The sequence below is a fragment of the Methylophilus sp. 3sh_L genome, from assembly GCF_046766015.1.
Classification (GTDB): domain Bacteria; phylum Pseudomonadota; class Gammaproteobacteria; order Burkholderiales; family Methylophilaceae; genus Methylophilus.
In genome coordinates this window covers 115343-172545 of the sequence record NZ_JBKOUF010000008.1, presented here as the reverse complement: position 1 = coordinate 172545, position 57203 = coordinate 115343, and the positions used below count along the sequence as shown (strand labels likewise).

The window sequence follows — 57203 nt, the reverse complement described above, 5'->3', positions numbered from 1 at the left end:
GCAGGCGAGTTGTCGGCCACCGATCAATACCTGATTCACGGCGAAATGTATGCGGACATGGGCTTGGGCAGCCTGGCAGAGCACAGCCTGCATGAATCGCTGCACGAACGCGAACACGCACGCGCCCTGATACAGCGGATTCTCTTCCTGGAAGGTAAACCCAATTTAGCCAAACGTGAACCGCTCAATATAGGCAAGGATGTAAAGTCTATGCTGGAGTCGGACCTGGCGTTGGAATACACCGTGGTGAAACACCTGAAAAAAGCCATGGAAGCCTGTGAACAAGCGCAGGATTATGTCACCCGCGAAATGTTGCTGGTGCAACTCGAAGATACCGAAATGGACCACGCCTACTGGCTAGAAAAACAGCTCAACCTGATCAAATTGGTGGGCATTGAAAATTATTGCCAAAGCCAGATGGGCAACAGCCCTTCTGCCGCATAAGGAGTACGACGGATGAAAGGCGACAAACAAATCATCACCACCTTGAACAAGGTACTTAAAAATCAGCTGACCTCCATTAACCAATATTTTTTGCATGCGCGCATGTTCAAAAAATGGGGGCTTGAGCGGCTGAATGGCTACCAGTACAAACAGTCCATCCGCGTCATGAAAGAAGCCGATGAAGTCATTGAGCGCATTCTTTTTCTGGACGGCCTGCCTAACCTGCAAAACCTGGGCAAGTTACTGATAGGCGAAGATGTAATTGAGTGCTTGCAGGGGGATTTGAGCTTTGAGAAAGAAGTACAGCGCCCGCAACTGGTTGAAGCGATTGCCGAAGCCGAGCAGCTGCAAGACTACGTGACACGGGATTTGCTGACCGAGTTGCTTGAGGCTTGCGAGGAAGCGATAGACTGGCTGGAAACCCAGCAAAGCCTGATCGAAGACGTGACCCTGCCGAACTACCTGCAATCACAGATTGAGTCTGATTAGCTGATACACGCCAGTGAATCATTGAATTAAGCCGCGAAAGCGGCTTTTTTTATGGCTGCATGGAACCATCTTGCCCTTGACAAACTCTACATAAATGATAATAATTATCATTAGTGAACTTAATTAGAGGCAATATGTACGTTTGCGTGTGTAATGCAGTAACTGAGCGTCAAATTCATCAAGCAGTGAAGAATGGTGCTAAAACCGTGAAGCATTTAAAAGATGAATTGGGCGTAGGGGCAGAATGCGGCAAATGTGCCAGCTGCGCAAAAGCCTGCCTAAAAGAGGCACATGCAGAACAACATCCCGGCCTGGTCAAAAAGCTGATTCAGTTAACACCAGTACAATTAGGCGCGGCCTGATTGCATACCGTTTCAAAAAAGGGGCGATCAGCCCCTTTTTTATTGCCAGCTTTAGGCAAACCCAACTTGCCAACACAATCTCGCCCGCGCCCTCCAGGGGGTCAAAAACAAATCCCTGCGCTTCGATCATCTCTACAAACACAGTGACTTTAAACCCTTCTATTTGTTAGCTGGCGTTTAACTCGTTCTCTAAAACATACTGAATTGTCCTGCCTAACATCGGGATCGTACGTTTCAGTGAGAGGTCTGGATTCCTGATCAACCGGATAGTAAAGCCTTCAAATAAAGAAGCGAGCAAATTACAAGCGGTATCCAGCGCCTCTTCTGAGATGTTCATCTGCCGTTGCATCATTCCTTTACGAAAGTAACTTTTGATACTTTCCATGGCCGTAGCTTCTGCGCGGCGGATGATATTGGCAATTTTTGGATTGCGCGCTGCCTCGGCAATCACTTCCAGCAATAAGGGCGCATCTGGATCATAAAAAGTATCCGCCGCACTCGTTGCAACGTCAGCAATCAGGGCATCAAAGATATCCCCGTCGCCCCGGCTTTGCTCCACACGGGTAGTCACATTGAGTATTTTGAGCAAATCTTTTTCCACGATTGCCTCAATAATGGCCTCTTTATTCTCAAAGTAATGATAGATGTGCCCAACACTCATGCCCGAGGCTTTGGATATCTGGGACATGCTGGTGCCATGAAAACCCTGGTTTCTAAAGCACTCAGTCGCGGCCGTCAGCACCTGGTTACGCCGGAGATCCGCACGGCTGGTCTGTATGTTCGAGAGGGACATGACTTCTCCTGTCATCATTAAAAATAAAAGATTGCTTTTTTAATATTCTATATTAGAATGATCATTCAATCTAGAATGAACACTCAATCTAATTTAAGGCAACCTGAAAAAAACCATTTTCATGGCGGCACTTAAAAGGAGAATCTAATGAAACCAACATTACAGACTATGCGTTTGGCGACGGCATTTCCGGTATTGCTCGCTTTATGTGAATTACTTACCGGTTGTCATCAGGGTGCAGCCCCTGCACCGGCAGCACCCCCGCCAGCAGAAGTCGAAGTCATCAACCTCCAGCCGCAATCGGTTAACCTGAAAACCGAACTGCCTGGGCGTACTTCCCCCTTTCTGGTTTCAGAGATCCGGCCGCAGGTCAGTGGCATTTTGCAAAAACGCCTGTTCACAGAAGGGACAGATGTCAAAGTGGGCCAGCAGTTGTACCAAATTGACCCTTCTACATACAAGGCTTCATTAGACAGTGCGCAGGCAAGCCTGAATAAAGCCGAGGCGAATCTTGTGGCTGCAAAAAGCAAGGCTGAGCGTTATCACGAGCTGGCGAGCATACAAGCTGTGAGCAAGCAGGATTTAGAGGATGCGAAATCCGCACTGGATCAGGGGCAGGCAGACGTAGATCTGGCGAAGGCCTCATTGCAAATTGCAAAAATCAACCTGGCCTACACCAGCGTTCTGGCGCCGATTTCTGGACGGGTGGCGAAATCGAACATTACACCGGGTGCCCTGGTGATTGCGAACCAGGAAACCATGCTGACCAATATCCAGCAGCTTGACCCCATTTATGTCGATGTGACCCAGTCCAGCGCTGATCTGTTAAGGCTACGCCATGCCTGGGAGAGTGGCCATCTCAAGAAGGCAGGAGAAAACCAGGCCGAAGTGAAACTGGTCCTTGAAGATGGCAGTACCTATGCACTGACTGGCAAGCTGGCATTTGCAGACATTACCGTGAGCCAGTCGACAGGCACCGTGTCGTTGCGGGCCATATTCCCCAATCCCAAAGGCGTACTCTTACCGGGAATGTATGTGCGCGCAGTCCTGGAACAAGGCGTTGAAGAAACCGCCATCCTGGTGCCACAGCGCAGCGTGAGCCGCGACGCCAAAGGCGACCCTATCGTCTATGTGCTGGACAAGGATAACAAAGTACAACTCAGGAATATTCAGGCGGACAAGACGCTGGATGGCCAGTGGGTGGTACGTCAGGGCCTGAATGCAGGCGACAGGCTGGTGGTAAACGGGCTGCAAAAAATACGGCCGGGAATGCCGGTAAAAATCGTGTCGACCGACAAAAACCCGACAACCAAGCCAATATAGGGAGTCATCATGTCTAAATTTTTTATTGACCGCCCTATTTTTGCCTGGGTGATTGCGATCATGATCATGCTGGCAGGCATACTCGCGATCCGCTCATTGCCGGTTGCGCAATACCCGATGATTGCACCGCCAGCTATCTCTATCACAACCACTTATCCTGGCGCCTCGGCCAAAGCTGTTGAAGATAGCGTCACGCAAGTGATCGAGCAAAAAATGAAAGGGATAGACCACCTGACCTATATGTCGTCGACCAGCGACTCTGCAGGCAGCGTGACCATTACATTGACCTTTGACGCCGGAACCGATCCGGATATTGCACAGGTTCAGGTCCAGAACAAGCTCGCACTGGCCACCCCGCTCCTGCCGCAGGATGTGCAAAAACAAGGCGTACAGGTCGCCAAAGCTTCCAATAACTTCTTGATGGTGGCTGCGTTCATTTCAGAAGACAACAGCATGTCTAGTATCGACCTGGGGGACTATGTCGGGTCTAATATCCAGGACATTATCAGCCGGGTGAATGGCGTAGGCGATACGCAAATTTTTGGAACCAAATATGCCATGCGGATATGGCTGGATCCGGCCAAGCTGCACAACTTTGGCCTGACACCCGCCGAAATCAGCACGGCCATCACGGCACAAAACGCCCAGGTATCCGCAGGCCAAATCGGTGGCATGCCCGCCAAAAAAGGCCAAGAATTGAATGCCACGGTGACGGCGCAAAGTCGTTTGCAAACCCCTGAGCAATTTGGGCAGATTTTATTAAAAAGTACCGCCAATGGGGCTGTGGTCAGACTGCAGGATGTCGCCCAGATCGAACTCGGTGGCGAAAGCTATGAGGTTGTCGCTCAATATAACGGCAAACCGGCGACAGGGCTGGCAATCAAGCTGGCAACCGGTGCCAATGCGCTGGAAACGGCTCAAGCCGTCAAGGCAAAACTGGTTGAGCTGGAGCCGTTTTTCCCGGCGGGCATGAAGGCGGTGATGCCATATGACACCACCCCGTTTGTCAAAGTCTCTATTGAGGAAGTCATCAAAACGCTGGTAGAAGCCATCATCCTGGTGTTCCTGGTGATGTATCTTTTCTTGCAAAATATCCGGGCCACACTCATCCCGACCATTGCTGTACCAGTGGTCTTGCTGGGGACATTTGCCGTGTTATCCGCTAGCGGATATTCGATCAACACCCTGACCATGTTTGCCATGGTACTGGCGATTGGCCTGCTGGTAGATGATGCCATTGTGGTGGTAGAAAACGTTGAGCGCGTGATGCACGAAGAGGGGCTGCCTGCCAAGGAAGCCACCCGCCACTCGATGACGCAAATTAGTGGGGCCTTGATCGGGATCGCGCTTGTGCTCTCGGCGGTATTCGTCCCCATGGCATTTTTCGGTGGCTCTACCGGCGTCATTTACCGGCAATTCTCCATCACCATCGTATCGGCCATGGTGCTTTCAGTGCTAGTAGCCCTGATTCTGACACCTGCCCTGTGCGCCACCTTACTCAAACCACACGCCAAGAGACACAACGCGTTGACGGGTGCCTTTAAGGTATTTAACCGTGGCGTGGAACGCACAACGCAAGGCAGTCAATCCGTGGTTGCCCGTATGCTGCATCGTCTTGGCCGCTACGGGCTGATATATGCGCTGATTGTTGGCGTGATGGCGCTATTATTTGTCCGCATGCCACAGGCTTTCCTGCCGGATGAAGATCAAGGCATCCTGTTTACGCAAGTCACCTTACCCGCCGGAGCAACGACAGAGCGCACCCGGGCAGTCCTAAACAAGGTAGAGCATCATTTCCTCGCCGAACAAAAAGAGGCGGTCGCATCCGTGTTCACCGTGTCTGGCTTCAGCTTTGCGGGGAGCGGCCAGAACAATGGCCTCGCCTTTGTCAGCTTGAAAGACTGGTCAGAACGCCAACGACCTGACCTGAAAATAGCCGCAGTCATCGGCAAAGCCATGGGTAAATTCTCAACCATTAACGAGGCCATGGTCTTTGCATTCGGCCCGCCAGCCGTGGTCGAGTTAGGCAATGCCTCGGGCTTTGACCTCCAGTTGCAAGACCGTGCAGGCCTTGGGCATGAAGTCCTCATGCAGGCTCGCAACCAACTGCTGGGGATGGCCTCGGCGAATCGGTCACTGGTCGGGGTGCGTCCAAACGGGCAGGAAGACTCTCCAGAATACAAACTGGATATTGATCAAGCCAAAGCCAGTGCCCTGGGCATTTCCCTCGCGGATATAAATTCAATGCTTTCTACCGCCTGGGGGAGTACTTATGTCAATGACTTTATGGACCGCGGCCGGGTCAAGCGCGTGTACTTGCAAGGCGCCACTTCAGCACGGATGGATCCCAAGGATTTTGATCAGTGGTATGTAAAAAATGCCAGCGGTGAAATGGTGCCATTTTCCTCATTCGCCAGCGCACACTGGGCTTATGGCTCACCCAAGCTGGAACGCTATAACGGTCAATCTTCGGTAGAAATCCTCGGGGCACCGGCGCCTGGACATAGTACCGGCGAGGCGATGGCCATCATGGAATCATTGGCGGCAACCCTGCCTCCCGGCATCAGCTACGAGTGGACAGGATTGTCATACCAGGAGCGCATGACGGGTTCACAAGCCCCCGCGCTGTATGCTTTATCCCTGCTGATTGTGTTTTTATGTCTCGCCGCATTGTATGAGAGTTGGTCCATTCCATTTGCAGTCATGCTGGTAGTCCCGCTGGGGGTCGTCGGCGCCTTGATTGCAGCGTCCATGCGGGGACTCTCCAACGATGTGTATTTCCAGGTTGGCTTACTGTTAACCATAGGCCTGTCTGCCAAGAATGCCATCCTGATTGTAGAGTTTGCGAAGGAAAAAATGGAGCAAGGTAAAGAGATCACAGAGGCCACATTAGAGGCGTTAAGGTTGCGCTTCCGGCCAATTATCATGACATCGCTGGCCTTCATCCTTGGCGTGCTGCCGCTTGCCCTGTCGACTGGCGCAGGCTCTGGCGCCCAAAATGCGTTGGGCACAGGTGTGATTGGCGGCATGCTCACAGCCACCGTACTCGCCATCCTGTTTGTACCGCTGTTTTTCGTGGCGGTGCGCCGGGTATTCAAAGGCTAAGGTCGCTCATTAAAAGGAATAACCAATATGAATAAATCACGCTATCCCATTGTGATTGCCAGCTTGATGCTGGCAGGGTGCATCAACATGCAACCCAACTATGAAAGGCCTGCCGCACCGATTCCAGCACAATGGCAACCATCGGCCGGCCAGGCAAAACAGGCGGGAGACACGCTCTCGGCTGAATTGGGCTGGGAACAATTTTTTACCGACAACGAATTGAAAAAGTTGATCCGGCAGGCGCTGGAAAACAACCGTGACTTAAGGGTCGCCTCGCTCAATATCGAAAAGGCGCGTGCCCAATATCAGATCCAGCGGGCGGCCCTGTTTCCCAAGGTGAATGGCACGGTCAGCGGGACCAATCAACGGATGATGCTGAACTTGCCGACCGGACCCATGACATTTAACAGCCACCAGTACACGGCAAACCTGGGATTCTCTTCCTATGAGATGGATTTTTTCGGGCGCATCAGCAGCCTGCGTGACCAGGCCGTGTATCAATACCTGTCAACCGAAGAGGCCAAGAGAAGCGCCCAGATCAGCCTGGTGTCTGAGGTGGCGAATGCCTACCTGACATTGGCCGCAGATAGTGAAAGCCTGGCGCTGGCACGGGAAACCTTGCGCACCCAACAGGCGACTTTCGACTTGAGTAAACGGCAACTGGCTTTGGGCAGTATCAATGAGCTGACGCTGCGGCAAGTGGAAACCAGCGTGGAGACTGCCCGCGTCAATGTCGCCAAATATATGACCCAGGTCGACCAAGATAGAAACGCGCTGGCCCTACTGGTGGGTGAGTCTCCGAATATCAATCTTGAACAGGTGAACAACTTACAGGCCGTCTCGCAAACAGCCAGCCTGCCGGATGGCCTTCCCTCTACGGTCTTGCAGAACAGGCCGGACGTGCTGGAAGCAGAGCGCACGCTTCAGGCCAATAACGCCAATATTGGTGCGGCCAGAGCAGCTTTCTTTCCGACCATTTCATTGACGGCATCCGCCGGTTTGGCTAGCCCAGAGTTGGGGAGCCTGTTTAGCGGCAACAACCATGTCTGGAGTTTTGCACCGCAAATCGTGCTGCCCATCTTCAATGGCGGGTTAAACAAAGCCAACCTGAAAGTTGCCGAAGTCAGCAGGGAGATTAGCGTGGCGCAATATGAAAAAGCGGTTCAAACTGCGTTTAAAGAGGTCTCTGACGCGCTGGCATTACGTGCCACACTGGAAGAACAATTGTCGGCGCAAACAGCGCAGGTGAATGCCACGCAAAGAAGCTTTGTACTATCACGCGCCAGATTCGAGAAAGGCCTGGATAGTTACCTGACGGTACTGGATGCCCAACGCAGCTACTACGCTGCGCAACAGACGCTTATCAGCGTCAGGCTGTCGGAAGTCTCCAATCAGGTGACCCTATATAAAGTCCTGGGGGGCGGCGCATTCTGACATCAGGAGCAGAAAGGAAACGCTGGCGATCACTCCTGATGCGCCAGCGCCCTGATCACTCGCCTCACGACCCTTTTAGTCACTCAGGCACGCAATCATCCAACATTGCCCTAGCCAGAGAGGCTGGGGCAGCATACCATGTCAGCAAACAGGTAATCCTCATATGCAATCCCCAGATGACAGACACATCGCACAACTCACTTACCCCGTATACACTCGGGCTGTTACTGCTCCCACCCCTGCTATGGGCGGGTAACTTTATCGCAGGCCGCGCCGTCAGTCATGACGTGCCGCCGGTCGCGTTATCCCTGATCCGCTGGAGCCTGGCGTTTTTATGCTTGTTCCCTTTTGCGATCAAACCGTTTTTGCGTGACCGCGCCCACTACCTGGTTTACCGCTGGCACGTGCTAGGAACCGCAATAACAGGCGTGCTTGCGTTTAACCTGATGGTGTACTGGGGCTTGCATAGCACCAGCGCAACCAACGGGATTATCCTGAATTCGTTTATTCCCTTTCTGGTTGCAATCTTTGGCGGGTTGTTTTACCAGCAACGCTTAACAACCAATCAACTATTGGGATTAGTGATTTCATTGCTAGGCGTTTTCACAGTCGTCTCGCATGGGGACTTGCATGTACTACTCGGGCTGGCTTTTGCACCAGGCGACGTGATTATCTTGATGGCAATGATCTGCTGGGCGTTGTTTACATTGTGGCTGAAACAGATTCCGGCCTTTATTGACCGCACCGGGCTCATGCTATGCCAAGTCCTGATTGCGCTGGTTTTATTGTTACCGCTGTATGTTTGGGAGCGGCAGACAGCCGTGACAACGCTAGCCCATATACAAACGGTCTGGTCACTGCTTTATATTGGGATTTTTCCTTCGGTGATTGCATTCCTGGCCTATGCCAAAACCGTCACATTGGTTGGCTCGGTGCGCGCCAGTGTGTTTATTCACGCCATGCCAATTTTTGGCTCCTTGCTCTCCAGTGTGTTATTGCGCGAGCCTTTTCATGGCTACCAACTGGCAGGCATGCTGACGATTTTTTGTGGCATAGGACTGGCGAACAGCGGCAAGGGGCATTCAAAATAAAGCGGCGCCTGAGGCATCAGGCCATGCGATGCAGGATGGGCGACAGGGCCTTTAACGCTTTCTCGGCATGTGCGTATTGCGGAAACAAGCTGGCCTGCACCGCATAAAACCTGGCTGAATGATTCATTTCTTTCAGGTGCGCCATTTCATGGCACACCACATACTGAATCACATGCGGCGGCGCCTGGATCAAGCGCCAGTTGAGGCGGATCTGCTTGCGGCTATTACAGCTGCCCCAGCGGGATTTGGCGTTGGAAAGGCCAACAGCACTGACCTGCTCCCCCATTTGGGCGGCAATTAAGGCCACGCGGCGTTTAAAATCAGGCAAGGCCTGCTGCGCATACCATTGCAACACTTTACGGGCGACCCAATCGGGATTGTGGATATACGGTGAGCGCACCAGCAACTTGTCCCCTTCGAGCGTGACTGCCTTGCTGGTGGGGTGCGCAACCAAGGTCAGCACAATATCCTGGCCCATAAACAGCAGTGGCTCGCCATCCTGCCACTGCATAGGAGCGACTTGGTTATCTGCCCGCAAAGCCAGTTTTTGCTGTATCCAGCCGGATTTCTCCTGCAAAACTTGCTGCAACTGTGAGGTAGAAATCCGTTTGGGCGCATGTACCACCAAGCCTTCCGCCGTGACTTTCAACCCTATGGTTTTACGTGCCCGCAGATCCAGCTGGTAAGTAATCGTTTGCCCGTTGGGCAGTTGCAACTGTTGCGTGATCACAACTGCTGCATCTCCGTTTCAATCCATGTTTCGACTTGCTGATTCAGTGCGTCAGGCTTGAGACCAGTGGTCTGGATGACAGGGCCAATCACCACCTGAATCACGCCGGGATATTTAAGCATGGAATTTTTACGCCAATAGCGGCCAGCATTATGGGCCACTGGCAACACCGCGGTTTGCGTATGCGTTGCCAGCCAGGCACCACCAATATGGTACTTGGCTCGTGCACCGGGGGCGGTACGCGTGCCTTCAGGAAAAATAACTACCCACAAACCACGCTTGAGCCGGTCTTTACCATGATTCACTAATTTCTTCAGCGCTTCACGGCCACTGCTGCGGTCAATCGGAATCGAGCCAACTGCCCACAAGCCCCAGCCAAAAAAAGGGATCATCAGCAACTCTCTTTTGAGCACCCAGACTTGCGGTGGCAAAATGGTTTGCAGGGCAATAGTCTCCCAGGCAGATTGATGTTTTGCCAGAATAACAGTAGGGGTCGCCGGGACATGTTCGCGGCCACGGACTTCATAACGCAGGTTACAGGTGACTTTAAGCCACCACATCACCGCATGGGCCCAGCCACTGACCCAGCGCGAACGCAGCACCGATGGCAATGGAATCAGCAACACCGCCAACAATGAAAAAGGGATAGTCAATACAAACAGGCCAATATAAAACAGCCAGGCACGCACATACAGCAGCGTTTTTTGCATTACTTATCCCCGGCAATGATCTGCTGCACCGCGGCCGCAAGGTCGGCGACCACAATGGTGTTGGCAGGCACCTCTGCCAGATTGTAGGTTTCTTCACCCTTGCCTGTACGCACCAGATAAGGCTGGCACCCCGCCTTATGAAAGGCCAGTAAATCCCGCAAGGCGTCCCCCACACCGGGCACTTTAGTGAGCTCGACATTAAAACGGCGGCTAATTTCTTCCAGCATGCCGGTCTTGGGTTTACGGCATTCACAATGGTCATCGGCCGCATGCGGGCAATAAAACACCGCATCAATTCGGCCCCCTACTTGCGCCAGCGCTTTGTGCATTTTGTCGTGGATGGCATTGAGCGTGGCCATATCAAAATAACCACGCGCAATACCAGATTGGTTGGTCGCCACAGCGACGCGATAACCATGCTGGTTTAACAGGGCAATCGCCTCCAGGCTACCAGGAATCGGAATCCACTCATTCGGATTCTTGATAAAGGTCGCGCTGTCGCGGTTAATCACGCCGTCACGGTCAAGAATGACTAATTTCATGCGTAAACTCCTGACGGCGATGCGTTAACTGGCTAACTTGGATAAATCAGCCACACGGTTCATGGCCTGGTGCAAGGTGGCCAGCAAGCCGAGACGGTTCGCTTTCAAGGCAGGGTCATCAGCATTGACCATCACCTCGTCAAAGAAGAGATCGACGGGCGCTTTGAGCACCGCCAGCGCCTGTAGCGAAGCCGTGTAATCCCCGGTTTCAAACAGATGATCCGCTTTAGGCTTGGTTTCAGCCAGGGCCTGATGCAAGGCTTTTTCAGCAGACTCCTGCAACAAGCTCTCATTCACTTCTGCCTTAACGTCCCCTTCCACTTTTTTGAGGATATTCGACACACGTTTATTGGCGGCCGCCAGCGCAGGCGCTTCTGCCAAATTGGCAAAGGCTTGCACGGCGCTTAACCGGCGCGGCACTTCTGCCAGCTGGTTGGGTGACAAGGACAATACCGCATCCACCTCTTGCGCACTCGCGCCCTGGTCACGCAGGTTCACGGCCAGACGGTCAAAGCAGAAGGCTTTGATGGCTTCTGCCACATCCTGGCTACCATTGAACACAGCCAGTGTTTGTGCAATGAGTTGGTCGAACGCTAACGGCAACTCAGTTTCCATCAGCATACGCAAAATACCCAGCGCTTGGCGACGTAAGGCAAATGGATCCTTGTCACCAGTTGGCTTTTCACCAATGCTGAACAGGCCGACCAGCGTTTCCAGCTTGTCTGCCAAGGCCACCACCACACCCACTTGGCTGCGCGGCAACGCATCGCCGGCAAAGCGTGGACGGTAATGGTCTTCAATCGCATAGGCCACATCATCAGCCAGACCTTCATGCTGGGCGTAGTAACGACCCATAATGCCTTGCAGCTCAGGGAACTCACCGACCATGTCAGTCAGTAAATCGACTTTAGACAACCGTGCCGCTTGCGCCACTTTGGCCACGAAGCCATCGCCACCAATCTGCTGCGCAATCGCAGAAGCAATCGCTACCACGCGTTCATTGCGCTCGCCTTGCGAACCCAGCTTGTTGTGGTAGACCACTTTATCCAAGCCAGCCAGACGGCTTTCCAGCGTCTTTTTGCGGTCCTGGTCAAAGAAAAACTTGGCGTCAGCCAGGCGTGGACGCACCACGCGCTCGTTACCACCAATGACCTTGCTCGGGTCGGCCGGGTTGATGTTGGAAACGATCAGGAATTTGTTGGTCAACTTACCGCTGGCATCCAGCAGCGGGAAGTATTTCTGATTGGCCTTCATGGTCAGAATCAGGCATTCTTGCGGCACTGCTAAAAACTCTTCTTCAAACTGGCCCAGTAATACGTTCGGGCGCTCCACCAGTGCTGTCACTTCATCAAGCAATGCGTCATAGTCAATCGGCTTCAAGCCCTGCTTGTCAGCCGCCGCTTGCAATTGCTGCACAATCTCGGCACGGCGCGCATCAAAGCTCGCAATCACGGCACCTTCGTCAGCCAATTGCTGGGCATAGGTGTCGGCAGAAGTAATCGTCACTACCGGACTCTTTGCTTCAAAGCGGTGACCTTGCGTGGTATTGCCTGCAGTCAAACCCAAGGTGGAAACAGGCACGATTTCGCTGCCATGCAATGCCACCAACCCATGCGCTGGGCGCACAAAGTTCACGCTTTCCCAGCCATCGTTGATCTGGTATGTCATGACTTTGGGGATAGGCAACTTCGCCAAGGTTTCATCTAACGCTTTTTGCAGGCCTTCCTGCAAGGTGGCACCCGCTTGGGTGGCATCCAAAAACAGGATATCCGCTTTGCCATCATGCTCTTTGCGCAGTTTGGCAACCGCACTTTCATTTTCACCCAACGCTTGCAGCTTTTTAAGCAAGGCCGGCGTCGCATTGCCGCTCGCATCCATACCAACGGTGGCGGGCATGAGCTTTTGTGCGACTTGTTTATCCGCAGCTTTGGCAGAGACGCCAGTCATATGCGCAGCCAAACGGCGTGGGGAAGCAAACGTGGTTACCGAGCTGCTATCAGACAGCAAGCCAGAAGCCTTGAGGCTCTCTGCCAATACACCACTAAATGCCTCACCCAACTTTTGCAGTGCTTTTGGCGGTAGTTCTTCTACAAATAATTCAACTAACAGATTGCGGGTACTCATGCGGCGGCTTTCTTGTTTTGTTCTGCTTGTTCGCTCTCAAGTTTGGCGATGACTTCGTCTGCCCAGGCTTTAGGCGCCATCGGGAAGCCCAAACGGGCGCGGCTATCGAGGTAACTGGCTGCGACAGCACGGGCCAGGTTACGGATACGGCCAATGTAAGCGGCACGCTCAGTCACTGAAATTGCACCTCGCGCATCCAGCAAGTTAAAGGTGTGCGCGGCCTTTAATACCTGTTCGTAGGCGGGCAAGGCAAGTTTGACTTCCATCAGGTGCTTGGCCTGTTTTTCGTGTGCATTAAAAGCGGTGAACAGGAAATCCGCATCGGAATGCTCAAAGTTATAGGTCGATTGCTCCACCTCATTTTGGTGGAACACATCACCGTATTTCACCCCAGGCGAGTATTCCAGGTCATAGACGTTTTCAACGCCTTGCAGGTACATGGCTAAACGCTCCAGCCCGTAGGTAATTTCACCGGTGATCGGTTTGCAGTTAATGCCGCCGACTTGCTGGAAATAGGTAAACTGCGTCACTTCCATACCGTTCAGCCAGACTTCCCAGCCCAGGCCCCAAGCACCCAGGGTGGGGTTTTCCCAGTCATCTTCCACAAAACGGATATCGTTTTCCTGCAGGTTAAAGCCCAACGCTTCAAGTGAGCCCAGGTAGAGTTCCAAAATATTGGCGGGGGCTGGTTTCAACACAACCTGGTACTGGTAGTAATGCTGCAAACGGTTAGGGTTTTCACCATAGCGGCCATCTTTGGGACGGCGGCTAGGTTGAACATAGGCAGCTTTCCAGGGCTCAGGGCCCAGGGCGCGCAAAAAAGTCGCAGTATGGCTGGTGCCCGCGCCCACTTCCATATCGTAAGGTTGCAACAAAGTGCAGCCTTGTTTGTCCCAGTATTCCTGAAGCTTTAAAATAATTTGTTGAAAGGTCAGCACCATGACGCCTGATCCAGAGGATGATAAAAACGAATATTTTACCTGATTCGGACCGGGTTAAGAAATCGCATTCCGGCTAAGTGCCAGCCTTGAACAGGCTCAAGCCAAGAGCTGAATGCTTTTTTTACGGTTTTTTGCGATTGTGGCATCACCAGAAATTTGTTAAATTGAACAGATGAGTTCTTACCGCCCATGGATGTTATTGCTGACGCTATGGTTTGCCTTGATGCAAACTGTCGCGCCGCTCATGCACGCCCATGCTGCAGGCGATACGGCGGCCGATGATGGGCCGCATATGCACATGGTCGACATCCCGGCCTTGCACGCCCAGGCTGAGACAGCCAAGCATCCTTTCCATTGGCATATTCATTCGAACAAATCCCACGGGCAGATCATAGGCTTGGGCCAAGCCATCAGTGAAGGGAACACCCTGTCATCACTGATTGACGCCTACGCTAACTTCTGGCTCCCAGCGGCAATATTGCCTGGGCTATTGTTATTGGTGTTGGCACTGCAATCTACCAAGCTCCCTTTTGCGCGACACCGAAACGAGCACGCTCATTCCAGTTTCACCCTCACTCGCCATTCCCCCCGCGCACCTCCGCACGCCTGAATAAACACGTATTGCACTGATGGGCCATAGCCCATCGTTCGCCTGTTTTATTCAGGAGTCTTTAAATGTTTTATTTATTCAAGCGCGTCAGTCACGCCATGCTGTTTGCCTGCGGTACCTGGCTCGCCCTTGCTCACACCCAATGGGTGCTGGCCGACAACATACCGGCAATACTGCAACCGGCTGGCAACCACGAAGATCGCGTGACCATCAACACCGGCCTGACGCTGCACGAAGTATTGCAGCAAGTAGTGGCAATTCATCCGCAACAAGCCCTGCTGACAGCCCATCAGCAGATGGTACAAGCACGCAAAATCATGGCGAACAGCTGGCTGCCGCTGGCGCCGGTTGCTGGTCTATCCCATCAAAGTGATGCCTGGCTAAGTGGCCGCGATGAGCGGGAATGGCAGGCGCAAATGCAGATTCCAATCTGGCTGCCTGGCCAGCGGCAAGCGCGTGGGCAGGTTGCCAATCTCGCCGATCATAGCCTTTCGCAAGATCGCGCAAGCTTGCAACAACTTGGCGCAGAGTTGCTGCGTAATGCTGTGTGGGATATCGCCCTGCGCCGCAATGAGCTGCGCCTGGCGCAAACGCGGCGCGATACGCTACGCAGCATTGCCGAGGACGTACAAAAGCGCTTCCGGGCAGGTGAAGTGGCCAGAATGGATGTGATGCAAGCAGGACAAGAGACCGTACAAGCAGAACGCCTGTGGCTGACAGCACAGGCAGAGTTGATGCATGCACAATTCCGTTACCAGCAACTCACTGGTCTCAACGAAATACCGGCGCATATTGAAGAGCCTTTATCGTCGCGGGAGGATTTTACGGAATCCCCTTTTTGGCAGGCGGCCCAAGCCAAACTCAAACTGGCAGAAGGACAACGCGACCTGACCATGATAGAGCAGCGGCAAAATCCAACACTCATAGTCAATACGCGCACCATACAAGGCGGCTTTGATAGCCAGTTTAACGGGAGCATGGGGGTTGCCATCAACCTTCCCCTGCAAAGCGAAGTGCAACGCGCGCCCTTACTTGCCAATGCAGAGCAAACCATTGGTGATGCCCGTACCCAACTGGAAACCCTTCGCCGGCAACTTGAAAATAGCCTGCATGAAACCGAGCATAACCTGCAAGTCAGCCGTCAAGACGTCGCCTTGCTGCAACAGCAACAAGTGCTTGCCAGCGAAAATGCCAGGCTGGCTCGCAAAGCCTACCAGCTCGGCGAAATGGATCTTAACCAGCTCTTGCGCCTGCAATTACTGGCTTTTGAAACTGAGCGCAATTTAACTGGCCAGCAACTTCAAGTGTCTTGGAATATCGCCAAATACAATCAGGTGGTCGGAGTTCTCCCATGAAAAAAATAATGTTTATTGTCTTCTCGGCCTGCCTGGCATTGCAGGCAGGCGCAGCCAGCTTCTTGCCACTGTCCGCCACACAAATCCAGCAAATGCAAGTGCAGTGGGGACATTTGCAAACGCAACCAACCGGGCTGTCGGCCAGCTATCCGGCTGAAGTCGTGTTACCCCCTACGCAAAGCCGGATCGTGACGGCACCACAAGCCGGGCTCATCACCCAGCTCAGTGTCAGCGTGGGTGATACCGTGAAGCAAGGTCAAGTGATTGGCCAGATCAGCAGTCCGGATTTGATCAGCCTGCAAAGCAGTTATTTGCAAAGCGAGACCCAGGCCAGGCTCAACGACCAGGCGCTCAAACGCGACCAGGAGTTATTCAATGAAGGGGTGATTGCCCAACGCCGCTTGCAGGAAACGCAAACGGCCTATGAAACCAGCCAGGCGCTGATGCATGAGCGTAAACAAACGCTCAAACTGGCAGGTCTGAGTGAAGCTCACATCCAGCAATTGACGCAAAAACGCAGGATGCAAAATGGGCTGGCGATCATCGCCCCGATCAGTGGACAAGTCATGGAGCAGCAGCAACCGGTCGGTGCCCGCGTCGACCTCTCCATGCCTATCTACACCATCAGCAACCCCAAACCTTTGTGGCTGATGATACAACTGCCTGTTGCGCAAGCCAGCAAACTGAGCCCAGGCGCGGCAGTGCGTTTGCCCAAACTGGGGTTAACGGCTAAGGTGGATACAGTCTTGCGACAGCTCAATAAAAATAACCAAACCACGCAAGTGCGTGCCTCGATTAGCCAGGGGGCAGAACAACTCTCCATCGGTCAGATTGTCGATGTTGCCCTGGTGGAAAATACAGCGAAAGACAGTTTTACCGTCGCGAGAAGTGCGGTGGCCCGCCAAGGCGAACAGGCGGTGATTTTTGTGCAGCAGCCCAATGGCATTGCAGTCACGCCGGTGAATATCCTGCTCGAGCAAGATCAACACCTCACCATTAAAGCGGACCTGAAAGGCAATGAAATGATCGCGGTGCACGGCGTCGCTGCCTTAAAAGGGCATTGGCTGGGAATGGGTGGTAAATAACATGTTAGATTGGCTGATTGACACCTCACTCAAACAACGCCTGCTGGTGTGCGTTTTTGCCATCGGCCTGCTATTTGCGGGCTGGACGGCTTACCAGACCATTGCCATTGACGCCTTCCCTGACGTCTCCTCAACCCAGGTCAAAATCATTATCAAATCGCCGGGCATGACGCCTGAAGAAGTGGAAGCGAGGATTACGGCACCGGTTGAGGTCGAGATGCTGGGCATCCCCAAACAAACCAGTTTACGCGCGGTGGCCAAATATGCGCTGACCGATATCACCATCGATTTTGAAGATGGCACCGATATTTACTGGGCACGACAGCAAGTCACCGAACGGCTCAACAACGCCTGGCCCAACTTGCCCACAGAGATTTCTGGCGGCATCGCCCCAATGACCACGCCGCTGGGCGAAATGTTTATGTTCACCATAGAATCTGACACGCTCAGCCTGCAAGAAAAACGCACCCTGCTCGACTGGGTCATCCGTCCGCGACTGCGTACGGTGCCAGGCGTGGCGGATGTCAATGCCTTGGGCGGCTTGGTGCGCAGCTTTGAAATCATTCCCGACAACGCCAAACTGCAAGCGCGCGGCCTGGCCTTAAGCGCACTGCAACAGGCAATTAGCGACAATAACCGTAACGATGGCGCAGGCCGGCTGAAGGATGGGGAAGAGTCTTTGCTCGTGCGCGCCGAAGGTGCATTCAAAACCTTGGACGATGTGCGTAATACCTTACTTAAAGGCCAGCAGGGCAATCCTATCCGCATTGCCGATGTTGCAGAGGTGCGCATTGGTGAACTCACGCGCTATGGTGCCGTGACACGCAACGGCAAAGGCGAAACCGTCGAAGGGCTGGTACTGGGCTTGCGTGGTGCCAATGCGCGGCAGGTGGTCGATGGCGTACGCGCCAAACTGGACGAAATCGCCCCGACCTTGCCCAAGGGCGTCAAGCTTCATGTCTTTTATGACCGCGGCAACCTGGTCGAACATGCCGTGCACACCGTGAATAAAGCCCTGCTAGAAGCCGTCGTGCTGGTTCTGATTTTACTGGTGCTGTTTTTAGGCAATTTGCGGGCGGCGCTCACCGTCGCCTGCGCGTTGCCGCTGGCCATGCTCGCTACCTTCTGGCTCATGCAGCAATATGGCATGTCTGCCAACCTCATGTCATTGGGAGGCCTCGCCATTGCCATCGGCATGCTGGTCGACTCTGCCGTCGTGGTGGTAGAAAACATTGTCGAACACCTGGCCCACAGCCCGGCCGGCCAACCGCAAGATAAACTACGCACCATTCTCGCGGCCATGCGCGAAGTCAGCGTGCCGGTCAGTGCAGGCATCGTCATCATCATTACCGTATTTCTCCCCTTGCTGACCTTGCAAGGACTCGAAGGCAAATTGTTTGCGCCCGTTGCACTCAGCATCATGTTCGCGCTCGCCTCGTCCCTGCTGCTCTCGCTCACCATTATTCCAGTCCTGGCCTCCTTCCTGATTCGTGACCATGCCAGCGAAGATCCCTGGCTGATTCGCCACCTGAATCGCTGGTACGCCCGCTCACTCAGCACGGCCATGCAACACAAACGACCGGTGCTGCTAGCAGCCGTCATCCTATTGCTGTTAACTGGCGCCGTGTATCCGCTCATCGGCAAAACTTTCATGCCCACCATGGATGAAGGCGACATCATCGTAGGCACCGAGAAGCTGCCCTCTATCTCGCTGCCGCAAAGCATCGCCACCGATAGCCATCTACAAAAAACGCTATTGCAACAAGTGCCCGAGCTGGCAGGTGTCTATTCAAGAGCAGGCTCGGACGAGTTGGGCCTGGATCCGATGGGCGTGAACCAGACAGATAATTTTCTGGTACTCAAACCGCGTGAGCAATGGCAAGTAGCGGATAAAGCCACCCTGATCGAAAAACTGCGCCAGGTCATGCACAATATTCCCGGCCAGGATTACAACTTCACCCAGCCTATCGAAATGCGCGTCAACGAAATGATCCTGGGCGTGCGCGGCGACCTCGCCCTCAAAATTTTCGGTACAGACCTCAACACCCTGGATCAAAAGGCACAGGAAATCATCCATGTCCTCAAGTCCATCCCTGGCAACCAGGATGTCTACACACCGAAAAATAGCGGGGTTCAATACCTGCAAATCAAGATAGACCGCGTTGCCGCTGGACGCTTAGGCCTCAGCGTGACAGACATCAATGCCCTGCTGCAAAGCCAGCTCGAAGGCAAACTGCTGGGCATTGTGCTCGAAGGCAACCGCCGCACACCTATTTTGTTACGCGGCAGCCAGATTGTCCGCGAATCCGCCTCCGACTTCAGCCAACTCATGCTGGCATTGCCACAAGGCGGCACCGTGCCACTCTCCACTGTGGCCAAGGTCGTGCGCGAAGAAGGCCCGGTCAAGATAGACCGCGAACGCGGCAACCGCATGGTCGTCGTCACCACCAACGTCAAAGGCCGTGACCTGGTCAGCTTTGTCGAAGAAGCCAAGCAAAAAGTGGCTCAGCAAGTGAAGCTGCCCGAAGGCTACTGGCTCAAATGGGGCGGCCAGTTTGAAAACCAGCAGCGCGCCGCCGCACGCCTAAGCATCGTCATCCCGATTGCCATCGCCCTGATTGCCCTGTTGCTCTTCATGACCTTCGGCTCCCTGCCCCAAGCCCTGCTCATTCTGGCGAATATCCCGTTCGCCATGATAGGCGGCGTGTTTGCACTGTGGCTATCTGGCGAATACCTCTCTGTTCCAGCCTCGGTCGGCTTTATCGCCCTGCTGGGCATCGCCGTCCTCAACGGCGTGGTGATGGTAAGTCATTTCCAGCACCTGGCCGGACAAGGCATGGCCCCCAGCCAGATTGCCTATGAAGGCGCCAAACGCCGCCTGCGGCCGGTGCTCATGACAGCCAGCATCACTGCATTTGGCCTAATACCCCTCCTGTTTGCCACCGGGCCTGGCGCTGAGATTCAACGGCCATTGGCGATCGTGGTGATTGGGGGCTTGATAACGGCGACATTTTTGACCTTGTTTGTGCTGCCAATTTTGTATAAGCATTTTTTTGGTAAAGAATAGATTGATTTAAAAGATAATTCTTTGGTTGGTTACTTTAGTGGCGCGGGCCTGAGGTTTCTTTTCGCCTTTAGGCGAGTTACTTTTCTTTGCTTGCACAGGCTGTGATTTACTTTTGAGTGCGCTTTGGGATTTTGGAAGGGTCTATTTCGCCTTTAGGCGACCATTCTTTCTTATGCTTGTCCATAAGAAAGAAGGCAAAGAACAAGACACCCTAGCTTCCGCTTGATTCCTGCGTTGCTCGACTTAGGACTTTCGTCCGTTGCTTTGCCGGACTTGGGCATAAGCGCTCGCGAAACGCATCCTAGCGGCCTGCACAAAACGCAGGCCACCGCGGGATTCGGACAGCCGCTCGCTTCATCTTATTTTGCCTGCGCTACTCGGCGCGGCAGATAGGGGCCCGAAAACCCATGAGCGCCACCGTGTGTGCATTAAAGAAAAGAATTTGAGTTTTTAAACGTCCCAATTTCTATGCTGTGAGTTTGGCGAGATGAGCCCCATCCCATCACGCTGAGTAGCGAAGACAAAGTAAGATGAAGGGAGCGGCTGTTTGAGCTCCGCAACAAGCCACGAAGTGTGTGGCTTGTCAGGGCGAGTTTCGTGACCGCTTACTTTGTTGATAACTAAAGACTGCGAAGTAGTCTGTTACGGCGAAGGCTAACTCGCGTAGCGATGTTAAGCGTAGCGGCCGTAGCCAACAACGCAAGGGAGCCGTTAGGCCGTGATGGCTGGGTGCCCTCCTCTTTGGTTACTTTCTGTGGGGCAAGCAACAGAAAGTAACTCGCCTAGAGGCGAAAAAGAAAGGTTGTAAGTAAAGACACGAGTGGCACTACAACCAAAGAGTTAAAGAATTACCTTCTTACCCTCATCCACAACAACCCACCAAAACTCAATACCAGAAACGCCCAATTCCCCCACCAGACATACGGCGTCGTCCCTTGGTAACTCTGCGCTTCACCGCTCAAAATCACGGCTTCATCATGCGGTGCGTGCTGCAGCACTTGACCATTTTTATCGATGATGGCGGTGGCGCCGGTATTGGTACTGCGTAGCATCATGCGCCCAGTCTCTATGGCGCGTACCTGGCTGAATTGCATATGCTGGTCCGCTGCAAACGATTGCCCGTACCAGGCATCGTTGCTGATATTGACCAGTAACTCGGCTTGCGGCAATTGTTGGGCGATTTCTTCGCCAAACACGTCTTCGTAGCAAATATTGACGCCTACTTTTTGTCCGGCGATGTGCAATGGCTGCTTGGAGGTGCCGCGGGATAAATCGCTGAGTGGCATGTGCAGCCAGTCACGGTAGATCCAGCCTAGCAGGCTTTTGAGCGGGATAAATTCGCCAAAGGGCACCAAGTGGCTTTTGGAATAGGATTGCTGTGGCGAAGTGCCTAGGCTGATGGCGCTATTAAAGTACTGGTCTTGCTTGGACTCAACCACGCCAACCAGGAGATCGCCTTGTTGTTGTAAGGCTTGCTGTTTGAGGGCATCAAGGTAGCTGGGGGCCAGTTGTTCGAGTAGCACAGGCAAGGCGGTTTCTGGCAGTACAATCAGCCGGGCATGGGCTTGCTGCACCATCTCAAAGTACTGCCGCAAGGTCTGTTCAGCGTGTTCGGGCGACCATTTGATGGTTTGGCTGATATTACCTTGCAACAACGCGACACTGACGGGCTGGCCTGTAGGCTGCGTCCATGCGACCAGCGTGAGCAGGCTGCCCCCTAAGCACAGGGCGGCGAGCGTGAGGACGGCAGGTTTCAGCTGACGGTTGATCAGCATACCCGCCAGACTGGCCGCCGCCAGCATGAGTAAAGCCGAGACGCCATAGACGCCAACGATAGGCAGAAAACCGGTAAGGGGACTGTCTGGCGCCTGGCTGTAGCCCAAGGTCAACCAGGGAAAACCGGTAAATATCCAGCTCCGTACCCAGTCTGATAACGCCCACAACAGCGGTGCAGACCACAGCAGATGGCCGGTTTTTTTTGCCAGGTAGCCTGCTAGCGCCGGGAACAATGCCATAAACGCGCACAGGCAAAAGGTACAAAAGCCAGCGAACCACCAAGGCATGCCGCCAAAAGTATGCAAGCTGATGTAGATCCAGTAGATGCCAAAACCGTAGAGCCCCAAGCCAAATGCCAGTCCCAGCTTAAATACCTGAGCCGGTGTGGGCGCCTGCTGCCACAGTACCAGCAATGCTGCCAGCGTCAGCCATGGTAAGCAAAACAGGCCAAACGGCGCAAAGCCAAACACAGTCAGCGTACCCAACAGGCATGCAAGGAGCGCCCGTTGCGGTAATGAAGCCTGCTGGAGCCAGGCGATGATCACGGGCATGTCCCCCCCTTGGTCTGCCCTTTGGCCGGGTGAATATCTGCCATTTTGAGCCAGGCTGAGAAATCGGCAGACTGCATCACCTGCCACTCAATCATGCGCGCAATTGCGATGGGATCGAAAGCATTGACGGTCTGGGTGGGTCTGGCCGGATGACACATTAACACCGGCGGTAGCTCATTGGGTTTGGGGGCAGCCAGTTGCTTGAGCTGCCTGGCCCACTCTATCCAGTGCGCCTGATAAGCCGCGGCATCCCCCTGAAAATCATAGACACCGAGCAACACAGGTGAAACACGGAAGCCAGCGTTGGCGGCCAACTGCTGCAAAGCATGTGCCCCTAGCCAATGGATAATGCGGGCTTTAAAGCCAGTCTCGGCGGGCGGACTGGAAATCCGTAGCCAGGGACGCTGCTCAATCGGCAGAGCACCATAACGCTGTTGCATCACTGTGATCAAGGCTTCCCGGATCACTGGCAATTGATGTACGTGCAAGTGCCCATCGATATAATCCGGTGGACTTTGCATTGCGGTTTCAAAGGCATCTAGTTGCTGGTTGATATTGGCCGTCACAGCACTGGCATTGAGCAGGCCACACAAGCTACGCAAAATGAGAATGGGATGCGCAAAACGGCTGGTGCGCGCATATTGCGTGAAATCAAGATGCAGCCCAATATCTGCCTGACTGCAGATAGCGGGGGATAAATGCCGGGCGCTCTCTGGCCAATGTGGACTGAGCGTCATGCATGACGTGGCCGTCAGTACACCACGCTGGATTAAGGCCAGGATTGCCTCATCAATAGCAGCGGACTGCGCATAATCATCAGCACAAATAATGAGGTCTGTCATGCGCGCTCCTCATGGTGTTGGAAGGCCCAAAAGCGGCTAAGTACCCAGGTAATGACAGCCACGATCACCATCACTGCCCCCAGTACCAACCAGAACGGGAGCGGAGTATAGCGCAGGCACAGCCACAACAAGGCCTGGTTACCCAAAAAGCCCAGTAAGGCGACGGCAAAAAACTTGCAAAATGCGGCCAGGTGACTGACTTGTGACCCGCGGAATGACCAATGCCTGTGGCCTAGATAGCTGACCGGGAATGCACATAAAAAACCAATCCAGTTGGCCTGGGCCGGGGACAAACCCCAAGCATGAGCCAGCAAGGCCATCACATAGTGTACGGCTGCGGCAAAGGCGCCCACACTGACGAACCCTAACACTGACGCGCGCATGCGAACTTATTTGCCGTCAGTCGCTGGTGTGGGCGTGACGACCTCTGCCACGATAAAAGGCGGGCGGCCTTTCACTTCATCGTACACACGTGCCAGATATTCGCCGAGGATACCAATAAATAATAACTGCACGCCGGACAGGAACATCATGCTGGCGACCACAGTCGGCCAACCAGGCACAGACTCGTGAAAAAATAAGGCATCAATGACCACCAGCAACCCATAGGCAAAAGCCAGAATCGCCAAGGTTGCCCCGGTCAGGCTAGCCAGTCGCAACGGGAGGACAGAAAAGCTGGTAATTCCGGTCCAGGCCAGGGCAATCAGTTTGAGTTTGGAATAAGCACTTTCACCATGCAGGCGTGGCAGCGGTGTGTAAGGAATGCCTATCGATTTATACCCCACCCAGGCATAGATGCCTTTCATAAAACGGTTACGCTCAGGCAAGGCACACAGGGCATCCACCACCTTGCGGTCCATCAGGCGGAAGTCGCCCGCATCGCGCGGAATCTCGACATGGGTGCTACTACTCATCATGCGGTAAAACAGCCTTGAGCCCCAGAGCTTGAAGGAGGATTCCTGCTCGCGGTCCTGACGCACGGCATAAACCATGTCATAGCCTTCGCGCCATTTTTCTAGCATGGTGTACATCAGGTCAGAAGCATGCTGGCCATCTGCATCCATACAAATCACGATCTCGCCTTTGGCATAGCTGAGGCCGGCACTGATGGCATTTTCCTTACCAAAATTACGTGAAAACTTCACCAGCGTGACATGGCACTCGTCGACGAGCGACTGTACCACTTGGGAGGTCTGGTCACGGCTGCCATCATCAACCACCACAATGTCCCAATACGGCGACATTTGCTGCAAATCGTGCCGGATATTTTGCAAGGTTTTTGCAATATTTTTTTCTTCGTTGTAGGCAGGCACCATCACCGTCATATGCGGCTGGGCAGTTTGGCGATGGGTAACAGCAGTGTTCATGGTGTCATACTCAAAATTTACTGAAACTATTGTAGCGGATTGCGGCTAGTTTTTGGCTGGCGTCGCCTTGCGATCCGCCCCTTGTAGCTGGCGACGGTCCTTAACCACGGCCAACCACATGCCTTGACGCTGGACGCCGCCAATCAGCTTGCCCTGCATGACCTCGTGGCAATGCATATTGGTAGTGGAGAGGAAGAAGTCTGCCTCTTCCCAGCGACGGGTGACGCTAAAACGGCCATCCAGATAAGGCTCAATTTGCGGGGTATCTACGCAGGCGGCGACCCAATAGGGCTGCGAACGGGCAGGCAAATGCATGGCGGTGAGTTGCGCAGCAGCCGCCCGCAAAGCGCTGGACCAATAATCACCTTCCCACTTGAATTGGGCTTGCGCCTGATCCCCCGCCAGACGGTTCAACCTGGCATATTGGTATGGATGCATCTGCACAATATCCACCAGTGTCACCAACATCAGGCCAGCAATAACACCTGCCCATAATGCTTGCATATGATGGCGGCAAGCGAATTTGCAGTTTGCCAATGCCTGCCAGACCGCGAGCACAGCCCATGCAGACAAAACGGCCAAGAGGGGCAAAATAAAGGTAAAGTGACGCACGCCATTGTATAAGGCCGGACGGTCATCCATCACAAACACCAACGGGAATAAGATACCCAATAACAAGGTATACATGGGCATGCGTGTTTTGTGATCAGCCAACCGAAGTGCCGTCCGGTTGAGTAACAATAAAACGACGACGCCCAGAAACGCCAGCAGTGCGGCCTCGGGCAACTTCACCGCCAGGTACTGGAACAGATAGCTGCGGGGAACATCACTAATGTTATACACCACGCCATTAGCGATGGTTTGCATATTAAAATCAAAGTGCGAGAAAGACTTGGCGGCCTCAAGCAAGTTATCCGCCTCAATCACACTCCATGGCCAGCACATGGCCATAAAGACAAACGCCAGCACAGCCGCCGGCAGCAACACGCCCACCATGCGAAACAAGCGTGAAAAGATGGGAGTGTGCAGTAGCCTGTGATCCAGCCAGACCCGCAGGATGACCAGTAATATCAGGTAAATCACGGCAAACGCACCGCCCACGCGCAAACCGAGTGCACCACCGACGGCAAAGCCCAACAACACAATCACTTTGCCGCTCACCAGCTCCATGTCCCGCACCACCAGTGCCGTTGCGTATAAGGCCCATAACATGCACGCGGCAAAGGGAACATCCTTGGTATGTGTAAACATGGTGCCAGACCATGACACGGTCAGGAACAGGAAAATCATGGCTAGTAACGCCAACCGTGTTCCGCCTAGCAGGCGGCCAAATTGCGAAACACCATAAAATCCAAGCAAGCCAAACAAGGCGGAGAGCAGATGGCGGATATCCCAAATCATAATGGGAATATAGGGATCCAGCGCGGCAGCAATAATATCGAACAAGCCGCCATACAGATAAAGATTACGGTAATGAAAGGCGTCCTGGTCTTTAAAACCTGACTGATACCAGTCAAGCAGCATCTGGCCATAGGTATGTTGGACATATTCGTCATTACTGATGCCATGCTGCCGGAAGGTCAGCGCCACCCATGCCACCAGCAACAGCCAAAATAGCCGGATTAACCAGCGGTAAACTGACTCATTGGAAGTAGCATTTGCAGCAGCGTTCATGGGCCTTGCCATTTTGAAAACGAAATAGGCGCAAGCGTATCACGTCACCCTGCGAGATGGTAGAGCAAGACCGCTGGTCTTGCCCGCATTTTATTAAATCAGGAAAACGGCTTATTGTGTACCGGGATCGGTATGCACGGAAAAACGATAGCCAGAGCCACGTACCGTTTGGATCATTTCCTGGTGATTGGAGGCCACCAAGGCGTTGCGTAGCCGACGGATATGCACATCTACGGTACGGTCTTCTACAAAGACGCGGTCTCCCCACACCTTGTCCAGCAACTGGGTACGGCTATGTACGCGCTCTGGGTTAGTCATGAAGAAATGCAGCAGTTTGAATTCGGTTGGCCCTAGCGGGATATGAACATTATGGCCAGTGACACGATGCGTGGTTGGGTCCAGATGCAAGCCGGCGATTTCAATTGGATCGTCTGTCATCTGCGGCGCGCGTCTGCGCAATACAGCCTTTATGCGTGCATTCAACTCACGCGGACTGAACGGCTTGGTCACATAATCATCGGCACCCACTTCGAGGCCACGGACCTTGTCAAACTCGTCACCACGGGCAGTGAGCATAATAATTGGCACTTCCTTGGTCAGGTTGTCAGACTTCAACCTGCGCGCAAACTCGATGCCACTCATACCTGGCAACATCCAGTCCAGCAAAATCAGGTCCGGCATGGTTTCGCGTAATAACATTTGTGCATGTTCAACGCTGGTGGCGCGGATGGCATGATGCCCCGCCTGTTTGATATTCAACGCCAGCAATTCCTGGATCGCTGGTTCGTCTTCTACCACCAAAATATTCGCTGCAGCCATGACACTCCCTTCGAGCAATATTGAGATCAAACTACTTAATTGAATGCTCGCCAGTTTATGAATGAATTATGACATTTTAATGACAACATCACATAAATTTAATCCTGGCGATTATTGCCTTTTGGGCCAAATTGTAACAACATGTAACAGACGTAAATAAGGGGCTTTATCTTGATTAATCTTTCCAAAGAACACATTACAGCCGGCAATCAGTTCAATCGCTGGCTGGTACCGCCTGCTGCATTGGCAGTACATCTTTCAATAGGCATGGCCTATGGCTTCAGCGTGTTCTGGAAACCGTTGGGCAACGCTTTGACTGGGCCAGATGGCAAACCTGTCGCAGCCTGTGCTGCAGGGGCTGCAACCTTTGCAGACAAACTCGCCGGGACAGCAAAAGCATTGACTGCCACTGATTGTAACTGGACCCAATTTGACCTGGGCTGGATGTATACCTTGTTTTTTGTCTTGCTCGGCTGCTCGGCAGCGGTGTGGGGCGGCTGGCTAGAACGTGCAGGCCCGCGCAAAGCTGGCTTGGTCGCCATGCTTTGCTGGTGCGGTGGTTTACTGATCTCTGCGCTAGGCATACATCAGCATCAACTGTGGATGATGTGGTTAGGCAGCGGTGTAATTGGGGGAATCGGACTTGGCCTGGGGTATATTTCGCCCGTCTCCACCCTGATCAAATGGTTTCCTGATCGTCGTGGCATGGCAACAGGCCTGGCAATCATGGGCTTTGGTGGGGGTGCCATGATAGGCTCACCACTGGCGACTAAACTCATGGGTATGTTCGCGACACCGACTGACCCCGGCGTCTGGCAAACCTTTGTCGTACTCGCCTTAATTTATGCCGTGTTCATGACATTAGGGTCGCTTGGTTACCGTGTACCCGCTGCCAACTGGAAACCTGCAGGCTGGACGCCGCCAGATGTGCAACACAACCGCTTTGTAGCCACCCGGAATGTCCATTTAAAAAATGCACATAAAACCCCGCAGTTCTGGCTGTTATGGCTGATTTTGTGCATGAATGTATCCGCAGCCATCGGCATCATCGGCGCCGCAGCGCCCATGTTGCAAGAGACTTTTGGCGGTGTCCTGATTGGTCAGCCACAGCTGGGCTTTGCCGAGATCAAGGCTGACGAAGCATTAACCGCTGCTGCAGCCGCAGTCGGCGCGGGCTTTGTCGGGCTGATTTCGCTCTTCAATATTTTTGGCCGTATCGGCTGGGCCACCTCCTCTGACAAACTCGGCCGCAGAACCACTTACTTCATCTTTTTTGTGTTGGGCATCATGATGTATGTCTGTGGCACTTATGCAGCCAACCATCATCAACTGGCGCTGTTCTTGCTGGTGTTTTGCGTCATCGCCTCCATGTACGGCGGCGGCTTTGCCACCATTCCAGCCTACCTGGCAGACTTGTTTGGCACGCAGTTCGTGGGCGCGATTCATGGCCGTTTGCTCACCGCATGGTCTACGGCAGGCATTCTCGGGCCTGTGATCGTCAACTATATGCATGACGTGAGACTGGAGGCCAAGATTCCATATGCAGACATTTATGCACCTATCTTTATCACGCTGGCTGCATTGCTTGGGGTGGGCTTCATCGCCAACCTGCTGGTCCGTCCGGTGGCAGACAAATACTTCATGTCTGACAGCGAACTGGCGGCAGAACAGCAAAGCGGCAAAAAACAGGGGGATAGCAAAGCGCAGATCGTTGAAGAGGGTGTCAAAACACCAGCCATCCTGGTAAAACTGGCCTGGTTAGCGGTACTGATTCCTATCAGCTACGGTATCTGGATGACCATACAAAAGGCTTGGTCTCTGTTCGCATAATCCGCAAAGCAGCCGTTTGGGTTAAAATAGCATTTTTATGTGTTAATCCACGGACTTAATGTGAACAAAATTGCCCAAAATCTGGACGGTACCGGTAAAAAAATCGGTATCGTTCTTTCCCGTTTTAATGACAACATCGGTGCCGGTTTGCTCAACGCCTGCGAACAGGAACTGCTCAAACTGGGCGTCGCAGCTGAAGACATCACTCTGGCCAGCGTCCCTGGCGCACTAGAAACGCCTCTGATTCTGCAACACATGGCATTGTCAGAAAACTTTGATGCGCTGATTGCATTAGGCGCAATTATCCGTGGCGAGACCTATCACTTTGAAGTCGTTTCCAATGAATCGGCACGCGGCATTTCCGAAGTACAGCGCGACACCGGCGTCCCCGTTGCTAACGCTATCCTGACCACTGAAAACGACGAACAGGCCGAAGCCCGCATGGCAATCAAAGGCGCTGAAGCGGCACAAGTGGCGATTGAAATGGCCAATCTGGTGAACGCACTATGAGTGCTGATCAGGCAGCCCCGAGCAAAAGCAAAGGCAGTAAAAACCGCCGCAAATCGCGCGAACTGGCCCTCAAAGCACTCTACCGCAACCGCATGAATGCAGGCGACGTCAAACAACTGCGCTTGGACAGTTTGGATGATCCAGATTATTTCAAAGCGGACGAAGCCTACTTCAAGCAGTTGCTAACCGGCGTGCTGGAGCAGACCGCCCAGATCGACGCCATGATCAGCCAGTTTATTGACCGCCAACTCGAAGAGTTAAGCCCGATTGAACATGCTATTTTGCGTATTTCAGGCTATGAATTGATGTTTGATGTCTCTATCCCGTATCGCGTCGCCATTAACGAAGGCGTAGAGCTGGCGAAAGCCTATGGCGGAATAGACGGCCATAAATACATCAATGGCGTCTTGGACAAAGTCGCCGCACAAGTCCGCCCGCATGAGTTTGGACAACAGAAAAAAAAGTAATTCTCTGATGGTTAGGTATTAAGATTTACATAAAAAACAGCGCTAAATGCGCTGTTTTTTATGGCTTGCTAGACTAGATTACCCTTACAACGATAACGTCACTAACTGCATCGTCTGTGCGTCCAGACGCGCCACCACCGCTGTTTCATGCCAATCCCCCAACACCCAGCGCTCACAAGCATGGCCGTCTACCGTGAGTGCGTGAACCGCTGGCCGGTGTGTATGGCCATGCAATAATACTTCTGGATATTGGTGATCACGGATCAACTGCGCTACAGCATCAGCATTGACATCCATAATGTGCATGCTCTGACTGGCTTTATTTTGAGCGCTTTGCTGACGGGCATTTTGCGCAAAGGCAATACGGGCCGCCAGAGGCTGGGACAGGAACGCTTGCTGCCAGGCCGGACTGCGCACCTGCTGACGGAACTGCTGGTAAGCGACATCATCCGTACATAGGGCATCGCCATGACTTAACAGAATGCTTTTTTCAGCCAACTGCACTTGTACAGGGTCTGTGAGCAAAGTGAGGCCGCAAGCCTGGGCAAAAGCATCGCCGATTAAAAAGTCCCGGTTACCATGCATTAAATAGAGCTGAACACCTTGCGTGGATAAAGCACGGAGTGCCTCGATCACCGGTAGAAATTCGTGGCCATGTTCGGCATCCTGCAGGAGATCATCCCCGACCCAGACTTCGAAAAAATCACCAAGAATATACAGTGCCTTCGCCTGACTGACCTCGGTATGCAACCAATGCAAAAAAGCCTGCGTTACCGCAGGCCTTTGCGCACATAAGTGCAGATCAGAAATGACCCAGGTGGTCATGCCTTAGGCAACCACAACCGCTTTTTCAATCACAACAGGCTCAACAGGCACATCCTGATGGCCAGCACGGCTGGCTGTTTTAACCGCTTTGATTTTATCCACGACGTTCATGCCTTCGACAACTTTGCCAAATACGCAATACCCCCAACCTTGCGTGGTCGGCGCGCTGAAGTTCAAGAAGTCGTTATCTTTCACATTAATAAAAAATTGGGCAGATGCAGAATCTGGCACCATGGTGCGTGCCATGGCAATGGTATATTTGTCATTGCTGAGACCGTTATCAGCTTCGTTTTTGATAGGCGCATCTGTAGGTTTTTGCTTCATGTCGACATCAAAGCCACCGCCTTGAATCATGAAGTCATTAATCACGCGATGAAAAATCACGCCATCATAAAAACCTTTTTCTACATAGCTCAAAAAATTGGCAACCGTGATTGGGGCCTTTTCTGCATTGAGTTCTAGCGTGATATCGCCAAAGTTAGTCGTCAATTTGACCAAAATATTCTCCATTAATGAAAGGTTGTGACACTCAATTAAACCTTAATTGACTATCGTTGCACGTTTGATAATGACTGTACGGATAGGCACATCCGAGAAGCCGCGCTGGTTACCTGTGGGCAGGTTGCTGATTTTAAAGACGACATCCATGCCAGATACTACTTTGCCAAACACACAGTAGCCAATACGGTCTGGCTCCGGGCTGGTGTAATCCAGAAACTGGTTATCGGCCACATTGATAAAAAATTGCGCGGTGGCTGAATTGGGATCGGGGGTACGTGCCATGGCGATGGTCCCCGTTTGGTTAACCAAGCCATTCGCTGCTTCATTCACAATCGGTGCGCGGGTCGGTTTCTCGGTCAACTCACGGTCAAAACCACCCCCCTGGATCATGAACCGGCCAATCACCCGGTGAAAAATGGTATTGGTATAAAAGCCATCTTTCACATACTGCAAAAAGTTGTCCACGGTTTTCGGGGCCTTGTCATGATAGACCTCCACCGTAAAATTGCCCTGGTTGGTTTCAAACATTACCTGTGTGGCCGCCACCGCGAGGTTAACAGCCAACATCAAACAAACACCTACAATTTTTGACAACAAACGCATTAAGCTGACCCTTCGTAGAGAATTTTCCATTCACCGTTTTCCTGTACCCAGTATTGCCGTTTTTTCATGACATTCCTGAGTGCAGGGCTAATATATTCCTGCTCAAAATCTACGACCACCATATTGCGCTTGGCGTTCGGGTAAGTGAACATACTGACCTCAGACAAATTAATATTGACCTTGGGTTTGCCCGCCTGAATCTGGCGTTTGTAGCTGGCCCATTTGGACAAATCGCCGTCCGAATAAAAGAAATCTGAGGTGTAATGTGCCAGATATGCCTCGGTATTTTGCGCCACCCAGTCTTTGCGCCAACGCTCAATGGCTTGTTTGAGATCCGCTTTGGCTCGCTCTTGTTGCCGGGCCGATTCTGGCGTGACCCATTGAAAGTCCACACCAATGACTACCGGTGTATTGCCCGCCTGCAAAATGCCTTGTAAGGCCTGCATATCAGGATTGGACAGCACCACACATCCATCACTAGCACGGGGTGGGCGGCTATAAGTATCGCTTGGCGTGCCATGAATCCAGATACCGGAACCGGTCTTACGCTCGTAGCTATCTATTTCATTGGGGTAATTGAGCGGATAAGCCGCATCACCATATAAGTCTGGCAACGGACGGTTCAGTTTGCGGGAGGCAAAATAAACCCCAATAGGCGTGCGTTTGTCGCCCTGATCCTTTTTACCGATGCCGTTTTTACCAATGGTGACGTAGTAGTCAGCGATATACTTGAGCTCGTTATCATGGCCTTTTTCGTAAACATAGACCCGTGAGCGTGCAGTATCGACAAATAAGACATGGCTTTGCTTCTCGGAAAGCTCCACCAGCATATTGGGTTGGGTTAAGCCACGATTGCGGTCGAAGTAATTGCGGATGCGGATTTCCGCTTCTTCTTTGAAATCCTGAATACGGCTGACGTCCGCCACATGGGCATCACCAAAGTTGTGAAGTATCCTGGCTTTAGCAGATAACAAATCGCCATGAATCAAGTGCGCCAGTGCAAAATTGGGAGAAATAGCGAGCAACTGGTCAACATAATCCAACGCCTGCTGCAGGTGCCCTTCTTTGATGGACTGCAAAGTCTGCACCAGCATGCGTTCTACCGCATTGGTGTTTTTGTTTTGCATGAACAATCGGGCGGTTAACGCCTCATGGTTAACCGCCGTTGCATTCCAGGGCAAAAGCGCAGCGCTGACAAACGCAATACAACAGTACTTTCTCAACCGACACATACCATGATTATACAATTGTTTCAGTAAAAACCCGTGCGCTTAGGCCATCAGACATCGCAGCATGGCTTGAACTTCACTCAACACACAAAACCGCTTACACACGACCTCAATTGGACACCAAAGCAAGCTAAAAATTTAGAACTTGCCTACACGCTCTTGCTGAATCAACCAGCGACCACCTTCTTTAACCATATTGAGCGTTTTATTGGAGTTTGCATCCAAACCGGTTGCTTTATAGGCCTGACGGAAAGTCACTTTGGCCTTGCTGTCGCCCTCAAGACGGACGTCAATATTGCTCAGCTTGACTGAAATCTTACTTGGCCGGCTCACGCGGTCACGTCGTGTGGACTCCCATTGTTTACGGGGTTCGCCTGCAGGGGTTTTAAAGTCTTTGGCATAACTATTCAGGTAGCGTTCCACATTTTGCGCAGCCCAGGCATCCGCCCAAGCATTGACAGCCTCCAGTACCGCCCGCTCCAATTGCGCATCAGACTTATTGTCGGCAGACTTGGATTCTACTGGCTTGGATTCAACCACTTTAGGCTCTGCCGGCTTAGTTTCTACCGGTTTAACCTCTTGTGGTTTGACGTCTTGTGGCTTCACCTCTACGACCGCAGGCTTTTTCGTTTCCGTGACAGTTGTATTATTCGTCGCTGGCGCTGTTGCCAATGGCGGCGTGACTGCATTCGATGGATTCACCGGAGGATTGCTGACTGGCGGCGTTACCGATGGAGTCGTTGCAGAAGGCACAGCCGTAGCAGGCCGCGCCTGTGCACGTTTGCCGCCAAACAAATCTGTAATCATCGCCAGTTTGTTTTGTGCACGGCTGTTAGAGGTATCCAGCTTAAGTGCCTTGTCATAGGCCTCAGAAGCCAAACGCGCATAAATATCCCCCAGGTTTTCATGGGCCGTCGCATAGCTAGGATGTGTTTTGATCGCCGACTCCAGCGCTTTTCTCGCCTTGTCGTATTGCCCCTGGTCAGCATACAGCACGGCCAGGTTATTATACGGCTCGGGCAGACTAGGATATTTGTCAGTCAATTCGGTAAAAGCCTTGATCGCTTCGTCCCGCTTACCCAGCTCGACCAGAATCACGCCACGCATAAACATGGCCTCGGCATTTTTCGGGTTGGCTGCCAAATAGTTGTTCACCCGATCCAGCGCTGCTGCCTGATTCCCCTGCTCAGAGAGCTGGTTAATTTCGCGCAACTCAACATTGGTTTGCCCAGCCAATACGGCATTGGAGAAAGCGGCTTGACTTAAAAAGACGCCAAGCACTAGTAAATATTTTTTTAATGTTGCATTCATGAGCTATTACCTGGGTAATCGTTGATTTTTATCAGTATGTTATACTCGGATTGTACTAGAGACAGTGCAAAATTAGGTGAATATGCAGGCGAATTACACATCATTTTGTGTTTAGCGTCGCCTCAACCACAACAGCCTGATCAAGCAAGGTGGCATTTAGCGGTTGCTTGAAGGCAAAGTGCGTAGCAGGCCTGCTTAACACCAATTAAACACCAGAATATTTTTGCTAATTTTATCACGCATCCATCCTCCGTCCATTTCATTCGCATGCTAAAACTTTACAACACCCTTACACGCAACAAGCAAGACTTCAAGCCTATCGAGCCTAACCAAGTAAAGATGTACGTTTGTGGCATGACTGTCTATGATTTTTGCCATCTGGGGCATGCACGGGTCATGGTGGTGTTTGATATGGTAGCGCGCTGGTTGCGTGCCAGTGGCTATCAGGTGACTTATGTACGCAACATCACCGATATTGATGACAAAATTATCAAACGTGCCAATGAAAATCACGAAACCATTCAAAGCCTGACGCAGCGCTTTATTATTGCCATGGATGAAGACTCCGCCAAACTTGGCATTCTGCGCCCCGACCTCGAGCCACGTGCCACCGAACATGTGCAAGGCATGCTGGACATGATCAGCAAACTCATAGACAAAGGGCTTGCTTACCAGGCACAAAATGGCGACGTGTTCTATAAAGTCCGTAGCTTTAATGACTACGGCAAGCTTTCTGGCAAGAGCCTGGAAGACCTGCGCGCCGGTGAACGGGTCGAAGTCGATAGTTTCAAACAAGACCCGCTGGACTTTGTATTGTGGAAATCCGTCAAACCTGGCGAACCTTATTGGGAATCCCCCTGGGGCAATGGCCGCCCCGGCTGGCATATTGAATGTTCAGTGATGAGTGCCGCCCATCTTGGCCAACACTTTGATATTCACGGCGGTGGGCAGGACCTGCAGTTCCCGCATCATGAAAACGAAATTGCCCAATCTGAAGCCACCCACGACTGCACCATGGCCAATTACTGGATGCACAACGGCTTTGTGCGGGTGGATGATGAAAAAATGTCCAAATCGCTGGGTAACTTTTTCACCATCCGTGAAGTGCTGGAAAAATATGACCCTGAAGTTGTGCGCTTCTTTATTCTGCGCGCCCATTACCGCAGCCCACTCAACTACTCAGACAAACATCTAGACGATGCAAAAGCCTCATTGACCCGCCTATACACGGCTTTGCGCGGCATCGCAGCCGAGGCCTGTGAGATTGACTGGCAACAACCACAAGCTGCAAAATTCCAGGCAGCCATGAATGACGACTTCAACACCCCTGAAGCCATCGCAGTCTTGTTCGAGCTTGCAAACGACCTGAATAAAGATAAATCTGCCGCAACTGCCGCATTATTGAAACAATTAGCTGCAATTATCGGCTTGCTACAGCGCGACCCGGAAAGTTTTATGCAGGGAGACGCCGCGAATAGCGACCTGGATATCGAAGGACTAATCAGCGCGCGCATCGCTGCAAAAACTGCCAAAAACTATGCTGAAGCGGACCGCATCCGCAAAGCACTTGCAGATGTCGGCGTGATTCTGGAAGATACCCCGCAAGGTACGACTTGGCGTCGTGGCTGATTAACCATTATTAATGATAAGAACAAAGGAACTTGGATGCCCGTTAAATTAACTGCTCCCGCTGCCGGAACCCTACTGCCTGTCAAAGGCGTCAAGCTTGGCTTTGCCCAGGCCCACATCCGCAAACCCAACCGTAAAGACGTGTTGGTGATGACCTTGCCTGAAGGTAGCAGCGTGTCTGGCGTCTTTACCTTGAACCGTTTTTGTGCGGCGCCGGTGACCGTATGCAAAGAGCACCTAACCCTGAACAAAGGCATTCGTGCGCTATTGGTGAATACCGGTTGTGCAAATGCGGGCACAGGTCAGCAAGGATTGGATGACGCCCGCGCCAGCTGTATCGGTGTGGCGCAAGCGCTCAACCTCAGCCCGGAACAAGTGCTGCCGTTCTCAACCGGTGTAATTCTGGAAACGTTGCCGATGGATCGCCTGCTGGGCGGCATCCCACACGCCGTCGCTAATCTGCAGGAAGATAACTGGTTAAACGCTGCCGAAGCGATCATGACCACCGACATCGTCGCCAAAGGCACTTCACGCCAGTTAACCATAGGCGGCAAGCAAATCACTATCACCGGCATCAGCAAGGGGTCCGGCATGATCCACCCCAACATGGCGACCATGCTCGGCTATATCGCAACCGATGCGGCGATTGCACAATCCGCGCTCGATAGCATCATTCAATATGCCGTGAACAAATCATTTAACTGCATCACGGTAGATGGCGATACCAGCACCAACGACAGCCTGATCCTGATGGCCACCGGCGAAGCTGGCAATGCACTCATCACTGAACAAAGCCCTGAGTTTGCAGCCCTGCAAGCGGCCTTGACTGAGGTTGCGATTGAACTGGCGCAAGCGATTGTGCGGGATGGTGAAGGCGCCACCAAATTCATGACGATTCAGGTAGAAGCGGGCAAAGATGAAGCGGAATGCCGCAAAGTGGCTTACGCCATTGCGCACTCGCCCCTGATCAAAACCGCTTTCTTTGCCTCCGACCCTAATCTGGGCCGCATTTTGGCAGCCATCGGCTATGCAGGCATCGATGACCTGGATGTCAACACCATGCAACTCTATTTGGGTGATGTCCTGGTGGCAGAAAAAGGCGGACGTGCAGCGAGCTATGTTGAAGAGCAAGGCGCCGCAGTCATGAAGGAAAGCGACATTCTGGTACGCGTGGTATTGAATCGCGGCGCGGCGAATGCAACCGTATGGACCTGTGACTTCTCTTACGACTATGTAAAGATCAATGCAGATTACAGATCCTAAAGCGTCGCTGCTTGGATCACTGCCCGAGTGAGTCACGCCCACAAAAAAGCCATCTCAACAGCACCTGCGCGTTGTGATGGCTTTTTTATGTTGCGTGTTTCGTGTTGCCTGCGTAAAAGTCTTGGCAAAAAAACAGAATGAGTGAGCAACAATATCCCTTGCTTACCCCTCATCCACCACTTTTCCCCTGCCCTGTTTAACGACCCCACGTAACAATTTTCCTGTGACCCGTCTTTTTTTCGAGGCCAATGTGGGGCGGGTTGCATAGCGCACCGCATGCACATGACTGGCCGTCTCAATAATGGCATGCAAGCGTGCTACTGCATCGCGCTTATTGGCCTCTTGCGTGCGGTATTGCTGCGCTTTGATCACCAACACACCTTGGTCAGTGATGCGCTGATCTTTGCTATTTAACAATCTGTTTTTAACTGCCTCACTCAAACTGGAAGCATGAATATCAAACCGCAAATGGATAGCTGACGAGACTTTATTGACGTTTTGCCCGCCTGCACCCTGGGCGCGAATCGCAGTCAGGGTATATTCATGGGCGGGGATCTCAGGCATGATGCGCAATCCTGACAACTCAAGAAGGCCCGTTAATCAGGGTAAAAAAGTCTTCCACCTCTTGTTGCACACGGGTGCGTTTGAACGGTGGCAGACTTTGCCAGATGCGGCGACCATAAGGTTTATCTACCAGGCGCGGGTCGCAAATCATCAACACCCCTACATCCTGCTCATCACGAATCAGGCGCCCGGCGCCTTGCTTGAGCGTAATCACTGCATAGGGTAGTTGATATTCCATAAAGGCATTCTTGCCTTCGGCGTTCATTTTGTCGATGCGGGCAGCCAGGACCGGATCATCGGGTGGGGCGAACGGTAGTTTGTCGATGATGACGCATGACAGCGCCTCACCGCGCACGTCTACGCCCTCCCAAAAGCTTTGCGAGCCAACCAGGACGGCATTCCCATGACTGCGGAAGCGGTCCAGCAATTCGGTACGGTTGCTCTCACCTTGTATCAGCAGAGGATAATGGAGGCCAAGCGCTTCAAACGCATTTTTGAGCAACGCATGCACTTCGCGCATGGCCTTCAGCGAGGTACACAGCACAAAAGCACGGCCACGGCTCGCTTGCAGCACCGGCAAGCTCACCGCAGCGACCGCAGCAGCATAAGCGCTGCTATTAGGCTCAGGCATCCCTGTAGGCACGTAAAGTAACGCTTGCTGGCCGTAATCAAATGGACTTTGCCAGTGCCGGGTTTGCGCTGCCAACAGCCCCATCTGGCTCTGGTAATGGCTAAAATCACTTTTAACGGCCAGCGTGGCTGAGGTAAAAATCCAGGCACGCGGCTGCGCATTGAGTTGCTTGCCAAAACCATCAGCGACGCTGAGGGGCGTCGCATGCAATTGCACACTTTGGCTAAACACCTCGACCCAACGGACGAGATTGGCGTGATTGCCTTTGAGCCAGGCTTCCATCAGCGCCAGTAACGCCTCACCACGTTGCCAGCACTTTTCCAGCAGCGGATCACGACCAGCTTGGGTTTCCAGCACGGCGGTGAGGGTGGCGAGCGTCTCCAGCATGCGCTGAAATGCCTCCTCAAAATTCTTCAGGGTTTGCGCCTTTTGTGCCGGCATACGTGCACCTTCAAACTGGAACACCAGCCTGAAATCACGGCAGGCTTTCTCCAACGGCGGCACGGCCTCACTCAGGGCAACGCAATCTTTGGCCAGACTCAGGTACGCCATCTGGCTGTCGCGGGCCAGATCCACCAGCTGCGAAGTAGAAATATCCTCACCGAAAAACAACCCTGCGACTTCAGGCAGCTGGTGCGCTTCGTCAAACACCACCGTATTCGCACTGGGCAACAATTCAGCCACGCCCTCATCGCGCAGCATGACATCCGCAAAAAATAAGTGATGGTTCACCACTACCACATCGGCCGCCAATGCCTGCTTGCGGGCTTCCATGACAAAACATTGCTTGTAAAACTGGCAGTCCTGGCCAACACAGTTGTCGCGGGTGGAGGTCACTTGTTGCCAAACGGTCGCTTGTTCCGGCACTTCGACTAACTCAGCTTTATCGCCCGTCTGGCTATGTTCAGCAAAGCTTTGCAGGATAGGAATATATTGTGCGTCTTCGCGCGACTGAAAGCGGCCTTCTTGGCTAGCACGTTGTAAGTGATAATGGCAGAGATAATTGGCGCGCCCTTTGAGCATGGCAACAGACACGGGTACTTTGAGCGCTTCGCGTACCGCTGGCAAATCCCGCTGAAAGAGCTGATCCTGCAAAGTTTTGGTGCCGGTGGAAACAATGACCTTGCCACCGGACAATAAGGCGGGGACCAGGTAAGCATAAGTTTTGCCAGTACCAGTACCGGCTTCTGCCACCAATTGCTGTTGTTGTTCAATCGCTTCGGCAATGGCCAGTGCCATTTCCTGTTGCTGCGGACGGCTGCGGAAGTTAGGCATGGCTAGTGCCAAAGACCCGTTTTCTGAAAATGCCGAACTGACTTGCTGCGCTAAAGACATGCGCAATTATCCCATGAGCCCCACTAAAACAAACAGCACTTTTGCGACTTTTATGTAGTCAAGCAACACGCAAAAGACGCTTATTACTTGCATATCAATATAAATTATGGCATGGTTTAGCCTGTAAAACTTGTTTAAGCACTTGAACTTCAATATAACAAGCCATTGATTGTGATGAATAAATCCATTTTACGGCTGGCAGCCTTACTCGTGAGCGCGCTCCTCTGCCAGTGCAAAAGCGTCGCCGCGCCTGGGGATGACAAGCGCTGGCAAAATGCCTACAGCTACTCACAAGAGCAGGTGATGGAAAGCCAGTCCGGCATTTCCGGCAGTTGGTCTGAAAAGGTGGAGGAAATCATGATCCGCGCCTTAAGCCTGACCGGCGTCAATTACAAGTATGGTGGCCGCAGCCCGGAAACCGGTTTTGATTGCAGCGGCTTTGTTCAGTACGTGTTCATGAACGCCGCGCAAATTGCGCTGCCGCCGTCCGCGCGCACGATTAGCGAAATGGGCAACACGGTCAAACGTGAGGACTTGCAACCGGGCGACTTGGTGTTTTTTAATACGCTCAAATCCGCGTTTTCGCACGTAGGTATTTATGTCGGCAACAATCAGTTTATTCACGCGCCACGCGCGGGAGCCAAGGTGCGCATTGAAAACATGGATGAGCGCTATTGGAAATCACGCTACAACGGGGCCAAACGTCTTGAAGTAGAAGCGTCGCAATAAGCGCTGCAGACTGCCTCCTGAATTTTGGCTAACTAGCCCCTATCGTTGTTACGAATTGACTGGCGTATCACTATGTCCAAGTGAACGCTCAGGATCAATCAAATCACGGATCAATTGTTTCAACTCTTTTGCCTCGGGAAAGCGCCCGGCTGCCTTGCGCGAAAAAATCACCGCACCATCACAACGCACCTCCAGAATGCCACCCGTTCCAGGCACCAGATTGACTGATTTCAAATCGCCATCAAACGTGGTTAACAGCTCCTGGGCCAGCCAGGCCGCACGCAACAACCATCGGCACTGTGTACAAAACTCGATTTCTACGATAGGCTTTTGCATGTTTTTCTCTCACACAATTATTTGCGGGTAGAGTATAGTCAATTTTATTGAAATAGCGGAAAATGAACTTAACAGCGTTCTATCTACTCTCTGCAACAGGCTGTCATTATCTGATGCATCCTGATTCTGAATAAAGTAATATTCTTCGCTTATTTGATCACACAAGGCATGGTATGCGTTCCAAATTAGAAAAGTTCGGCTTGCTGGGTGCAGGCGTATTTGTAGGGATTCTGGTCAGTATCAACATTTCTGCCTGGGCTGACAGGACCTCAGTTTCACAGCTACCCATCGATGAATTACGCGTATTCGCCGAAGTGTTTGCCAAAGTTAAATCTGATTACGTTGAGCCTGTAGAAGACAAGAAGCTGATCAACGAAGCCTTGTCCGGCATGCTGCAAGGCCTGGACCCCCACTCTACCTTTATGGATGCCGATGCCTACAAAGAGCTACAGGCGGGTACCCAAGGTGAATTTGGCGGCCTGGGCATTGAAGTGGCGATGGAAGATGGATTGGTAAAAGTGGTAACGCCTATTGAAGACAGTCCCGCCTACAAAGCTGGCCTTAAATCAGGCGATTTGATCATGAAGCTGGATGATGCCCAAGTACGTGGCATGACGCTGAATGATGCCGTTAAACGCATGCGTGGCGTTCCAGACACCAAAATTACACTGACCGTGATTCGCAAAGGCGAAGACAAGCCACTGACCTTTACGTTGACACGTGCGATTATCAAATCACAAAGCGTCAAGAATAAATGGATTGAGCAAGGTTATGGCTATGTCCGTATCACCCAGTTCCAGGAACGTACTGGCGAAGACTTGGCTAGAGCGCTCAAAAACCTGCGTGCCGAAAATAAAGGTCCGCTTAAAGGCTTGATCTTGGATCTGCGCAACAACCCAGGGGGCTTGTTGGATGCGGCGGTAGGTGTGTCTGCAGCTTTCCTGCCTAAAGATGACCTCGTGGTGTACACAGAAGGCCGAGTGGCTGACTCCAAAATGCGCCTGAATGCAACACCGATGGATTATGCCCGCCGTGGCAAGTCTGACTATCTGAAAGACCTGCCAGAAGAGTTCAAATCTGTCCCTATCGTTGTGCTGATTAATGCTGGCTCAGCCTCTGCTTCAGAGATTGTGGCAGGCGCTTTGCAAGACCACAAACGCGCCACCATCATGGGCATCCAAAGCTTTGGTAAAGGCTCAGTGCAGACCATACTGCCAATGAACAATGGCAGTGCGATCAAACTGACGACCGCACGCTATTTCACGCCTAATGGCCGCTCTATTCAAGCCAAGGGGATTGTACCGGATGTGACGGTTGACGACGGTTCAGACCCAAGCCTGAGCTTGCATGAGGCGGACTTGAAACGCCACTTGTCCAACCCGACAGATGGCAAAGCCCCCGACAGCAAAGCGGTTGACGAAGCAAAATCTCGTGCCGCCGCCGAAAAACTGAAGGAAGAAAAACATGCTGAAACGCGCGGCCCGATTGAGCCAGCCAGCCAGGATGACTTCCAATTTGTTCAGGCCATGAATTTACTCAAAGGCTTGCCTGTTCAAAAAGCGCCAGAACCTGCTAAAGTAAGCGCAACCAAACCATAATGTGTTGCCTGTTTGCACCATGCGGCGCAAACAGGCCTTACTTGAAAGATCACTATGCTTAACTTGCCGCCGCTGACATTAGACAAAGCCATCGCCGTCATGGATATGGGTTTGCGTACGGTGTTCAGCCCGGCAGTTTCCAGCCGCCCTTATCCGCCAACCTCGCCAGCCGTTGACTTGACCGAACGCGAGCGCAAACATGCCGCAGCGCTGATGCGGATCAATCATGTTGGTGAAGTCTGCGCACAGGCTTTGTACAGTGGTCAGGCACTGGTGTCGCGTGATCCAGCCAATGTCGAAGCACTCAAACAAGCCTCGCGCGAAGAGGTTGACCATTTAGCCTGGTGCGAACAACGGATTCAAGAACTGGGGGGCCGCAAGAGCCTGCTCAACCCTTTGTGGTACGGTGCCAGCTTTGGCATGGGCATTACAGCAGGCCTGCTTGGCGACAAGTGGAATCTGGGCTTTCTGGCCGAAACAGAACATCAAGTTTCTGCGCATTTGCAAAGCCATTTGCAAGAACTCCCTGCTCACGATGTGGCGTCAAAAGCGATCGTGACGCAAATGAAAGAAGACGAAGAGCATCATGCCCTCACGGCCGAACAACTGGGCGGCGCCAAATTGCCTGCCCCGGTTAAATTGGCCATGCGGCTGGCCTCAAAAGTGATGACACGCACCGCGTATCACTTGTAATGATTTGTAGTAACCTAGAGTCAACCATGCAAAAATTTAGTGACAACCTTCTGATGCTGGACAGTGCGGATCACGTCAAACGCATTGAACTGTATGATGAAAACAATCAGCCTGCCGGGATCATTGAGAACAAACCTGGCACCCAAGGCTCCATCAAGATTTACCATCATCTGTTCAAAGTGTTTGGTGAAATCAACACCGATGCAGCGGTAGAGGGATTGGCTTTATATGCAGAACATACCGAGGATGCGGAAGACCATCCTGGCAAGCATCCCAATATTGACCGCTTGCTCAATGTGCTGGATAAAGAGCAGACGCTGAGCATCAAGCTCATCACCGACTAGTCCCAAATAAAAAAGCCTCTAATGATTAGAGGCTTTTTTAATGTCCAACCCTTGAATCACTTAAGTGGACGCAAGGTGCTTGATGATGGGCGGGTGATAAATAAACTCAAGCAAATGGCCCACACTATCCAGGCAATAAAAGCCGCGGGAACCATCTCGATGGCTTTTGGGCGCCTCGGTAATGCGCACGCCGTGCGTGACCATATGCGCATGCCAGTCATCGACGGCCTGGGCATCGGTGAGCACAAACCCAATATGATCCAGCCGCTGCATCGGGTCAGGGGTATAACTCACCCGGTGTAAAGCAAACACATCGCCATGATTGGTCAAATACACATTATCCGGGTCCGGCTGCCACTCGATCTGCATACCGACCACGCGGGTATAAAAATCAACCGCTGACTCCAGCTCTTTGATAAACAAGGCCACATGCCGGATGCCTATCATGCCTTTAGGAATGCTCATGCCAATTCCTCACTTAATCGAAGCTTGGCGCTTTGATTTCAAAACCATGGGTAATCTCACAAGCCTTTTGCAGCATGATGCTGGCTGAGCAATATTTCTCGGCGGACAATTTCACCGCGCGCTCCACTTGGGATTCATTTAACCCCTCGCCAGTGACCACAAAATGTACATGAATTTTGGTGAAGACTTTGGGCACTGTGTCAGCGCGTTCTGCCTGAATCTGCGCCACACAATCGACAATCGGCTGCCGGGCTTTTTTCAAAATCGTCACCACGTCAAATGAAGTACATGCCCCCATGCCAATCAATAACATCTCCATGGGACGCATACCAATATTGCGGCCACCATTTTCTGGCGCACCATCTAATACCACGGCATGGCCGGTTTCAGACTCACCGACAAAACTGACTCCATCTATCCACTTCACCTGGACTTGCATTTACATTCTCATTTCACAAGGATAAAAACATATACGGCGAAATGCGTAATCTTTATTTCACGCCCAGCAATTCGACATCAAATACCAATGCCGCATTCGGCGGGATCACACCACCTGCACCCCGGGCACCGTAGCCCATGTCAGAAGGGATAATCAAGGTACGTTTGCCGCCTACTTTCATGCCCTGCACCCCAGTATCCCAGCCTTCAATGACCTGGCCGCCGCCAAGAAAAAAGTTAAACGGCGAGTTGCGGTCCAGGCTGCTGTCAAACTTTTGACCTTTGTGATCTTCCTTGTTGGCGTCATACAGCCAGCCGGTGTAATGCACGGTGACGTTAAAACCGACTTCAGCTTCACGGCCAGTCCCCACGACAGTATCAATTTTTTGTAATTCAGTGACTTGGGCTGACATTTGTGTAGCTTCCTTTGTTTTTGCAGTGTTGGATTGCGCCTGGCAACCCGTCATGGTCAACAGCATCAATAAGCTGCAACCGACTAATTTCATTCCAGATTTCATGTATGTGCTCCCAGAAAACGTCCGTCATTTTACGCGCTTTTATCCATAAATTCTTGCATGCGCTTTTTAATGACTTTCTATCAATTGTTTAAGTAATAAATCCTGCACCCCGCGCACAGCCGCGGCCCTTGGGTGATTGGCCACGACCACCAGCACATAGCGTTTGCCTGACAGGTCCTGCACGTAGCCAGCGAGACTGCTGACGCCCTCCAGCGATCCCGTTTTAAGGTAAGCCATGCCCTTGCTTGCGCTATCGGCCAACCGCTTTTTAGTCGTGCCATCCATGCCCAAAATCGGCAAAGAAGCCATGAACACCGGCATCACCGGGCGTTGATAGGCTGTGACGAGCAACTGCGCCAAATGTTCCGCACTGATACGCTCATTGCGCGATAAACCAGAGCCATTTTCGAGCACCAGTTCCGCAAAGACCAAACCATGCTGGCGCAAAACCTGCCTCACTGCCAGCGCAGATCCCGCCTCATCCGCTGGCGTAAACCCCGCTTCCTGGCCCACGGTCAACATGAGGTGCCGCGCCATCACATTGTTGCTCCACTTATTGATATCGCGTACCACCGTATCCAAGGGCGGGGATAACCAGCTAGTCACTGGTGTCGCCATATCCGCCACTGGGCCCAAGACCATTTGGCCGGTAAACTGCCCGCCCAATTGCGCCCAGAGCTTTTTAAACGAGGCATACACATATTGCGTATCCGTGAGCACACTCAACTCCAGATAGCGCTCATCACACTGGTCGGGTAGCGTGCCACTAAAGGCGACCACAGCACCATCAGCCTGCTGGGTGACGCTGTAATGCAGATCACTGCGCCAGTCATTGCAAGCCCCTTTGCGCGTTTGCATGGTGTTGATCATGCGGATGCTCGGTAATTCAAATTCTTGCGCGATGAGCACGGCTGGCTTGCTGGCGAGGCTGGTGACCGAAAAGCGGAAACTGGTATTACGGCCATTGAGTAATAGCGCACTGGGGTTGGCATTGTAAGCGCGCCAAGGCTCATCATCCAGCACAGGCCGCTGGCTGACTTCAGGCGCGTAGAGGGACAAATCCAGCACCAGATTGCCGCGAATCTGACGGATCCCCTGCTGCTGCACTTGTTGCAACAAGCGCCAGAACTCAGCGACGTTGAGCGCAGGGTCGCCACTCCCTTTGATGATTAAATCCCCGTCGAGCACGCCCTGATTTAACGGCCCATTGCGGTAGACCTCTGTTTTCCAGCGGTAAGCCGGCGTGAGCGCCTCCAGTGCGGCATAAGTGGTCACAAGCTTCATGACACTGGCCGGATTCATGGCTTTGGTTGCATGATGGCTGATCAGCGGTGCCCCGCCGTCTAAAGGCTGCACCACAATGGCAACACTCTCAACTGGCAGTTGTGCCTTGGCGAGTGCCTCTTGCAAACTGGCGGGCAACGCCGCTTGTGCCAGCGCCGTCCACAGGCTGGCAAATGCTAGCCACCAGCGCATAACAGACTCTCCATCACCGCAGCATGGGTGGCTTCTACCAGATGCTGCTGATCAGATTGCGTCAGGCAATAAGGCGGCATCCAGTACACGGTGTTGCCAATCGGCCGTAACAACAAACCATGCCTTAAGGCTGCGGCATAACAATCCCGCGCGAACTGCGGGTTTTGCGTCACAACCTCAAAAGCGGTAATCATGCCGCGCTGGCGCACATGCTGCAGTTCAAACGAATACTGCTCAACGGCGCTCAATAAAGTCTGCGCTGTCTCACGGTTATGCCCCAGCACATCCGAAGCTTCAAAGAGCGCCAATGTGGCCAACGCCGCACTGCAAGCCAGCGGATTCCCGGTATAACTATGACTGTGTAAAAAACCTTTAATGGTCTGGTCGTGATAAAAAGCCTGATAAACATCATCGGTCGTCAACACCACGGACAAAGGCAAATAACCGCCGGTGATGCCTTTAGATAGACAGATAAAATCTGCAATCTCACTCACTTTTTCACCTGCCTGCTCACAGGCAAACAAGGTGCCGGTACGGCCAAAACCAACGGCGATTTCATCGGCAATCAGATGCACGTGGTAACGGCTGCAAACTTCACGCGCCCGTTGCAAATACACTGGGTGATACATCGCCATGCCTGCTGCACCTTGTACCAAAGGCTCGATAATAAACGCAGCCAGGGTGGCATGATGCTCGGCCACATAGGCTTCCAGCGCCTCAGCACAACGTAAGGCGTAGGCCTCGGCAGACTCACCCGCTTCAGCCAACCGGCTATCCGGGCTGGGCATTTGCGCTGACTGCAAAATTAGGGGGGCATAGGTGTCTTTAAAAATGGCGACATCGGTCACGCTGAGTGCACCCAGCGTTTCGCCGTGATAGCTATTTTGCAAGCTAATGAATTTGGTTTTTTCCGGTTGCCCGATATTGCGCCAGTAATGAAAACTCATCTTCAGTGCAATCTCGGTAGCACTGGCACCATCCGAGCCATAAAAGGCGTGACCCAAGCCAGTTAACGCCGAGAGTTTTTCTGAAAGCGCCACCACAGGTTCGTGCGTAAACCCGGCCAGCATCACATGCTCTAACTGATCAAGCTGGGCTTTGATTGCCGCTTTAATGACTGGCTGGTTATGCCCAAATAAATTGACCCACCAACTGCTCACCGCATCTAGATAACCTTTGTCCTCGCGATCAAACAACCAGGCACCTTCGCCACGCGCAATCGGCACCAAAGGATAACGTTCGTGATGTTTCATCTGCGTGCATGGATGCCACACGCTGCGCAGGCTACGCTGCAATAAATCCTGATTTCCACTCATGGTGCTATTTTAAACCAAGCGTAAATAGCATGCTTGGTTTAAAATAGCTTCTTAAATCAAGTTCTTACCTCTGCATGCAAAAAACCCGCAAACATCTCGAACTGCTCGCACCGGCCAAAAATGCCGATTTTGGCATTGAAGCCATTAATCACGGTGCCGATGCCGTGTATATCGGCGGCCCGGCCTTTGGTGCGCGAGCCAAGGCGCCAAATACCGTGCAGGATATTGCCAGGTTAGTGCAGCATGCGCATCGTTTTCATGCTGAGGTATTTGTCGCCTTAAATACTATTTTTCATGATAACGAACTTGAAGGTGTATGTCAGTTGGTGCATCAGCTATACGACAGCGGTGTGGATGCCCTGATTGTGCAGGACATGGGTTTACTAGAGCTGGACTTGCCTCCGATCCAGCTACATGCCAGTACGCAAACCGATATCCGTACCGTAGAAAAAGCAACGTTTCTGGACCAAGTAGGGTTTAGCCAGATGGTGCTGGCGCGTGAGCTGGATATTGCCACGGTGAAGAAAATCGCCGATGCCACAACTGCCAACCTGGAATACTTTATCCACGGCGCATTGTGTGTGGCATTTAGCGGCCAGTGCTTTATTAGCCACGCGCATACTGGCCGCAGCGCCAACCGCGGTGAGTGTTCACAAGAGTGCCGCTTGCCTTACACACTGGAAGACCAGAAAGGTCGCATTATCGGCAAAGACAAACATTACCTGTCGATGAAAGATAATGATCAGAGCGCCAACTTACGCGCCCTGATTGCTGCGGGCGTGAGTAGCTTTAAAATTGAAGGGCGATACAAAGACCTGCCGTATGTGAAAAATGCCACGGCACATTACCGCCAACTGCTTGATGAGATTCTGGAAGAAATGCCGGAATACGCGAAGTCTTCCGCCGGGCATGCCAGCTACACATTCACCCCGCAACCGGAAAAGACCTTTAACCGTAGCGCAACTGACTATTTTGCCAATGGCCGCCAGGCCGATATTGGCGCGTTTGATACGCCGAAGTTTGCCGGGGAAGAATTGGGCAAAGTGCGTAAGGTGGGTAAAGATTTTATTGATGTGGCGACCGACATCGAACTGCACAACGGTGACGGTGTGTGCTTTTTTGATGTGCACAAAGAACTGGTTGGCCTGCGCGTAAACACTGTGCAATCATTGGACAAATACACCTACCGACTGTTTCCCAATGAAATGCCAGCGGATATCCGCAACAACACGCAGCTTTACCGCAACCGTGATCATGCCTTTATGCGCTTGCTGGAAAAAGATTCAGCCTCGCGCAAAATTGCTCTGGATGCCGTGTTGTATGAAACGCGCGACGGCTTTGCATTAACGCTGACCGATGAGCAGGGGTTTAGCGCCACTGCGCAATGTGAAGCAGAAAAACAGGCCGCCAACGATACACAAAAAGCAGAAAACTCGTTGCGGGAGAATCTGGCAAAACTCGGGAATACTGATTTTGTGGCCCGTGAAATCTCGCTGGAACTGACGCAAACCTGGTTTTTGCCAGCCTCCATGGTCAATCAACTGCGCAGAGAAGCGATTGAGGAGCTCCAAGCCATTCGCTCGCTGGGCTATGAGCGTCCGGCATTAAGAAAAGCCGCCGAACTACCCGCCATTTATCCGCAAGACAGCCTGAGTTATTTAGCCAACGTCTACAACCAGAAAGCGCGTGATTTTTACCGCAAGCATGGCGTCAAACTCATCGCCAGCGCTTATGAGGCCAATGAAGAGCTAGATGAAGTACCGGTGATGATTACCAAGCACTGTCTGCGTTTTAGCCACGGCCTATGCCCCAAAGAAGCCAAAGGCGTCATCGGTGTACAAGGCACGGTGACGGCTGAGCCCATGACGCTGATCAGTGGTAACGACAGATACACGCTGAAATTCGACTGCAAACCTTGCGAAATGCATGTGATGGGCAAAGTGCGCAAACACATCTTGCAAATGCCACCACCACAACCGATTGCGTTTTTTGATAAACGCCCGGCATAAGTCCACCTAACCACGCAACCAGCCGCACGATTGGGAGTCTGAAACAGCATGACCGAATACGCATACCTGCTTAAAGTCGCCATCGCCCTGATCGCCATCGTTAACCCCATCGGCTGCCTGCCTATTTTTATCAGCGCCACAAGTGGCTGGAGCAAAGCTGAGCGGGCACGTACCGCTCGTACAGTGGCTATCACCGTGATGATAGTCTTATGCGTCTCTGCCTTTATCGGTGACAAAATTCTCGACTTTTTTGGCATCACCATCCCCTCATTCCAGGTGGGAGGCGGTATTTTATTACTGCTAATTTCTATCTCCATGATGCATGGCAAACAGAGTGCTACGCGCCAAACTGCCGAAGAAGCTCATGACATGGCTGAGCGTGAAGTTATCGCCATTGTACCGCTCAGCATTCCATTATTAGCTGGCCCAGGTGCCATCTCGAGCATGATCCTGACTGCGCAACAGCACCCCGGCTTTTGGGGGCACCTTAGCCTGGTGGTTCCGATTGCGCTGATTTCGTTGTTCATCTGGGGCCTGTTACAACTCGCAGATGGCATTACGCACTACTTGGGTAAAACCGGTATCAATATTGTCACCCGCCTGATGGGTTTGATTCTGGCCGCCATGGCTGTTGAGTTTATTGCGCATGGCTTGTCTGGCCTGTTTCCACAACTGATCACTGCCGCATAGTGCCAAGGCGGGGTAAATTAAGCCTCCCCCAATCAATCACTTAGCGGTAAAATAGCGTTTTTAACGAAACCCGCAAATCTTGAATTCCACCGTTTCAAATCCATCCAAATCTTCCCTGCAGTGGAAACCTAACGTCACCGTTGCAGCCATCATTGAAAAAGATGGCAAATTTTTGCTGGTAGAAGAAACCACAGACCGCGGTAACAGGTTTAACCAGCCGGCTGGGCATCTGGAAGAAGGTGAAACGATTATTGCAGCTGCGATTCGTGAGACGCTGGAAGAGACGGCTTATGATTTCACCCCTGAGGCACTGGTGGGCATTTACCACTGGCAGCATCCGCTCAATGGCATTACCTACTTGCGTTTTGCCTTTACCGGCAAATTGGGTGCACATTATCCGGAGCAAGCATTAGACGATGGCATTATTCGCACCGTATGGAAAACTGAAGCCGAGATTGCGGCCGAAGGCGAGTTGATGCGCAGCCCGCAAGTGCTGTTGTGTGTGCAGGATTACCTGGCGGGTAAACGTTATTCTTTAGACATTTTGAAGCATTTGGGCCAAGCATTATGAGTAAGCCACATGTGATCGTCGGGTTATCCGGCGGTGTTGATTCCTCCGTGACCGCTTTGTTATTGAAACAACAAGGCTATGAGGTTACCGGTTTATTCATGAAAAACTGGGAAGACGATGATACCGATGAATACTGCTCTTCACGCCAGGACTTGATTGATGCGGTTTCTGCGGCTGACAAGATCGGTATCGACATCGAAACTGTGAATTTTAGCGCTGAGTATAAAGAGCGAGTGTTCGCTAACTTTCTACAGGAATATCAGGCTGGCCGCACGCCTAACCCGGATATTCTGTGTAATGCCGAGATCAAATTCAAAGCCTTTCTGGACCATGCCATGGGCATGGGCGCAGACTTAATCGCCACCGGCCACTACGCACAGGTGCGGGAAAACCCGATTCAGTCAGGCAATTATCAGTTGCTCAAAGCGGACGACGGTAGCAAAGACCAAAGTTATTTTTTGTCGCGCCTGAACCAGGCACAGCTTTCTAAAACACTATTTCCACTAGGCAAGTACCTCAAACGTGAAGTACGCGAAATCGCCCGCGAACACGGTCTGGCGAATGCCGAAAAAAAGGATTCCACCGGCATCTGTTTTATCGGTGAGCGGCCATTCCAGGAATTTTTGCAGCGTTACCTGCCACGTCACCCTGGCGTGATGCGCACGCCTGAAGGCAAAGTCGTTGGTGAACACGAAGGCTTGATGTATTACACCATTGGTCAGCGTCAGGGCCTGAAAATCGGTGGTAGCCGTGAAAGTAACGGCGAGCCCTGGTTTGTTGCGGGCAAGGACATGGCGGCCAATGAACTGGTTGTGGTGCAGGGCCATGACCATCCTTTACTCAAAAGTGACGGCTTGAAAGCGGGACAACTGCATTGGATTAGCGGTGAAGATCCCCGTACCAACTGGGTGTATGCGGCCAAAACCCGTTACCGGCAGCCAGATGCGCCTTGCGAAGTCGATGCCGTGAATGAAGAGGAAGCCACTATCCGCTTCGGTCAGCATCAATGGGCTATCACGCCAGGGCAAAGTGTGGTGGTGTACGAGAGTAATGTCTGCCTGGGCGGCGGTATTATTACAGGCGCGATTTAACCTGGTTTTGGATTGCAGGCGCAAGGCATGGTTATTGCTTTTGCTTACAACATTTAATCAAAATACACTGCCAAGTGACAAGGAATGACACCTGATGGCCTACGTCTTAAAAAATAAACAAGGTGCAATTATTGCGGCCAGCCCAGATACTCAAGTGGCGGCGGACTGGGTGGAAATTGACAATGCGGACACGGAGTATTTGTGTTTTCTGGACGATGAGCTCAAAAAACACCACACCTTCCGTGAAAGTGACATTCAGCTCGCACGCGTGCTCGAAGACCTGATTGGCATTTTGATTGAGCGTAACCTGATCAGCTTCACTGACTTCCCGAGCGCCGCACAAAAACGCCTGAACGAGCGCCAGACCCTACGTCACAAAAACAAACTGCACCTGCTGGGTGACGACGACGTAGGCCCACTCTAACCGCAATTATCCTGGCGGCTAATAAGTGAGCTCCACCTGAAATTTTACATTGCGGCCCTGGCCATACATACCCAGCCCCCCCATCGTCCCATCCAGTCGATATAATGTGTTGTTCAGGTTTTCACCAATCAATCTGAATGTCACCTGCTTGCTTGCTTGCCAACGGGCACCAGCATTCCAAAGTGCATAGCCTTGCTGGGTCCCAAATCGATATGGGCTTAACCGACTGCCATCACCACTTAACAGGATGTCTCGGTCAGATACCTTGCGGTAACTGATATTCAAATCCACGGCTTCAGACAGCACTGCCCCTAGCTGAATATTTAAAGCATTGCCAGGCGCCGTGTACAAAGGGGCGCTGACCAGCCCGGTATCTATGTCACCGCTGATCCTGGAATATGCGCCACGCAAATACCATCCCCGATATTGCATAAAGCTTTCAACTTCGACGCCATTTCTGCGCTCCCAGCCATCTTGCACAATCTTGCCATTGGCGTCTTCACGTAATGAGGTCAACAAATGCGAGGTATACGTGTGATAAAAATTTAGCTTGCCTGAAAACCAGACGTTGCTGTTAAACAAGTGCGGCGTCTGGTAACTCACGCCTGCCTCCGTCGTTTCAGAGCGCTGGGGCTGATACAAGTCGCCACAGATTTGAGAGGCCGGGCCACTGGTCCGCATGAATTGTGTAAGACAACGGCTGAACGGCCCTTGCGTGAAATATTCATCAATCAAGGGCGGCCTGAATCCTTGCCCGTAATTGCTATAAAACGTCAGCTTATCCGGACTGTTTTTGGCAAAGGCATCATAAGCCAAGCCCAGACTCCAGGTTTCTTGTTTAAATTTGATGGTACTGGCCTGACCATAGGGCGCTAGCAAGGCCAAGGTGCCCCCAGCCGCCTCTACCTGGTAACGGTCTTGCCGATACCCGGGAATCAGCGTGAATGAACCCAGCGCGAGGCTGGGCTGTAGGTAAATGGCATGAAATGACTTGCGGCCAGGCGGTGCAGATGCGTTAAAGCCTTTTGGGTAAAGTGCTTGCATGGCGGTGTTCTGATTCTCATAAAACCGGGTGATCTCACGTTCGCTGGCATTGTATTGATAACCCGCCAGCAATGACAAAGCCCAGTCATCGCGTGCAACAAATTGAGCGCGGTTACTCAGATCCACAGTGTCGGTTTTATACTCATAAGTATCCGTTAAGTCACCACGGCAGGTAGTGCTATCTGCAGGATTCGTTGTGTTGACGGTGCCACGGCACTGTCTTTGCAAGGGATTAAAAGTGGAATTAAATGGTGCCCCCTGACCAATCAGGTCTTCCAAATGTGTATGTCCGGCACCTATGGTCCCTTTAAAGTTGATCCACGGATGCTCAGGATCATAATTCACGGTCTCGGACCAGGTCAGATCATCCACCGAACGCACCACATTGCCAAAGAAACCGGGTTGCCCGCCTGTCGCATCATAAGGTTGCAGCCCGGTATCATCAAACTTCACTACCGAAGTGACCAGTTGCAAATCTTCGGTTGGAAACACACTGATCTTGAGCAAATGTGAAATAGATTCAATCGCAGAACTTTGTAACTTGGAGCCATCGCCCAAGGTCATATTATTGGCTTGACGATTTGAGTAGTTATACAAGATATCCACGCGTTCATCCGGCCGCGCATATAGCAAATATGAGCGTGAATATTCATCACTGTTATTGCCATAGCCAAACTTGGCCTTGCCACCATATTTCTGACCTGGCTTTAAAAAGTCTTCGGCATTTTTTGTCGTCGCATTGACAGTGCCTCCCAATGAACCTGAGCCACTCGCAATCTGCGGCCCACGTTGTACTTCTATGCTTTTCAATAACTCAGGCTCGATAAACGTGCCGCCCATGCGGTACTTTTCAAAGCCTTTGGGCACGCCATCGACTTTCACCAGTACATCTTCATTATCAACATACCCGCGGATACCAAAGGTCATCCCGCTTGGGCGCGGGCCCCCTGAAATAGAAACACCAGGCACCGCCCTCACCGCATCAAAGATATTGCTCGGCTGGGCACGCTGCAGTTGCTCACTGGTAATCGTCGTTACCGGCAAGGTCGGGTTAATGCCTGTCTCAGGTGTTTTTTGTTTTTTTTCCTGGACGGTCACTTCTGGGAGTGTCTCCACTGTCTCTGCCTCAGCTGGCTTGCCAACTTGTGATGCCTTTGCAGGAATCACGGGCATTTCTAATGGCGCGACTTCTGGCGTTGAGGTCTCTGCGAGGGCGAGTGCATGCCAGACGGAAAATATTAGCCAGCAGAAGACTGCAGGCAAGCGCCTGCCAGGGCGAGCAGCTTTTTTTTGAGGCGAGCGATGGCCTAAGCGTACAGGCAGCGCCCCCCTGATCGAGCAGGATATATTCATGGGTATAAAGCAAAAAAGTGCAAGAAAGGGGCTGAATAGCCCCTTTGCGAGTCATCAGCCGTAATTAATCAGGCTTTGTTTTTTGCGTTGCGACGCGCGGCAAATGCTATGAAACCCAAGCCCAACCCCATCAGGCTGATAGCTTCAGGTTCAGGCACAGGCGTGACCGTTGGCACAGATACTGCGGCCAAGGCTACTTGATCCAAACTCATGCTGGATGAGCTGGCATTGAATTTGAAGGTATACAGGCTGGATGCGGCGACGTTGCTCCATTTCCAGTACAGCTCTTGTTCAGCCGTTGCACCCCCCATAACCGTGCCTTGATCTTCGTTGAATTGCAATACTGACGTTGCTGAGACACCATTCAAGGTCGCAGAATTGCTCGCCAGAGTGCCCAAGGTACCAATACGTAGATAGACATCAAACAGCCCTGTGCTGGCGCCGCTCAAGGTTGCAGTAAAAGCGGTGGCGCTAGAAAAGCTGTAAATATTGCCACCACCCGTAATAAAAGCACTGCCTGTGGTTTCTTGTACAGAAGCCGTGATGCCTGCGGTGACGGCCACATCAGGCGTCGTATCATTGGTGCTGTTAAATACATTCCACTCAGCATAACTGACTGGGGTTGTACTGCCCCATGGCGTCGCAGTATCCCATACTGCCTGAGTCGCGAACGCTGAACTACTAAACACCATACCTAAGGTTAATGCCAAAGCTGAAAATTTCATGTTTTATTCTCCTCAACGGGCGCTTGTACCCCTTCCTCTCGAAGGCCATCGCGCTAATTTTTAAAATGAAGTCTCACGGACCCACACCGTTGAGTATTTCAATCGCCACGCTTTGCGCATGACAATAAAACTGAAATTAATAAAAGTGATGCTGTTTCAACCACGCATCATCAGACACCCGGCTTCTCCTGCGGGGACTCAAAATCAACCACATAGCGGTACTGCTTACCACAATCAATAATGACCTCTTTCTGGCCCCGCTTAAGCAAGCGTATATCCACCCGAATACTCCCGAAGCCATCATGCGCAATGAGCTCATCCAGGAGCGCTAGCAATCTTTTTTTAACCGGTGCGTTCATAGCCTGCATAACATGTGTTGATGATGTTTTTGAGTATTTTTTAAATGATAACAATTATCATTTAGTTTTGCAACGTAAAAATAAGACCGGTGATTAAGCTTAAATGGATAGATACAGTGAGGCCAAAAGGCAGAATGAAAGAGAATGCAGACAAGGGGAAAGCGCCGCATCACAAGGTAAACGGCTTAAGATCAACTGGAGAAAATCAAGACAGCATCCCGACAGCTTAGGACGGAATGCTGAGATAAAGTGCCCTAAGGCTGTGGCATGGTTTGCTTGAAGCTGGGACGCTTTACCAGCACCCCATAATGTTTGGCCAGGTTAGGAAACTTCTCTTGCCAGTATTTGCCTTCCCACTGCACGTTTTTAAAGCGCAGGTCTATGTAGCCGAGTGCAGTGCCCAGGGCGATATCTGCCAGGCTAAAGGTTTCGTTAACACACCACTTTTTCTTAAGCAGGTCGTTATCAAGCACGGTCAGGCCGGCCGTGACTTTAGCAAATTGCTTTTCTATCCATGCCGCAGACTGCTGTACGTCAGGCTTGCGTTGCTCCATGATCACCGCCACAGCAGCATCACACACGCCATCCGCTAGCGCCTCCCAGCGTCGCACCTTGATTTTGGCTGAGTGGTCTTGCGGAATCAGGTGAGCCACTGGCGTGCGATGATCCAGATACTCGACAATCACACGAGAATCATACAAGGCATCGCCATCATCCAGCACCAGCACAGGCACCTTACCCAATGGGTTATGCTGGCTTACTGGGCAATCTGGTGCGGACAGCACAACCTCTGTCAAAGTCAGGTCAATATGTTTCTCAATGGCGACGATACGCACTTTACGTGCATAGGGGCTGTTAACCGTATATAAAAGCTGCATAGTGTGATGTGAGCCGGATTGAAGGGTACTTTTACCGAAAAAATACCCCATGACGCATTGCGATGCTACAAAACTCACTGGTCTTGGCTCGCTGGCCTTGGGGTAGTTTTATTATAATAGCTTTTGGCATGGGCTTAGAACGCTCATCTGCATAAATTTTAAAATGACTGGGCCTCCAATGACCACAGCTGCGCTTTACCAACACTTGCCTGAC

General features: G+C 52.2%; 55 protein-coding genes (2 of these 55 running past the window's edge). 26 read left to right on the top strand and 29 right to left on the bottom strand.

Annotation, left to right across the window (positions count from 1 at the left end; all coding sequences use genetic code 11):
• The 3 genes from bfr (ACIDF8_RS13880) to ACIDF8_RS13870 all read left to right on the top strand — a co-directional run.
• On the top strand, positions 1–444 hold the 3' portion of the coding sequence (gene bfr / locus ACIDF8_RS13880) for a bacterioferritin (RefSeq protein ID WP_412011203.1). It extends 45 nt beyond the left edge of the window; only the last 444 of its 489 coding nucleotides appear in the window; its start codon lies off the left edge, out of view; the stop codon is at positions 442–444.
• A 12-nt stretch (positions 445–456) separates the two neighbouring features.
• On the top strand, positions 457–933 hold the full coding sequence (gene bfr, locus ACIDF8_RS13875) for a bacterioferritin (protein ID WP_412011202.1): 477 nt from the start codon (positions 457–459) through the stop codon (positions 931–933).
• A gap of 146 nt (positions 934–1079) precedes the next feature.
• On the top strand, positions 1080–1295 hold the full coding sequence (locus ACIDF8_RS13870) for a (2Fe-2S)-binding protein (protein ID WP_412011201.1): 216 nt from the start codon (positions 1080–1082) through the stop codon (positions 1293–1295).
• 166 nt (positions 1296–1461) lie between these two features.
• Here the strand turns inward: ACIDF8_RS13870 and ACIDF8_RS13865 are convergent, their stop codons facing one another.
• Positions 1462–2088 (bottom strand): TetR/AcrR family transcriptional regulator, encoded by a 627-nt coding sequence (locus ACIDF8_RS13865; RefSeq protein WP_412011200.1) that lies wholly within the window; start codon positions 2086–2088, stop codon positions 1462–1464.
• A 147-nt stretch (positions 2089–2235) separates the two neighbouring features.
• Between ACIDF8_RS13865 and ACIDF8_RS13860 the strand changes: the two genes are divergently transcribed.
• The 4 genes from ACIDF8_RS13860 (at position 2236) to ACIDF8_RS13845 (ending at position 9041) form a co-directional block, all read left to right on the top strand.
• Complete coding sequence (locus ACIDF8_RS13860) at positions 2236–3411, top strand: efflux RND transporter periplasmic adaptor subunit (protein ID WP_412011199.1); 1176 nt, start codon at positions 2236–2238, stop codon at positions 3409–3411.
• 9 nt (positions 3412–3420) lie between these two features.
• On the top strand, positions 3421–6516 hold the full coding sequence (locus tag ACIDF8_RS13855; RefSeq protein ID WP_412011198.1) for an efflux RND transporter permease subunit: 3096 nt from the start codon (positions 3421–3423) through the stop codon (positions 6514–6516).
• Between the two features lie 27 nt (positions 6517–6543).
• A complete protein-coding gene (locus ACIDF8_RS13850) occupies positions 6544–7950 on the top strand; it encodes an efflux transporter outer membrane subunit (protein WP_412011197.1) in 1407 nt (468 codons plus the stop codon).
• A gap of 176 nt (positions 7951–8126) precedes the next feature.
• Complete coding sequence (locus tag ACIDF8_RS13845) at positions 8127–9041, top strand: DMT family transporter (protein ID WP_412011196.1); 915 nt, start codon at positions 8127–8129, stop codon at positions 9039–9041.
• A gap of 16 nt (positions 9042–9057) precedes the next feature.
• On the opposite strand, the gene ACIDF8_RS13840 is transcribed toward ACIDF8_RS13845, so the two are convergent.
• From ACIDF8_RS13840 to glyQ, 5 genes are read right to left on the bottom strand one after another with little or no spacing between them, the layout of a single operon-like run.
• Entirely contained in the window at positions 9058–9771 is a 714-nt protein-coding gene (locus ACIDF8_RS13840; RefSeq protein WP_412011195.1) for a M48 family metallopeptidase, read from the bottom strand.
• Complete coding sequence (locus ACIDF8_RS13835; RefSeq protein ID WP_412011194.1) at positions 9768–10481, bottom strand: lysophospholipid acyltransferase family protein; 714 nt, start codon at positions 10479–10481, stop codon at positions 9768–9770. Before ACIDF8_RS13835 ends, ACIDF8_RS13840 begins: the two co-directional genes overlap by 4 nt.
• Positions 10481–11023, bottom strand: coding sequence for a D-glycero-beta-D-manno-heptose 1,7-bisphosphate 7-phosphatase (gmhB, locus tag ACIDF8_RS13830; RefSeq protein ID WP_412011193.1), 543 nt, complete (start codon positions 11021–11023; stop codon positions 10481–10483). The genes ACIDF8_RS13835 and gmhB overlap by 1 nt, the downstream gene beginning before the upstream one ends.
• A 24-nt stretch (positions 11024–11047) precedes the next feature.
• Positions 11048–13147: a glycine--tRNA ligase subunit beta gene (gene glyS, locus ACIDF8_RS13825; RefSeq protein ID WP_412011192.1), complete on the bottom strand. Its 2100-nt coding sequence runs from the start codon at positions 13145–13147 to the stop codon at positions 11048–11050.
• Positions 13144–14085 (bottom strand): glycine--tRNA ligase subunit alpha, encoded by a 942-nt coding sequence (gene glyQ / locus ACIDF8_RS13820; protein ID WP_412011210.1) that lies wholly within the window; start codon positions 14083–14085, stop codon positions 13144–13146. Before glyQ ends, glyS begins: the two co-directional genes overlap by 4 nt.
• Before the next feature lie 175 nt (positions 14086–14260).
• Between glyQ and ACIDF8_RS13815 the strand changes: the two genes are divergently transcribed.
• The 4 genes from ACIDF8_RS13815 (at position 14261) to ACIDF8_RS13800 (ending at position 20205) form a co-directional block, all read left to right on the top strand.
• Entirely contained in the window at positions 14261–14698 is a 438-nt protein-coding gene (locus tag ACIDF8_RS13815) for a hypothetical protein (RefSeq protein ID WP_412011191.1), read from the top strand.
• A gap of 65 nt (positions 14699–14763) precedes the next feature.
• Positions 14764–16053: a TolC family protein gene (locus tag ACIDF8_RS13810; protein WP_412011190.1), complete on the top strand. Its 1290-nt coding sequence runs from the start codon at positions 14764–14766 to the stop codon at positions 16051–16053.
• Complete coding sequence (locus ACIDF8_RS13805) at positions 16050–17138, top strand: efflux RND transporter periplasmic adaptor subunit (RefSeq protein WP_412011189.1); 1089 nt, start codon at positions 16050–16052, stop codon at positions 17136–17138. Before ACIDF8_RS13810 ends, ACIDF8_RS13805 begins: the two co-directional genes overlap by 4 nt.
• A 1-nt stretch (position 17139) precedes the next feature.
• Positions 17140–20205, top strand: coding sequence for an efflux RND transporter permease subunit (locus tag ACIDF8_RS13800; protein WP_412011188.1), 3066 nt, complete (start codon positions 17140–17142; stop codon positions 20203–20205).
• 848 nt (positions 20206–21053) lie between these two features.
• On the opposite strand, the gene lnt is transcribed toward ACIDF8_RS13800, so the two are convergent.
• From lnt to phoB, 6 genes are all read right to left on the bottom strand, one after another.
• A complete protein-coding gene (gene lnt, locus ACIDF8_RS13795; protein ID WP_412011187.1) occupies positions 21054–22532 on the bottom strand; it encodes an apolipoprotein N-acyltransferase in 1479 nt (492 codons plus the stop codon).
• Entirely contained in the window at positions 22523–23374 is an 852-nt protein-coding gene (locus ACIDF8_RS13790) for a ChbG/HpnK family deacetylase (protein ID WP_412011186.1), read from the bottom strand. Before ACIDF8_RS13790 ends, lnt begins: the two co-directional genes overlap by 10 nt.
• Positions 23371–23757: a GtrA family protein gene (locus ACIDF8_RS13785; protein WP_412011185.1), complete on the bottom strand. Its 387-nt coding sequence runs from the start codon at positions 23755–23757 to the stop codon at positions 23371–23373. The genes ACIDF8_RS13790 and ACIDF8_RS13785 overlap by 4 nt, the downstream gene beginning before the upstream one ends.
• Before the next feature lie 6 nt (positions 23758–23763).
• Positions 23764–24741 carry a glycosyltransferase family 2 protein gene (locus tag ACIDF8_RS13780; RefSeq protein WP_412011184.1) on the bottom strand — a complete coding sequence of 326 codons (978 nt, stop codon included), beginning with the start codon at positions 24739–24741 and terminating at the stop codon, positions 23764–23766.
• Between the two features lie 45 nt (positions 24742–24786).
• Complete coding sequence (locus ACIDF8_RS13775) at positions 24787–26415, bottom strand: ArnT family glycosyltransferase (protein WP_412011183.1); 1629 nt, start codon at positions 26413–26415, stop codon at positions 24787–24789.
• 111 nt (positions 26416–26526) lie between these two features.
• Positions 26527–27234: a phosphate regulon transcriptional regulator PhoB gene (phoB, locus tag ACIDF8_RS13770; protein ID WP_412011182.1), complete on the bottom strand. Its 708-nt coding sequence runs from the start codon at positions 27232–27234 to the stop codon at positions 26527–26529.
• Between the two features lie 267 nt (positions 27235–27501).
• Between phoB and ACIDF8_RS13765 the strand changes: the two genes are divergently transcribed.
• The 3 genes from ACIDF8_RS13765 to nusB are packed head-to-tail and all read left to right on the top strand — an operon-like array spanning position 27502 to position 30041.
• The gene (locus tag ACIDF8_RS13765) at positions 27502–29064 is read left to right on the top strand and encodes an OFA family MFS transporter (RefSeq protein ID WP_412011209.1); all 1563 of its coding nucleotides are present in this window, start codon (positions 27502–27504) and stop codon (positions 29062–29064) included.
• A gap of 60 nt (positions 29065–29124) precedes the next feature.
• Positions 29125–29574, top strand: a complete 450-nt coding sequence (gene ribH, locus ACIDF8_RS13760; RefSeq protein WP_194749293.1) for a 6,7-dimethyl-8-ribityllumazine synthase — start codon at positions 29125–29127, stop codon at positions 29572–29574.
• The gene (gene nusB, locus ACIDF8_RS13755) at positions 29571–30041 is read left to right on the top strand and encodes a transcription antitermination factor NusB (RefSeq protein WP_412011181.1); all 471 of its coding nucleotides are present in this window, start codon (positions 29571–29573) and stop codon (positions 30039–30041) included. The genes ribH and nusB overlap by 4 nt, the downstream gene beginning before the upstream one ends.
• 84 nt (positions 30042–30125) lie before the next feature.
• Here the strand turns inward: nusB and ACIDF8_RS13750 are convergent, their stop codons facing one another.
• The 5 genes from ACIDF8_RS13750 to ACIDF8_RS13730 all read right to left on the bottom strand — a co-directional run bounded on the left by ACIDF8_RS13750 (position 30126) and on the right by ACIDF8_RS13730 (position 34510).
• Positions 30126–30866 (bottom strand): UDP-2,3-diacylglucosamine diphosphatase, encoded by a 741-nt coding sequence (locus tag ACIDF8_RS13750; RefSeq protein ID WP_412011180.1) that lies wholly within the window; start codon positions 30864–30866, stop codon positions 30126–30128.
• Between the two features lie 3 nt (positions 30867–30869).
• Positions 30870–31364, bottom strand: a complete 495-nt coding sequence (locus ACIDF8_RS13745) for a peptidylprolyl isomerase (protein WP_412011179.1) — start codon at positions 31362–31364, stop codon at positions 30870–30872.
• Between the two features lie 42 nt (positions 31365–31406).
• A complete protein-coding gene (locus ACIDF8_RS13740) occupies positions 31407–31934 on the bottom strand; it encodes a peptidylprolyl isomerase (protein WP_412011178.1) in 528 nt (175 codons plus the stop codon).
• Between the two features lie 35 nt (positions 31935–31969).
• Positions 31970–33097: a L,D-transpeptidase family protein gene (locus tag ACIDF8_RS13735; RefSeq protein ID WP_412011177.1), complete on the bottom strand. Its 1128-nt coding sequence runs from the start codon at positions 33095–33097 to the stop codon at positions 31970–31972.
• A gap of 240 nt (positions 33098–33337) precedes the next feature.
• Entirely contained in the window at positions 33338–34510 is a 1173-nt protein-coding gene (locus ACIDF8_RS13730; protein ID WP_412011176.1) for a tetratricopeptide repeat protein, read from the bottom strand.
• A gap of 267 nt (positions 34511–34777) precedes the next feature.
• Here ACIDF8_RS13730 and cysS point away from each other — a divergent pair, with 267 nt between their 5' ends.
• Together cysS and argJ are read left to right on the top strand one after the other, a co-directional pair.
• Positions 34778–36139, top strand: coding sequence for a cysteine--tRNA ligase (cysS, locus tag ACIDF8_RS13725; protein WP_412011175.1), 1362 nt, complete (start codon positions 34778–34780; stop codon positions 36137–36139).
• Between the two features lie 36 nt (positions 36140–36175).
• Complete coding sequence (argJ, locus tag ACIDF8_RS13720; RefSeq protein ID WP_412011174.1) at positions 36176–37402, top strand: bifunctional glutamate N-acetyltransferase/amino-acid acetyltransferase ArgJ; 1227 nt, start codon at positions 36176–36178, stop codon at positions 37400–37402.
• A gap of 162 nt (positions 37403–37564) precedes the next feature.
• On the opposite strand, the gene arfB is transcribed toward argJ, so the two are convergent.
• The gene (gene arfB, locus ACIDF8_RS13715) at positions 37565–37966 is read right to left on the bottom strand and encodes an alternative ribosome rescue aminoacyl-tRNA hydrolase ArfB (RefSeq protein WP_412011173.1); all 402 of its coding nucleotides are present in this window, start codon (positions 37964–37966) and stop codon (positions 37565–37567) included.
• Positions 37967–37985: 19 nt separating this feature from the next.
• On the bottom strand, positions 37986–39932 hold the full coding sequence (locus ACIDF8_RS13710) for an ATP-dependent DNA helicase (protein ID WP_412011172.1): 1947 nt from the start codon (positions 39930–39932) through the stop codon (positions 37986–37988).
• 174 nt (positions 39933–40106) lie between these two features.
• Here ACIDF8_RS13710 and ACIDF8_RS13705 point away from each other — a divergent pair, with 174 nt between their 5' ends.
• Positions 40107–40661, top strand: coding sequence for a C40 family peptidase (locus ACIDF8_RS13705; protein WP_412011171.1), 555 nt, complete (start codon positions 40107–40109; stop codon positions 40659–40661).
• 48 nt (positions 40662–40709) lie between these two features.
• Here the strand turns inward: ACIDF8_RS13705 and ACIDF8_RS13700 are convergent, their stop codons facing one another.
• Entirely contained in the window at positions 40710–40997 is a 288-nt protein-coding gene (locus ACIDF8_RS13700; RefSeq protein WP_412011170.1) for a SelT/SelW/SelH family protein, read from the bottom strand.
• A 173-nt stretch (positions 40998–41170) separates the two neighbouring features.
• On the opposite strand from ACIDF8_RS13700, the gene ACIDF8_RS13695 reads away from it, so the two are divergent.
• The 3 genes from ACIDF8_RS13695 to ACIDF8_RS13685 are packed head-to-tail and all read left to right on the top strand — an operon-like array spanning position 41171 to position 43632.
• Positions 41171–42595: a S41 family peptidase gene (locus tag ACIDF8_RS13695; RefSeq protein ID WP_412011169.1), complete on the top strand. Its 1425-nt coding sequence runs from the start codon at positions 41171–41173 to the stop codon at positions 42593–42595.
• Positions 42596–42649: 54 nt separating this feature from the next.
• Entirely contained in the window at positions 42650–43288 is a 639-nt protein-coding gene (gene coq7, locus ACIDF8_RS13690) for a 2-polyprenyl-3-methyl-6-methoxy-1,4-benzoquinone monooxygenase (RefSeq protein ID WP_412011168.1), read from the top strand.
• 26 nt (positions 43289–43314) lie between these two features.
• Positions 43315–43632 carry a DUF2322 family protein gene (locus tag ACIDF8_RS13685; RefSeq protein WP_412011167.1) on the top strand — a complete coding sequence of 106 codons (318 nt, stop codon included), beginning with the start codon at positions 43315–43317 and terminating at the stop codon, positions 43630–43632.
• 60 nt (positions 43633–43692) lie between these two features.
• Here the strand turns inward: ACIDF8_RS13685 and ACIDF8_RS13680 are convergent, their stop codons facing one another.
• The 5 genes from ACIDF8_RS13680 to bioA form a co-directional block, all read right to left on the bottom strand.
• Entirely contained in the window at positions 43693–44097 is a 405-nt protein-coding gene (locus ACIDF8_RS13680) for a VOC family protein (protein WP_412011166.1), read from the bottom strand.
• Between the two features lie 13 nt (positions 44098–44110).
• Positions 44111–44536 carry an OsmC family protein gene (locus ACIDF8_RS13675; protein WP_412011165.1) on the bottom strand — a complete coding sequence of 142 codons (426 nt, stop codon included), beginning with the start codon at positions 44534–44536 and terminating at the stop codon, positions 44111–44113.
• Positions 44537–44588: 52 nt separating this feature from the next.
• On the bottom strand, positions 44589–45002 hold the full coding sequence (locus ACIDF8_RS13670) for an FKBP-type peptidyl-prolyl cis-trans isomerase (RefSeq protein ID WP_412011208.1): 414 nt from the start codon (positions 45000–45002) through the stop codon (positions 44589–44591).
• A gap of 117 nt (positions 45003–45119) precedes the next feature.
• Positions 45120–46529, bottom strand: coding sequence for a D-alanyl-D-alanine carboxypeptidase/D-alanyl-D-alanine-endopeptidase (gene dacB / locus ACIDF8_RS13665; RefSeq protein WP_412011164.1), 1410 nt, complete (start codon positions 46527–46529; stop codon positions 45120–45122).
• Positions 46514–47845: an adenosylmethionine--8-amino-7-oxononanoate transaminase gene (gene bioA, locus ACIDF8_RS13660; protein WP_412011163.1), complete on the bottom strand. Its 1332-nt coding sequence runs from the start codon at positions 47843–47845 to the stop codon at positions 46514–46516. Before bioA ends, dacB begins: the two co-directional genes overlap by 16 nt.
• 74 nt (positions 47846–47919) lie before the next feature.
• Between bioA and ACIDF8_RS13655 the strand changes: the two genes are divergently transcribed.
• The 5 genes from ACIDF8_RS13655 (at position 47920) to ACIDF8_RS13635 (ending at position 52630) form a co-directional block, all read left to right on the top strand.
• Positions 47920–49854 carry a peptidase U32 family protein gene (locus ACIDF8_RS13655; RefSeq protein WP_412011162.1) on the top strand — a complete coding sequence of 645 codons (1935 nt, stop codon included), beginning with the start codon at positions 47920–47922 and terminating at the stop codon, positions 49852–49854.
• Between the two features lie 48 nt (positions 49855–49902).
• A complete protein-coding gene (locus tag ACIDF8_RS13650) occupies positions 49903–50544 on the top strand; it encodes a YchE family NAAT transporter (protein WP_412011161.1) in 642 nt (213 codons plus the stop codon).
• 115 nt (positions 50545–50659) lie between these two features.
• Entirely contained in the window at positions 50660–51115 is a 456-nt protein-coding gene (locus ACIDF8_RS13645) for an NUDIX hydrolase (RefSeq protein WP_379073765.1), read from the top strand.
• Complete coding sequence (mnmA, locus tag ACIDF8_RS13640) at positions 51112–52206, top strand: tRNA 2-thiouridine(34) synthase MnmA (RefSeq protein ID WP_412011160.1); 1095 nt, start codon at positions 51112–51114, stop codon at positions 52204–52206. Before ACIDF8_RS13645 ends, mnmA begins: the two co-directional genes overlap by 4 nt.
• 94 nt (positions 52207–52300) lie before the next feature.
• Positions 52301–52630, top strand: a complete 330-nt coding sequence (locus ACIDF8_RS13635) for a hypothetical protein (RefSeq protein ID WP_412011159.1) — start codon at positions 52301–52303, stop codon at positions 52628–52630.
• An 18-nt stretch (positions 52631–52648) separates the two neighbouring features.
• Here the strand turns inward: ACIDF8_RS13635 and ACIDF8_RS13630 are convergent, their stop codons facing one another.
• The 4 genes from ACIDF8_RS13630 to ACIDF8_RS13615 all read right to left on the bottom strand — a co-directional run bounded on the left by ACIDF8_RS13630 (position 52649) and on the right by ACIDF8_RS13615 (position 56989).
• Positions 52649–54937, bottom strand: coding sequence for a TonB-dependent receptor domain-containing protein (locus ACIDF8_RS13630; protein WP_412011158.1), 2289 nt, complete (start codon positions 54935–54937; stop codon positions 52649–52651).
• Between the two features lie 158 nt (positions 54938–55095).
• A complete protein-coding gene (locus ACIDF8_RS13625; protein ID WP_412011157.1) occupies positions 55096–55752 on the bottom strand; it encodes a PEP-CTERM sorting domain-containing protein in 657 nt (218 codons plus the stop codon).
• Positions 55753–55922: 170 nt separating this feature from the next.
• Positions 55923–56120 carry a hypothetical protein gene (locus tag ACIDF8_RS13620; protein ID WP_412011156.1) on the bottom strand — a complete coding sequence of 66 codons (198 nt, stop codon included), beginning with the start codon at positions 56118–56120 and terminating at the stop codon, positions 55923–55925.
• A 245-nt stretch (positions 56121–56365) separates the two neighbouring features.
• On the bottom strand, positions 56366–56989 hold the full coding sequence (locus ACIDF8_RS13615) for a glutathione S-transferase family protein (RefSeq protein ID WP_412011155.1): 624 nt from the start codon (positions 56987–56989) through the stop codon (positions 56366–56368).
• A 178-nt stretch (positions 56990–57167) separates the two neighbouring features.
• Between ACIDF8_RS13615 and nadC the strand changes: the two genes are divergently transcribed.
• A protein-coding gene (nadC, locus tag ACIDF8_RS13610; protein ID WP_412011207.1) for a carboxylating nicotinate-nucleotide diphosphorylase crosses the window boundary here: on the top strand, positions 57168–57203 show its 5' end (the start). 837 nt of this gene lie beyond the right edge of the window; 36 of the gene's 873 nt are visible here — the first part of the coding sequence; the start codon lies at positions 57168–57170; its stop codon lies beyond the right edge, outside the window.

What these genes read in the sequence shown, in the direction of transcription:
- arfB (WP_412011173.1), bottom strand. Translation starts at nt 37,966, where the DNA reads ATGCCTGAGATCCCCGCCCATGAATATACCCTGACTGCGATTCGCGCC.
- ACIDF8_RS13695 (WP_412011169.1), top strand. Translation starts at nt 41,171, where the DNA reads ATGCGTTCCAAATTAGAAAAGTTCGGCTTGCTGGGTGCAGGCGTATTT.
- ACIDF8_RS13670 (WP_412011208.1), bottom strand. Translation starts at nt 45,002, where the DNA reads ATGACGGGTTGCCAGGCGCAATCCAACACTGCAAAAACAAAGGAAGCT.
- bfr (WP_412011202.1), top strand. Translation starts at nt 457, where the DNA reads ATGAAAGGCGACAAACAAATCATCACCACCTTGAACAAGGTACTTAAA.
- ACIDF8_RS13750 (WP_412011180.1), bottom strand. Translation starts at nt 30,866, where the DNA reads ATGACCACCTGGGTCATTTCTGATCTGCACTTATGTGCGCAAAGGCCT.
- ACIDF8_RS13735 (WP_412011177.1), bottom strand. Translation starts at nt 33,097, where the DNA reads ATGCAAAACAAAAACACCAATGCGGTAGAACGCATGCTGGTGCAGACT.
- ACIDF8_RS13785 (WP_412011185.1), bottom strand. Translation starts at nt 23,757, where the DNA reads ATGCGCGCGTCAGTGTTAGGGTTCGTCAGTGTGGGCGCCTTTGCCGCA.
- ACIDF8_RS13805 (WP_412011189.1), top strand. Translation starts at nt 16,050, where the DNA reads ATGAAAAAAATAATGTTTATTGTCTTCTCGGCCTGCCTGGCATTGCAG.
- ACIDF8_RS13850 (WP_412011197.1), top strand. Translation starts at nt 6,544, where the DNA reads ATGAATAAATCACGCTATCCCATTGTGATTGCCAGCTTGATGCTGGCA.
- dacB (WP_412011164.1), bottom strand. Translation starts at nt 46,529, where the DNA reads ATGCGCTGGTGGCTAGCATTTGCCAGCCTGTGGACGGCGCTGGCACAA.
- ACIDF8_RS13865 (WP_412011200.1), bottom strand. Translation starts at nt 2,088, where the DNA reads ATGTCCCTCTCGAACATACAGACCAGCCGTGCGGATCTCCGGCGTAAC.
- ACIDF8_RS13685 (WP_412011167.1), top strand. Translation starts at nt 43,315, where the DNA reads ATGCAAAAATTTAGTGACAACCTTCTGATGCTGGACAGTGCGGATCAC.
- ACIDF8_RS13730 (WP_412011176.1), bottom strand. Translation starts at nt 34,510, where the DNA reads ATGAATGCAACATTAAAAAAATATTTACTAGTGCTTGGCGTCTTTTTA.
- ACIDF8_RS13815 (WP_412011191.1), top strand. Translation starts at nt 14,261, where the DNA reads ATGAGTTCTTACCGCCCATGGATGTTATTGCTGACGCTATGGTTTGCC.
- coq7 (WP_412011168.1), top strand. Translation starts at nt 42,650, where the DNA reads ATGCTTAACTTGCCGCCGCTGACATTAGACAAAGCCATCGCCGTCATG.
- mnmA (WP_412011160.1), top strand. Translation starts at nt 51,112, where the DNA reads ATGAGTAAGCCACATGTGATCGTCGGGTTATCCGGCGGTGTTGATTCC.
- lnt (WP_412011187.1), bottom strand. Translation starts at nt 22,532, where the DNA reads ATGCCCGTGATCATCGCCTGGCTCCAGCAGGCTTCATTACCGCAACGG.
- ACIDF8_RS13710 (WP_412011172.1), bottom strand. Translation starts at nt 39,932, where the DNA reads ATGTCTTTAGCGCAGCAAGTCAGTTCGGCATTTTCAGAAAACGGGTCT.
- glyS (WP_412011192.1), bottom strand. Translation starts at nt 13,147, where the DNA reads ATGAGTACCCGCAATCTGTTAGTTGAATTATTTGTAGAAGAACTACCG.
- ACIDF8_RS13655 (WP_412011162.1), top strand. Translation starts at nt 47,920, where the DNA reads ATGCAAAAAACCCGCAAACATCTCGAACTGCTCGCACCGGCCAAAAAT.
- cysS (WP_412011175.1), top strand. Translation starts at nt 34,778, where the DNA reads ATGCTAAAACTTTACAACACCCTTACACGCAACAAGCAAGACTTCAAG.
- ACIDF8_RS13620 (WP_412011156.1), bottom strand. Translation starts at nt 56,120, where the DNA reads ATGCAGGCTATGAACGCACCGGTTAAAAAAAGATTGCTAGCGCTCCTG.
- ACIDF8_RS13740 (WP_412011178.1), bottom strand. Translation starts at nt 31,934, where the DNA reads ATGTTGGCTGTTAACCTCGCGGTGGCGGCCACACAGGTAATGTTTGAA.
- ACIDF8_RS13650 (WP_412011161.1), top strand. Translation starts at nt 49,903, where the DNA reads ATGACCGAATACGCATACCTGCTTAAAGTCGCCATCGCCCTGATCGCC.
- ACIDF8_RS13635 (WP_412011159.1), top strand. Translation starts at nt 52,301, where the DNA reads ATGGCCTACGTCTTAAAAAATAAACAAGGTGCAATTATTGCGGCCAGC.
- ACIDF8_RS13615 (WP_412011155.1), bottom strand. Translation starts at nt 56,989, where the DNA reads ATGCAGCTTTTATATACGGTTAACAGCCCCTATGCACGTAAAGTGCGT.
- ACIDF8_RS13800 (WP_412011188.1), top strand. Translation starts at nt 17,140, where the DNA reads ATGTTAGATTGGCTGATTGACACCTCACTCAAACAACGCCTGCTGGTG.
- ACIDF8_RS13790 (WP_412011186.1), bottom strand. Translation starts at nt 23,374, where the DNA reads ATGACAGACCTCATTATTTGTGCTGATGATTATGCGCAGTCCGCTGCT.
- ACIDF8_RS13780 (WP_412011184.1), bottom strand. Translation starts at nt 24,741, where the DNA reads ATGAACACTGCTGTTACCCATCGCCAAACTGCCCAGCCGCATATGACG.
- ACIDF8_RS13675 (WP_412011165.1), bottom strand. Translation starts at nt 44,536, where the DNA reads ATGCAAGTCCAGGTGAAGTGGATAGATGGAGTCAGTTTTGTCGGTGAG.
- bioA (WP_412011163.1), bottom strand. Translation starts at nt 47,845, where the DNA reads ATGAGTGGAAATCAGGATTTATTGCAGCGTAGCCTGCGCAGCGTGTGG.
- ACIDF8_RS13705 (WP_412011171.1), top strand. Translation starts at nt 40,107, where the DNA reads ATGAATAAATCCATTTTACGGCTGGCAGCCTTACTCGTGAGCGCGCTC.
- ACIDF8_RS13835 (WP_412011194.1), bottom strand. Translation starts at nt 10,481, where the DNA reads ATGCAAAAAACGCTGCTGTATGTGCGTGCCTGGCTGTTTTATATTGGC.
- ACIDF8_RS13810 (WP_412011190.1), top strand. Translation starts at nt 14,764, where the DNA reads ATGTTTTATTTATTCAAGCGCGTCAGTCACGCCATGCTGTTTGCCTGC.
- ACIDF8_RS13775 (WP_412011183.1), bottom strand. Translation starts at nt 26,415, where the DNA reads ATGAACGCTGCTGCAAATGCTACTTCCAATGAGTCAGTTTACCGCTGG.
- ACIDF8_RS13855 (WP_412011198.1), top strand. Translation starts at nt 3,421, where the DNA reads ATGTCTAAATTTTTTATTGACCGCCCTATTTTTGCCTGGGTGATTGCG.
- ACIDF8_RS13680 (WP_412011166.1), bottom strand. Translation starts at nt 44,097, where the DNA reads ATGAGCATTCCTAAAGGCATGATAGGCATCCGGCATGTGGCCTTGTTT.
- argJ (WP_412011174.1), top strand. Translation starts at nt 36,176, where the DNA reads ATGCCCGTTAAATTAACTGCTCCCGCTGCCGGAACCCTACTGCCTGTC.
- phoB (WP_412011182.1), bottom strand. Translation starts at nt 27,234, where the DNA reads ATGGCTGCAGCGAATATTTTGGTGGTAGAAGACGAACCAGCGATCCAG.
- ACIDF8_RS13860 (WP_412011199.1), top strand. Translation starts at nt 2,236, where the DNA reads ATGAAACCAACATTACAGACTATGCGTTTGGCGACGGCATTTCCGGTA.
- ACIDF8_RS13625 (WP_412011157.1), bottom strand. Translation starts at nt 55,752, where the DNA reads ATGAAATTTTCAGCTTTGGCATTAACCTTAGGTATGGTGTTTAGTAGT.
- gmhB (WP_412011193.1), bottom strand. Translation starts at nt 11,023, where the DNA reads ATGAAATTAGTCATTCTTGACCGTGACGGCGTGATTAACCGCGACAGC.
- ACIDF8_RS13845 (WP_412011196.1), top strand. Translation starts at nt 8,127, where the DNA reads ATGACAGACACATCGCACAACTCACTTACCCCGTATACACTCGGGCTG.
- nusB (WP_412011181.1), top strand. Translation starts at nt 29,571, where the DNA reads ATGAGTGCTGATCAGGCAGCCCCGAGCAAAAGCAAAGGCAGTAAAAAC.
- ACIDF8_RS13700 (WP_412011170.1), bottom strand. Translation starts at nt 40,997, where the DNA reads ATGCAAAAGCCTATCGTAGAAATCGAGTTTTGTACACAGTGCCGATGG.
- ACIDF8_RS13765 (WP_412011209.1), top strand. Translation starts at nt 27,502, where the DNA reads ATGGCCTATGGCTTCAGCGTGTTCTGGAAACCGTTGGGCAACGCTTTG.